47 protein-coding genes (2 of these 47 cut by a window edge) are annotated in these 57,671 nt (G+C 72.1%); 29 read left to right on the top strand and 18 right to left on the bottom strand.

Annotation, left to right across the window (positions count from 1 at the left end):
• Positions 1-1,554, bottom strand: the 5' portion of a protein-coding gene (locus OF819_RS03045) for a glycosyltransferase family 2 protein (protein WP_416370461.1). The gene continues 42 nt to the left of window position 1, outside the view; 1,554 of the gene's 1,596 nt are visible here — the first part of the coding sequence; its start codon is at positions 1,552-1,554; the stop codon falls past the left edge of the window.
• 182 nt (positions 1,555-1,736) lie between these two features.
• Positions 1,737-2,168, bottom strand: coding sequence for a DUF732 domain-containing protein (locus OF819_RS03040; protein ID WP_267241714.1), 432 nt, complete (start codon positions 2,166-2,168; stop codon positions 1,737-1,739).
• Positions 2,169-2,336: 168 nt separating this feature from the next.
• Here OF819_RS03040 and OF819_RS03035 point away from each other — a divergent pair, with 168 nt between their 5' ends.
• Positions 2,337-2,831 (top strand): AtaL-like protein, encoded by a 495-nt coding sequence (locus OF819_RS03035; RefSeq protein ID WP_267241713.1) that lies wholly within the window; start codon positions 2,337-2,339, stop codon positions 2,829-2,831.
• Between the two features lie 172 nt (positions 2,832-3,003).
• The gene (locus tag OF819_RS03030) at positions 3,004-4,056 is read left to right on the top strand and encodes a hypothetical protein (protein WP_267241712.1); all 1,053 of its coding nucleotides are present in this window, start codon (positions 3,004-3,006) and stop codon (positions 4,054-4,056) included.
• A gap of 94 nt (positions 4,057-4,150) precedes the next feature.
• Here OF819_RS03030 and OF819_RS03025 read toward each other — a convergent pair whose 3' ends face one another.
• On the bottom strand, positions 4,151-4,621 hold the full coding sequence (locus OF819_RS03025) for a GNAT family N-acetyltransferase (protein WP_267241711.1): 471 nt from the start codon (positions 4,619-4,621) through the stop codon (positions 4,151-4,153).
• A 114-nt stretch (positions 4,622-4,735) separates the two neighbouring features.
• Here OF819_RS03025 and OF819_RS03020 point away from each other — a divergent pair, with 114 nt between their 5' ends.
• From OF819_RS03020 to OF819_RS02995, 6 genes are all read left to right on the top strand, one after another.
• The gene (locus OF819_RS03020; protein ID WP_267241710.1) at positions 4,736-5,689 is read left to right on the top strand and encodes a pirin family protein; all 954 of its coding nucleotides are present in this window, start codon (positions 4,736-4,738) and stop codon (positions 5,687-5,689) included.
• A gap of 239 nt (positions 5,690-5,928) precedes the next feature.
• A complete protein-coding gene (locus OF819_RS03015; protein WP_267241709.1) occupies positions 5,929-8,133 on the top strand; it encodes a S1 family peptidase in 2,205 nt (734 codons plus the stop codon).
• A gap of 264 nt (positions 8,134-8,397) precedes the next feature.
• Positions 8,398-8,862, top strand: a complete 465-nt coding sequence (locus OF819_RS03010) for a hypothetical protein (RefSeq protein ID WP_267241708.1) — start codon at positions 8,398-8,400, stop codon at positions 8,860-8,862.
• Between the two features lie 9 nt (positions 8,863-8,871).
• Positions 8,872-11,100, top strand: a complete 2,229-nt coding sequence (locus OF819_RS03005) for a DUF6571 family protein (RefSeq protein ID WP_267241707.1) — start codon at positions 8,872-8,874, stop codon at positions 11,098-11,100.
• Positions 11,101-11,102: 2 nt separating this feature from the next.
• Positions 11,103-11,678 carry a hypothetical protein gene (locus OF819_RS03000; protein ID WP_267241706.1) on the top strand — a complete coding sequence of 192 codons (576 nt, stop codon included), beginning with the start codon at positions 11,103-11,105 and terminating at the stop codon, positions 11,676-11,678.
• 60 nt (positions 11,679-11,738) lie between these two features.
• Positions 11,739-12,902, top strand: a complete 1,164-nt coding sequence (locus OF819_RS02995) for an AI-2E family transporter (protein ID WP_267241705.1) — start codon at positions 11,739-11,741, stop codon at positions 12,900-12,902.
• On the opposite strand, the gene OF819_RS02990 is transcribed toward OF819_RS02995, so the two are convergent.
• The gene (locus OF819_RS02990; RefSeq protein WP_267241703.1) at positions 12,785-15,094 is read right to left on the bottom strand and encodes a SpoIIE family protein phosphatase; all 2,310 of its coding nucleotides are present in this window, start codon (positions 15,092-15,094) and stop codon (positions 12,785-12,787) included. The two genes, OF819_RS02995 and OF819_RS02990, sit on opposite strands and share 118 nt — an antisense overlap.
• 175 nt (positions 15,095-15,269) lie before the next feature.
• Here OF819_RS02990 and aspS point away from each other — a divergent pair, with 175 nt between their 5' ends.
• Complete coding sequence (aspS, locus tag OF819_RS02985; protein ID WP_267241702.1) at positions 15,270-17,051, top strand: aspartate--tRNA ligase; 1,782 nt, start codon at positions 15,270-15,272, stop codon at positions 17,049-17,051.
• Positions 17,052-17,158: 107 nt separating this feature from the next.
• On the opposite strand, the gene metG is transcribed toward aspS, so the two are convergent.
• Together metG and OF819_RS02975 are read right to left on the bottom strand one after the other, a co-directional pair.
• Positions 17,159-18,775, bottom strand: a complete 1,617-nt coding sequence (gene metG, locus OF819_RS02980) for a methionine--tRNA ligase (RefSeq protein ID WP_267241701.1) — start codon at positions 18,773-18,775, stop codon at positions 17,159-17,161.
• 132 nt (positions 18,776-18,907) lie between these two features.
• Positions 18,908-20,803: a VWA domain-containing protein gene (locus tag OF819_RS02975; protein ID WP_267241700.1), complete on the bottom strand. Its 1,896-nt coding sequence runs from the start codon at positions 20,801-20,803 to the stop codon at positions 18,908-18,910.
• A gap of 331 nt (positions 20,804-21,134) precedes the next feature.
• Here OF819_RS02975 and OF819_RS02970 point away from each other — a divergent pair, with 331 nt between their 5' ends.
• A complete protein-coding gene (locus tag OF819_RS02970) occupies positions 21,135-23,213 on the top strand; it encodes a PhoX family protein (RefSeq protein WP_267241699.1) in 2,079 nt (692 codons plus the stop codon).
• Positions 23,214-23,246: 33 nt separating this feature from the next.
• On the opposite strand, the gene OF819_RS02965 is transcribed toward OF819_RS02970, so the two are convergent.
• The gene (locus OF819_RS02965; RefSeq protein ID WP_267241698.1) at positions 23,247-24,236 is read right to left on the bottom strand and encodes a hypothetical protein; all 990 of its coding nucleotides are present in this window, start codon (positions 24,234-24,236) and stop codon (positions 23,247-23,249) included.
• A 221-nt stretch (positions 24,237-24,457) separates the two neighbouring features.
• Between OF819_RS02965 and OF819_RS02960 the strand changes: the two genes are divergently transcribed.
• Positions 24,458-24,883, top strand: a complete 426-nt coding sequence (locus tag OF819_RS02960) for an RNA-binding S4 domain-containing protein (RefSeq protein WP_267241697.1) — start codon at positions 24,458-24,460, stop codon at positions 24,881-24,883.
• Between the two features lie 38 nt (positions 24,884-24,921).
• Here OF819_RS02960 and OF819_RS02955 read toward each other — a convergent pair whose 3' ends face one another.
• Genes OF819_RS02955 through OF819_RS02945 form a run of 3 tightly spaced genes read right to left on the bottom strand, consistent with a single transcriptional unit; the run spans position 24,922 to position 28,860 of the window.
• Entirely contained in the window at positions 24,922-26,979 is a 2,058-nt protein-coding gene (locus tag OF819_RS02955; protein ID WP_267241696.1) for an FUSC family protein, read from the bottom strand.
• Between the two features lie 38 nt (positions 26,980-27,017).
• Positions 27,018-28,055, bottom strand: coding sequence for an endonuclease/exonuclease/phosphatase family protein (locus OF819_RS02950; RefSeq protein WP_267241695.1), 1,038 nt, complete (start codon positions 28,053-28,055; stop codon positions 27,018-27,020).
• Positions 28,056-28,104: 49 nt separating this feature from the next.
• Positions 28,105-28,860, bottom strand: a complete 756-nt coding sequence (locus OF819_RS02945; protein WP_267241694.1) for a TetR/AcrR family transcriptional regulator C-terminal domain-containing protein — start codon at positions 28,858-28,860, stop codon at positions 28,105-28,107.
• Between the two features lie 93 nt (positions 28,861-28,953).
• Between OF819_RS02945 and OF819_RS02940 the strand changes: the two genes are divergently transcribed.
• The 5 genes from OF819_RS02940 to OF819_RS02920 all read left to right on the top strand — a co-directional run bounded on the left by OF819_RS02940 (position 28,954) and on the right by OF819_RS02920 (position 32,864).
• The gene (locus OF819_RS02940) at positions 28,954-29,766 is read left to right on the top strand and encodes an MBL fold metallo-hydrolase (RefSeq protein ID WP_267241693.1); all 813 of its coding nucleotides are present in this window, start codon (positions 28,954-28,956) and stop codon (positions 29,764-29,766) included.
• Between the two features lie 98 nt (positions 29,767-29,864).
• Positions 29,865-30,242: a hypothetical protein gene (locus OF819_RS02935; RefSeq protein ID WP_267241692.1), complete on the top strand. Its 378-nt coding sequence runs from the start codon at positions 29,865-29,867 to the stop codon at positions 30,240-30,242.
• Positions 30,243-30,329: 87 nt separating this feature from the next.
• Positions 30,330-30,968, top strand: coding sequence for an NADPH-dependent FMN reductase (locus OF819_RS02930; RefSeq protein WP_267241691.1), 639 nt, complete (start codon positions 30,330-30,332; stop codon positions 30,966-30,968).
• A 70-nt stretch (positions 30,969-31,038) separates the two neighbouring features.
• Positions 31,039-32,010 (top strand): ATP-binding cassette domain-containing protein, encoded by a 972-nt coding sequence (locus tag OF819_RS02925; protein WP_267241690.1) that lies wholly within the window; start codon positions 31,039-31,041, stop codon positions 32,008-32,010.
• The gene (locus tag OF819_RS02920; RefSeq protein WP_267241689.1) at positions 32,007-32,864 is read left to right on the top strand and encodes an ABC transporter permease; all 858 of its coding nucleotides are present in this window, start codon (positions 32,007-32,009) and stop codon (positions 32,862-32,864) included. Before OF819_RS02925 ends, OF819_RS02920 begins: the two co-directional genes overlap by 4 nt.
• A gap of 44 nt (positions 32,865-32,908) precedes the next feature.
• Here OF819_RS02920 and OF819_RS02915 read toward each other — a convergent pair whose 3' ends face one another.
• A complete protein-coding gene (locus OF819_RS02915; protein WP_267241688.1) occupies positions 32,909-36,322 on the bottom strand; it encodes an AAA family ATPase in 3,414 nt (1,137 codons plus the stop codon).
• Positions 36,323-36,390: 68 nt separating this feature from the next.
• Positions 36,391-36,882: a universal stress protein gene (locus OF819_RS02910; protein WP_267241687.1), complete on the bottom strand. Its 492-nt coding sequence runs from the start codon at positions 36,880-36,882 to the stop codon at positions 36,391-36,393.
• Positions 36,883-37,050: 168 nt separating this feature from the next.
• On the opposite strand from OF819_RS02910, the gene OF819_RS02905 reads away from it, so the two are divergent.
• On the top strand, positions 37,051-37,185 hold the full coding sequence (locus OF819_RS02905) for a DUF6126 family protein (protein WP_267241686.1): 135 nt from the start codon (positions 37,051-37,053) through the stop codon (positions 37,183-37,185).
• A 24-nt stretch (positions 37,186-37,209) separates the two neighbouring features.
• Here OF819_RS02905 and OF819_RS02900 read toward each other — a convergent pair whose 3' ends face one another.
• Complete coding sequence (locus tag OF819_RS02900) at positions 37,210-37,992, bottom strand: DUF4239 domain-containing protein (RefSeq protein WP_267241685.1); 783 nt, start codon at positions 37,990-37,992, stop codon at positions 37,210-37,212.
• A gap of 65 nt (positions 37,993-38,057) precedes the next feature.
• Here OF819_RS02900 and OF819_RS02895 point away from each other — a divergent pair, with 65 nt between their 5' ends.
• Positions 38,058-38,210 (top strand): hypothetical protein, encoded by a 153-nt coding sequence (locus OF819_RS02895; RefSeq protein ID WP_267241684.1) that lies wholly within the window; start codon positions 38,058-38,060, stop codon positions 38,208-38,210.
• A gap of 546 nt (positions 38,211-38,756) precedes the next feature.
• On the opposite strand, the gene OF819_RS02890 is transcribed toward OF819_RS02895, so the two are convergent.
• Entirely contained in the window at positions 38,757-40,661 is a 1,905-nt protein-coding gene (locus OF819_RS02890; protein WP_267241683.1) for an ABC1 kinase family protein, read from the bottom strand.
• A 179-nt stretch (positions 40,662-40,840) separates the two neighbouring features.
• Between OF819_RS02890 and OF819_RS02885 the strand changes: the two genes are divergently transcribed.
• The 4 genes from OF819_RS02885 (at position 40,841) to OF819_RS02870 (ending at position 45,864) form a co-directional block, all read left to right on the top strand.
• On the top strand, positions 40,841-42,913 hold the full coding sequence (locus OF819_RS02885; RefSeq protein WP_267241682.1) for an NADPH-dependent 2,4-dienoyl-CoA reductase: 2,073 nt from the start codon (positions 40,841-40,843) through the stop codon (positions 42,911-42,913).
• 39 nt (positions 42,914-42,952) lie between these two features.
• Positions 42,953-43,510, top strand: coding sequence for a PadR family transcriptional regulator (locus OF819_RS02880; protein WP_267241681.1), 558 nt, complete (start codon positions 42,953-42,955; stop codon positions 43,508-43,510).
• 65 nt (positions 43,511-43,575) lie between these two features.
• Positions 43,576-43,758: a hypothetical protein gene (locus OF819_RS02875; RefSeq protein ID WP_267241680.1), complete on the top strand. Its 183-nt coding sequence runs from the start codon at positions 43,576-43,578 to the stop codon at positions 43,756-43,758.
• A gap of 177 nt (positions 43,759-43,935) precedes the next feature.
• Complete coding sequence (locus tag OF819_RS02870; protein WP_267241794.1) at positions 43,936-45,864, top strand: NAD-binding protein; 1,929 nt, start codon at positions 43,936-43,938, stop codon at positions 45,862-45,864.
• Between the two features lie 22 nt (positions 45,865-45,886).
• On the opposite strand, the gene OF819_RS02865 is transcribed toward OF819_RS02870, so the two are convergent.
• A complete protein-coding gene (locus OF819_RS02865; RefSeq protein ID WP_267241793.1) occupies positions 45,887-46,888 on the bottom strand; it encodes a PP2C family protein-serine/threonine phosphatase in 1,002 nt (333 codons plus the stop codon).
• Positions 46,889-47,192: 304 nt separating this feature from the next.
• On the opposite strand from OF819_RS02865, the gene OF819_RS02860 reads away from it, so the two are divergent.
• Positions 47,193-47,732, top strand: coding sequence for a nitroreductase family deazaflavin-dependent oxidoreductase (locus tag OF819_RS02860; RefSeq protein ID WP_267241679.1), 540 nt, complete (start codon positions 47,193-47,195; stop codon positions 47,730-47,732).
• Here OF819_RS02860 and OF819_RS02855 read toward each other — a convergent pair.
• Both OF819_RS02855 and OF819_RS02850 read right to left on the bottom strand, forming a co-directional pair.
• Positions 47,729-48,235, bottom strand: a complete 507-nt coding sequence (locus OF819_RS02855; RefSeq protein ID WP_267241678.1) for a CBS domain-containing protein — start codon at positions 48,233-48,235, stop codon at positions 47,729-47,731. The genes OF819_RS02860 and OF819_RS02855 overlap by 4 nt on opposite strands.
• Complete coding sequence (locus tag OF819_RS02850) at positions 48,222-49,595, bottom strand: cation:proton antiporter (protein ID WP_267241677.1); 1,374 nt, start codon at positions 49,593-49,595, stop codon at positions 48,222-48,224. The genes OF819_RS02855 and OF819_RS02850 overlap by 14 nt, the downstream gene beginning before the upstream one ends.
• Before the next feature lie 360 nt (positions 49,596-49,955).
• On the opposite strand from OF819_RS02850, the gene OF819_RS02845 reads away from it, so the two are divergent.
• The 6 genes from OF819_RS02845 to OF819_RS02820 all read left to right on the top strand — a co-directional run bounded on the left by OF819_RS02845 (position 49,956) and on the right by OF819_RS02820 (position 57,481).
• Complete coding sequence (locus OF819_RS02845; protein WP_267241676.1) at positions 49,956-51,083, top strand: PucR family transcriptional regulator; 1,128 nt, start codon at positions 49,956-49,958, stop codon at positions 51,081-51,083.
• Positions 51,084-51,982: 899 nt separating this feature from the next.
• Positions 51,983-53,635 (top strand): adenosine deaminase family protein, encoded by a 1,653-nt coding sequence (locus OF819_RS02840; RefSeq protein WP_267241675.1) that lies wholly within the window; start codon positions 51,983-51,985, stop codon positions 53,633-53,635.
• Positions 53,636-53,768: 133 nt separating this feature from the next.
• Positions 53,769-54,680 (top strand): zinc metalloprotease HtpX, encoded by a 912-nt coding sequence (gene htpX / locus OF819_RS02835; RefSeq protein ID WP_267241674.1) that lies wholly within the window; start codon positions 53,769-53,771, stop codon positions 54,678-54,680.
• Between the two features lie 25 nt (positions 54,681-54,705).
• Positions 54,706-55,311 carry a PspA-associated protein PspAB gene (gene pspAB, locus OF819_RS02830; protein ID WP_267241673.1) on the top strand — a complete coding sequence of 202 codons (606 nt, stop codon included), beginning with the start codon at positions 54,706-54,708 and terminating at the stop codon, positions 55,309-55,311.
• 96 nt (positions 55,312-55,407) lie between these two features.
• Entirely contained in the window at positions 55,408-56,769 is a 1,362-nt protein-coding gene (locus OF819_RS02825; RefSeq protein WP_267241672.1) for a TrkH family potassium uptake protein, read from the top strand.
• Entirely contained in the window at positions 56,762-57,481 is a 720-nt protein-coding gene (locus tag OF819_RS02820; RefSeq protein WP_267241671.1) for a potassium channel family protein, read from the top strand. Before OF819_RS02825 ends, OF819_RS02820 begins: the two co-directional genes overlap by 8 nt.
• Positions 57,482-57,535: 54 nt before the next feature.
• Here OF819_RS02820 and OF819_RS02815 read toward each other — a convergent pair whose 3' ends face one another.
• Positions 57,536-57,671 carry the 3' portion of a hypothetical protein gene (locus OF819_RS02815; RefSeq protein WP_267241670.1) on the bottom strand. The gene runs 422 nt beyond the window's last position, so the window shows 136 of its 558 coding nt (coding positions 423-558); its start codon lies beyond the right edge, outside the window — the gene reads right to left on this strand; the stop codon is at positions 57,536-57,538.

The following is a 57,671-nucleotide window of genomic DNA, read 5'->3' as shown; positions in this document are numbered from 1 at the left end:
CGCCACCGCGTAGAACAGACCCAGGGCCAGCATCAGCGCGAAGTCCTCCGGGTGCGCGCCGGTCATACGCCACAGCGCGAGGGCCGGCCACAGCACCGCCGTGGGGGCGCTCCACAGCCACATGCCTCCCCAGAAGCGACGGGTCTTGTTCTTCTTCGCGCCGCCGGAGCCGGTGGGCTGCCAGCCCATCGGGCGGCGGCGCAGGAGGTCCCAGATGGCGAAGACATGCGCCCAGCCGTACATCACGCGGGTCGCCCAGGCCTCCAGCCGGTAGGGGTTGCGGTGCCACAGCGGGTAGACCACGGTCAGGTACAGCACGCTGGGCAGGATCATCCAGTAGTTGGCGGCCTCCAGCTGGTCGGGATAGCGGACCAGCAGGGTCAGGGCGATCAGAGGAGCGGCGAAGGTGAGCAGGGCCGTCTCGATGTAGTAGACGAAGCCGGAGATGTAGCACAGGCGGCTGACGAAGCGCATACGCACCCGCCAGAAGTCACGCAGGCTGCCGAGCATGCTCATCGACGCCATGCACCAGCGGTACTGCTGGTTGTAGTAGGCCCCCACGGTGTCCGGGCAGATGCCGGTGGACAGCGCGAGCGGCACATAGCGCAGGTCCCAGCCGCGGGCGCGCAGATCGAAGCCGGTGTGCATGTCCTCGGAGTGCTCGATGAGGCTGGTGCCGCCGATCTCGTCCAGGGCGGAGCGCCGGTAGACGGCGCTGGAGCCGACGCAGATCGAGCCGTCGCTGCGCTGCCGGGACACCTGCACCGAGCGGTAGAACAGCTCCTGGACCGCGCCCGCCCCGCGTTCGATCCAGTTCTGCTGGTCCAGCACCCGGAAGAACTGCGGCGACTGGACGATGGCGCAGTGCGGGTCGTCGTCGAGGTACGGCATCAGCTCGTGCAGCAGGTCCGCGCGCGGGGCGAAGTCGGCGTCCAGGATGAGGATCGCCTCACCGGAGGAGCGCTCGAAGCCGTGGCGGAGGTTTCCGGCCTTCTTGAACCAGCCCCGGTTGGGCCGGACCAGATGGCGGAAGCCGAAGTCGGCGGCCATGGCGGCCGCCTCCGCGCTGTCCCCGTCGTCCAGCACCAGGACCGACACCTCGCCCGGATAGGCGTCGGCCAGAATCCGCACATGACGCCAGGTGTTGTGCAGCACCTCAAGGGGCTCGCCGCAGACCGGCAGGAAGACGTCGACGCTCGGGTAGCGGCGCGGCCGCCAGCCGCGCACCAGGCGGCGGTGCGCCTTGAGGTCGAAGCCGGGGGCAAACGCCTCAAGGCGCATGGATATGGCGAAACTGATGACGGCCAGCAGCAGAGAGGGCGCGAACACCCAGATCCACGCGCTGTTCCGCGCGGTCTCGAACTGGCTGATCAGCACGCAGGCGAAGCCGATGAAGGAGCTTGACGTCAGCACCCAGGTGTGGCGCTTGACGTAGCTGTACTTCTCCCGTTCGTCAGGCGGCGTGGGCAGCAGCCCTTCCGGCTGCCGCAGCTGCCCGGAGCGTGGTGCGCGCCGCCGCCCTCCGCTGCGTACATCGGCAGTACGGAGCGTCACAGCTCAGGGCCCCCTCGGTGACTTTGAGTGATTACACCGGGGGAATGCTATAGGACAGACATTTACTTCAGGAACACGAGTTCGTCACGGCTGGGGTCCAGACGGGGGCGGGGGCTCCGTGGGAGGCGGGTGGCGGAAGCACACCGCAAGCGCGGCGTGACGCCGGTTCAGAAATCGCCGGTTCAGAACTCCGGGCAGAGATGGGTGTGCGCGGCGTTCAGGATCTGCTCCGCCGTCGCGACGCCGTGGCCTCCGGGGTGGGCGGGGCTGGTGAAGCGCGTGTTCGTCATGTCGATCAGCGCCTCGCGGCCGCCGGGCACGTCCGTCGTGAGGGTCTGGCAGGTGCTTCTGCCGCGGCTGACGGCCTTGTCCTCCTTGCCGTGCACGATGTCCGGGTCGATCGCGTCGAGGGCGTCGAGGTAGGCCTGCCGCTCGGCGGGCGTGGGCGGGTCGGGGAAGATTCCGGTCGCGTCGGAGCCCGGGGCCTTGCCGACGGTCTCCACGGTGGTCGCCTCGGGGTCGGGGCTGCCGTCCGTCCCGGACTGGCTGCCGCAGCCGGTGAGGGCGAGGAGCGCGGCCGCGGTGATGACGGCCGCCGATGTGCAGTGGCGCATGGTCCCCCCAGGGGCGCTCGGGATGAGAGGGGGCCCATCATCGACCACGGGTGTGCCTGAAGTGAAGGAATGTTGCCAACCCTTCATCAGCGCGACCTGACTAAGTGGTTTCCGGCCGATTGAGGCTGGATCCTGCTGGTCCGAGCATCGTACGCACCATTGCTCCCTGTGAGAGGAAGCCAGATGCTCGCGCTGTCCTGGACCACGCCCGTCATCGTCCCCGGGGACCCCGCCACCGCACGTGACCGGCTGTGGAAGGCGATGCTGCGGAAGGCGGAGTTCCCGGTCGAGTACGTCCCGGCGATCACCGAGTGCGCCATCCTGGAGCGCTATGCCGACGGCGGCTTTCTGCGCCGGGCGTCCCGCGGGGAGCGCACGCTCGTGCAGCGGGTCTTCCCCGACGAGGCGGCCGGCCGGATCGCGTTCGTGCATGAGGACCACACCGACCTCGCGGAGATCTACGACCAGATCGGCGAGGACGAAAGCGGCGGCCTGACGCTGACGCTCGGGCTGCGGCTGACGCCGCGGGCGACCGAGCGTGCGCTCACGGAGAGCGGCTATCTCAGCACGCTGAACGCCGACTTCGACGCCACCCTGGCCGATATGACGGGGAAGCTGATCGAGGCCGCGGCGTCCTTCGAAACGCCAGCCGTCGCGGCCTGACCCGCGGTCGGGGCGTGAGCCGCGGCCGGGGCCGTACGCCGGTCAGATCCGCCCGCGGCCGCCCCGCCGCGCGGCATGGCGTTCCCGGCGGTCCGCCCGCGGCCGCCCCGCCGCGCCGCACTCCTCTGATCTGCCCGCAGCACGGGCTTCCTTGATTCACATCGGAGTAGGCATGACCATGCGAGACCTCCCCAGCAGAATCCGGAAGGGCCGCGCCGTCCGGCGCGGCTCGCTCGCCGCGGCCCTGGTTGCGGCCGTACTCTCCGCACTGCTCTGGCCGGTCGGCGAGACGGCTCAGGCCCGGAGCGAAAGCACCGCGCCCACCACGGTCTGCTTCGCGGCCTCCGGCATCCCGGGCGGCGAATGGACCATACGCGTCAGCGAGTTCGCCGCAGACTTCCTGTACCGCGAGACCCGCTCGTACTCCGGTCCCTGCGCCTCGTACGGCGCCCCGGCCGCCCTCGGCGACGGATCGCTGCGCACCTACGCCCAGCTGTCCGGCGACCGACCGCTGAGCGTGGGCATCGTCTTCCCGCGCTCCACGCTGGACAATCTGCCGACCGCCATGACCGAGGGCAAGCACTGCTACGACATGGACGACGACGGCACAATCGACGGGCACGCCGAGTGCGTCGGCGGCCATGAGCGGGCGCTGGATCTGCCGCCCGCCCTGGCGCAGCGCCCGGACAACCCGCTGACCTGGGCGCTCGTCAACTACAACCCCATGGGCCATGGGCCGGAGCACATCTACGACCGGGCGCACTTCGACTTCCACTTCTATATCCAGCCCAAGGCCGAGCGGGACGCGATCCGCACCGGGCCCTGCGGCCTGGCCATCCACTGCGACGACTACGCCACCGCCGTCAAGCCGGTGCCTCCGCAGTACCTGCCCGAGGGGTACCGCGACCACGGGGTCGCCGAGGCCGCGATGGGCAACCATCTGCTCGACGGGTCCTCTCCCGAGTGGCACGGCGAGGACTTCACCCACACCTTCATCTATGGCGCGTATGACGCGAAGATCAGCTTCCTGGAGCCGATGATCACCAAGGAGTTGTTCGACCGTCTGGCCTCCGGGGCGGTGGACAGCGGGTGCTTCCCGGTCAGGCAGCCGCGGCAGTGGCAGGTCGGCGGCTGGTATCCGCAGGACTACTGCATCCGCCACCGGGCCAACCGGGACGACTTCACGGTCTCCATGGAGAACTTCCGGCTCAGCCCCGCGGGCTGACACACCGGCCCCGGCCCCCCGGCCCCGGCGATGGCCCCCCAGCCCCAGCCCCCGGCCGTGCGCCGGGAACCACGCGCCGGGTACCGCCCGCCGTCTACGCCGACAGCTCGGCGACCACCTCGTCGCCTTCGGATTCGTCCGTGCGCCGGAAGCCGAGCGAGGTGTAGAGGCGGGCGGCGGCCGTGTTGTCCGGGTGGTACGAGAGCCGGATCGCCTCGCAGCCGTCCTGCTGGGCGAGCCAGGTGATGAGGGTGCGGACGGCGGCGCGGCCGAGGCCCTTGGCCTGCTCGGGGCCGTCGATGACCATCCCGCCGAGCCAGTACGAGCCGTCGTCGTCACGTGCCCACATGACATGGCCGACGACGGTGTCGTCGGCCTGGACCGCGAGCGAGTGCCAGACGCCCTCGCGCATCGACAGCAGCAGATAGCGGGCCGCCAGCGCGGCGACATGGTCCCGCTGGCCGTCCAGGGGCGCTATGTCCGCGACCGCGCGCCAGTTCTTGTCGTCTATCTCGTGCAGGGCGACATGCCGCCCCGTTCTGTCCAGAAGTCCGTAGTCGATCATGCCGAGAGAGTACGGGGTCGGGGTCGCGGCGGGAATGCGGCGCGGGCGGGCGGCGTTCCGGGTGCAAGAAGTTCATTCTTCAACTAAACTCGGGCGCACAAGGAGGTCACGTCCATGCCTGCAGTGACTGTTGAAAACCCGCTCACCCTGCCGCGCGTCGCCGCGCCCGCCGGAGCCGTGCCGCGGCCCGTGCTCGCCGTGACGACGGCGCCGACCGGATTCGAGGGCGAGGGCTTTCCCGTGCGGCGGGCCTTCGCGGGGATCGACTACCGGTACCTCGACCCGTTCATCATGATGGACCAGATGGGCGAGGTGGAGTACGCGCCGGGGGAGCCCAAGGGGACCCCCTGGCATCCGCACCGGGGCTTCGAGACCGTCACGTATCTGATCGACGGAACGTTTGTGCACCAGGACAGCAACGGCGGCGGCGGAACCATCCGGAACGGCGACACCCAGTGGATGACCGCGGGCTCCGGCCTGCTGCACATCGAGGCCCCGCCGGAGTCCCTCGTCATGTCCGGCGGCCTCTTCCACGGGCTCCAGCTGTGGGTGAACCTGCCCGCGAGCGACAAGATGATGAACCCCCGGTACCAGGACATCCGCGGCGGCCAGGTGCGGCTGCTGACCTCGCCCGACGGCGGGGCGCTGCTGCGGGTGATCGCGGGCGGGCTCGACGGGCATCAGGGTCCCGGCATCACTCACACCCCGATCACGATGGTCCATGCGACGCTGCGGGCGGGCGCGGAGGTCACCCTGCCCTGGCGGGAGGACTTCAACGGCCTTGCGTACATCCTGGCCGGCCGGGGCGCGGTCGGCACGGAGCGCAGGCCCGTCCACATGGGCCAGACCGCGGTCTTCGGCAACGGCGGCGCGCTGACGGTGCGGGCGGACGCGTCCCAGGACTCGCACACCCCCGACCTGGAGGTGATCCTCCTCGGCGGCCGCCCGATCCGCGAGCCGATGGCCCACTACGGCCCCTTCGTGATGAACAGCCGCGCCGAGCTCCAGCAGGCATTCGATGACTTCCAGGCGGGCAGGCTGGGCGCCATCCCCGCGGGCGACGCCTGAGGCCGCATTTTCGTTCGATGCGGCATGGGTGATAGCAATGGTCACGCCAATGTGTTCCAAGCAACCGGAACGTGCGTCGCAACGGGGGAGTTGACGATCCGTCTCTGGAAGATCTGGCATGCCGTCCTTGCGGCGGCTCCGCGTCCGCCCGGTCACCGGGCGGACGGCGGGCGGTCTTCAGCCTCCCCGCAGGCAGCAGACCGGCCGCTGGAGCCTGTACCCGCCTCAAGGAAATGGTCATGAGACCCAGACGACCCGCCCGCACCGCCGGGCTCGCCGCGCTTGCCGCGGCGCTGATCGCCGCGCCGCTGGCGGCGCCCGCCCATGCCGTGACCGGCACGCCCGACGCCGACAACACCCTGGCGTTCACCGTGCGCCTGGACATCGGCGACGGCGCACGCGCCTGTTCCGCCGCGCTCGTCGACCGGGAGTGGCTGCTCACCGCGGCCAGCTGCTTCGCCGACGACCCGGCCGCCAGCCCGGCCGTGTCCGCGGGCAAGCCGAAGCTGAAGACCGTCGCCACGATCGGCCGCGCCGATCTGTCGGGCACGGCCGGGGGCACCCGCACCGTGCTCCAGCTCGTCCCCCACCCGTCCCGGGACCTGGTACTCGGCCGGCTGTCCAGCCCGGTCAAGAACACCGCGCCCATCGCCCTGAGCAGCACCCCGCCCGTCGCCGGGGAGGAGCTGACGGTCGCGGGCTACGGCCGCACCAAGGACGAGTGGTCGCCGCTGCTGCGGCACAGCGGCGTCTTCACCGTGGACGCGGTGAACGCCGACACCATCGCCATCACAGGCCAGGACGGCGCGGCCGTCTGCATGGGCGACACCGGCGGCCCGGCCGTCCGCACCACCGGCGGAAAGACCGAGCTGGTCGCCGTCAACAGCCGCTCCTGGCAGGGCGGATGCTTCGGCTCCGACCCGGCCGAGACCCGCACCGGCGCGATCGACACCCGCGTCGACGATCTGCGCGACTGGGTGGCCGCCGCGGTCGGCGCGCCGCGCGTCGCCGACTTCAACTGCGACGGCGTCGAGGACATCGCCATCGGCGACCCCAAGGCCACGGTCGGCGGCGACAAGAACGCCGGCCTGATCCGGGTGATCTACGGCGGCGGCAAGGGCACGGCCGAACTCCACCAGGACCTCGACGCCGTCCCGGGCGGCGCGGAGGCCGAGGACTGGTACGGCGAGACCCTGGCGGTGTTCGACCACGACAACGACGGCTGCAGCGACCTCGCCGTGGGCATACCCGCCGAGGACATCGGCTCCAAGAAGGACGCCGGCGCCGTGCACGTCCTCTACGGCGACCCGGCCGGGCTCGCCAAGGGCCGCGCCTCCCTCGACCTGGTGCAGGGCAAGGGCTCCGGCGCGATCGGCGCGTCCGCGTCGGAGGCGGGCGACCGCTTCGGCCACTCCCTCGCCGCGGGCCACACCGCGGACTCGGAGCCGTATCTGCTGATCGGCGTCCCCGGCGAGGACCTGGGCTCCATCAAGGACGCGGGCAGCGCGATCTATCTGCGCGGCAGCGTCAACATCGCCGTCCACCAGGACAAGCCGGGCGTCGGCGGGGGCGCGGAGGCCGGTGACAAGTTCGGCGCGTCTGTGGCCGGCTCGCCGAACCATCTGGCGATCGGCGCGCCGGGCGAGGCCATCGGCAGCGTCGCCGACGCCGGTCTGGTCGCCGTCTTCAAGCACACGATCAGCTCGGCCGGCATCCCCTCGCATCTGAAGTCCGTGCACCAGGACACCGCCGGCATCAGCGGCGTGCCCGAGGCGGGCGACCGGTTCGGCGCGTCCCTGGACATGGCCGAGTACCGCCCGGCCGGGGCCGCGTCCGCGGCCGACTCGCTGATCGCCGTCGGCACCCCCGGCGAGGGCATCGTCAAGAACGGCAAGAACCGCAACAACGCCGGCTCCGTGACCGTGCTCCGCGCGGCCGCAGGCGGCGCGCTCAGCCAGCACATGGTCGCCCACCAGGATGTGGAGGGCGTCTCCGGCGGCTCCGAGACCGACGACAAGTTCGGCGACAAGGTCCTCCTGGTGAACACCGCCCCGCGCGAGGTGAGCACCAACTCCACCATGGCCCTGGCCGTCGGCATCCCGGGCGAGGACCTCGGCAGCGTGGTCAACGCCGGCGCGGTGCAGACCTTCGGCCTCTTCGGCCCCGTGGGCGAGACCGACTCCTGGGCAGAGGCGGGCAACGCCTCCGGCCTGCCCGGCGCACCGGGCGCGGGCCAGGTCGTCGGCCGCTATATGCAGGCCACCGGCACGCATCTGTATGTGGGCATGCCGTACAAGGCGTACCAGTACGGCGCGGTGCACGTCCTGCCGTGGGGCAATGTGACCGCCGGGCGTCTGGGCGACAAGGGCGCCGCGGTCACCTACCAGCCCGGCCAGGGCGGCCTGCCGGCCGCGGGCGTGGCCTTCGGACGGGCGATCGGCTGACGGCCGCCGCGGCCGCCGCGATCGCGCGGCGCTGACGGAGGTCCGTGGCCCGTACGGACGGCCCGGGGAGGAGCGCCCTCCCCGGGCCGTCCGGTTTTCCGGGCCGCAATCTCCAGGGCCGCGCTCCAGGGCCTGGCACTTCTCGGCCGCGCACTTCTCGTGACGGTCCGTATCACATAGAGATCAACTGTGGCACGGCAATGGCGTGTTATGTAGCGTGGCGGGCGCAATGCTGTCGGAGCGGCAATTCAACGGGGGAGTTACATGTCTTTTGACAGCGAATGGGCCGAGGCGAAAGCCGTCAGCATGCGGCTCAACCAGGCCCCGGCCATGGATCCCGGGGGCCCTGGCCCCCAGCCCGGGTCCGCCGACTACATCATTCACGATGATGAACTGGGCGACATCGGACATGCCGCTTTCGGTCTTTTCAACGGGCTGGAATCGGGCGGCAAACACGCCCGCACCGCGAGCCAGACGGCCGGCACAGCGCTGAAGGGCGACGGCTTCGAGACCGGATCAGCGCTCAGCGAGGTATCCGACACCTGGGACACACAGGTCAAAACACTGCTTCAGGCGTGTGCGCATATTTCCAACCATCTGGACCACACCAAAAAGTCCCGGAAAGAAGACGACGACTGGATCGAGACCCAACTGCGCATCATCGGGCCGGTCGCGCCCGGCGCCGACGCGTCGGTCTCCGCCTCGCAGATCAGCAAGTTCTTCTCGTAAGGAGCCGTCATGCCCACATTTGAACAGCTCCTCAACGCGAACCTCGGTCCCCTGGACACCGCGGTCACCCAGTGGTCCGAGATGGTCACCAAGCTCAAGGAGCTGAAGACCGAGGCCAAGGCCATGAAGGCCAAGTCCGACCGGGCCACCTGGAACGGCGAGAACGCCTCCGTCACCAAGGAGTTCGTCACCAAGACGGCCAAGGAATTCAGCGACGCCGTCACCGAGGCCGAGTCGATCCGCGACCTCCTCAAGGACGCCCACGGCAAGCTGAAGTCGGCCAAGGACGACCTCAGGACGGCGTACGAGAACCCGCCCAAGGGCATCATGATCTACCCCAACGGCGTCCTCAGCCACACCGTCCACCCGGACCGCCGCGGCACGGGCAACACCCAGGAGCCCGCCACTCAGGAGGAGTTCGACGCCTACCGCAGCAGGCTGGAGGCCATCCTCAAGCGCGCCGCGGAGGCCGACGACCTCTGCGCATGGGGGCTGCGCGCCCTGGTCAAGTACCACCCCAACGACTTCGGCAGTACCGACCTCAACAACCTCGACGACGCCAGGCGCAAGCGCGAGGAGGAAAAGCGGCAGGCGGAGACCGGCCGTGAGGCCGCGAAGCTGTACGCGCGCTGGGAACACCTCGACGACGGTGAGCGGGAGCGGCTGCTGAGGCTGGTCGAGGGCGGCAAGAACGCGCCCGCGTTCGCAGCCGAGCTGCTGCAGAACCTCAAGTACCGTGGCCGAGAGGATCAGGAAGCGTTTCTCCTGCTCGCTGGAGGGATGGAGAGCGGGGTCCGCTACGGTCATGCCTCCGAAGCGGACAGCCGGCTCTACCGAGCGCTGTCGGCGAGCCTCGCCACCGCCATGGGGCCCGAGTCCCCCATCGGCGGGCCGAACGCTCCATGGGCCAATCAGCTCCTCGACCTGGCCCGAAACGGAAACGGTCTGCCTAACCGGCACCCGGCGCAGCTCGTGGGAGGACTGGAGGGTCTCGGCACGCTCACCACCCTGATGGCGGCCGACGTCGGGGACCCCGTAGCGGACCCGAAGAAGCCCGAGGACCACGCATGGGACAAGGACAAGGGCGACCCGCGCTTCGATGCCGCTTTCCTCACCGCCGTAGGCGACACCATCCGCGAGTGGGAGACGAGCACTGACGATCCGTACCGGGGCTATGACAAGAACTGGAAGGGCACTCAGGTGGACCCGATGGGCGGCCTGATGAACGCGATGAGCGTTAACCCGTCGGCCGCCACCGCCTACTTCGATCCGCACACCAGCGACAATCTCGACTACTTCCTCAAGGAACGCGACTGGCCGGGCAGCAGTGTCGAGGACAAGATGCCCGAGGAGACGATCCAGGCCTCGGCGCGCCGGGAGTTCGGCCACGCACTGGAGGCCGCGGCCACCGGCCGCGCGCCGGGCACGCCCTTCACCGAGGTCCCGGCGCGCCACGACGGCGCTCAGTCAGCGATCTTCGAGAAGACGATCCAGCACTACGGCCATGAGACGCGGGGCGAGCAGGGGAACATGCCGGCAGCCTTGCGCAAGTCGATGGGCTACATGATCGGCGACTACTCCGGCGACGTCCATGAAATCCTCGGCAAGAACCTCAACGCGCCGACCACATACAACGACCTCGACTTGGAGCGCGGGGATCTGGTCCGGGTCCTTCGAGCCGCATCAGAAGACGGCGAGGCGTTCGCGACGGTCCATCGGACCCAGGCGGCACTGATCGCGGACGGTATGAAGGATTACCCGGCCGACTCCTTCCGGAACGAGGACCCGGAGCTGCGGGCTTGGGTCAAGCAGGGCGCGTCCGTGCTCGGCCATCTCGACGGTGTGCGAGCCGACGTCCTCTATGACCTGGGCCAGGCCGAGAAGGACCGCAACGGCTGGGACAAGATGATGCGATACCACGTCATCGGTACCCCGTTCACGCTGATTCCCGGCGTAGGCGACGGGATTCAGCGCATGGTGGACGTGGGAACCGCCGAGTACTTGAACGGTGCGAACGCCGAGGTCGACAAGGCGACTCGGGAGAACCTGGTCGACCACTTCGACAACGGGCAGCGAGAGATGGACAGCCTGCTGGAGCAGTTCGCTCTGCGTGCAGGGCTGGACGAGAAGGAGCTGGACGCGAGCCCAGGCGAGTTCGAGGACCACCTCCAGCAGATCGCGGAGGAGTCGTATATGGACGGCCTCAAGGACTCGGACCTGAAGATGGGCGAGCGGTAGAGATGGACAAGAAGTATCTGGTTCTGCCCTGCGTGCTTGTCGTCGCGGCGGCGGTGATGGCCACGATCACCCTGTGGCCCAATGAGAAGAAGGAGCTACGGGAGAAGAACCTCTGTGTGGGGGCGCTCACCAAGGAGACGGCCGGTCTGCTCAGCGACGGCAAGGGCGGTCGGCTCATCGTCGAGGAAGACCCGCCCGTCAAGTCGGTCTCCGAACCCGTCTTCACCAGCTGTGACGTCTACCGGGCGAACTCCGACGGAGAGACCATGCGGCTGCAGTACACCATTGGCTTCGGACAAAGCCCGGAGCCAATGGAAGCCCCGAGCAGTGACGCCGCGTCCATCGGGGGCGGACGGACGGGCTGGGTGACGGTGAGGCATGGCGGGATTCAGCTGCCCGAGTCGTGTTCGGAGCCGATGGGGGCCGCAGTCGGGTCACGGTTCGTCAATGTGTCACTACAGGTCTTCCCGGCCGTGAACGTCCACGAGGACTGGAGCGAGAAGTCGGTCATCCCCAAGATCCGCGCCATCCTCACGGAGAGCGCCGACAACCTCGCCCAGCAGTACGACTGCGCCTGAGCGTCACCCTCGCGGGTCTCACCGCGCGACGACGCCCCGCGGCCGTGGTCCGCTGGGCGTGTGCGGAGTGGGAACGGCGGCGGCAGCGGGCGCGGGCTGCTGCCCGAGGCGGTGTGGCGGGTGGGGGCCTGGTGTGCCGTCGCTCTGCTGGTCGCCGGGGTCGTCGGGGTCGGTGTGTGGCTCGCCGGGGTGTTCCAGACCGCCGTGACGCCCGTGCTGCTGGCGATTCTCGGGACCGCGCTGCTCGGGCCGCTGCACCGGCGGCTCATCCGGATGAAGGTCAACCGGTCGTTGGCGGCCGGGCTCACCTGCGCCGCCGTGGTGGCGGTCTTCGGCGGGGCCACCTATATCGTCGTCAGCGCGCTGATCGAGACCGGCGACCAGATCGTCGCCTCGCTGCGGCAGGCCGCGGAAGATCTCGCCCGGCACTTCGGGGCGGCCGGTACCTCGCTTGACGATCTCGCGGCGAACGCCAGGGATCTGCTGGGGCGGTTCGGGTCGACGGCCGCCTCCGGGGTGATCAGCGGGCTGAGCGTGGTCGGCGAGATGATCGCGATCGCCGTGCTGGCGCTGCTGCTGAGCTTCTTCTTCCTGCGGGACTCGCACAAGGCCGCCGATGTGCTGCGCTCGCTCGCGCCCCGCTCGTCCGGCGATCTGGTGGAGGCCATGGGACGGCGGGCCTTCGAGGCGGTCGAGGGCTTTATGCGCGGGACGACGCTCATCGCCCTCATCGACGCCGTCGCCATCACCGCGGGGCTGCTCATCCTGCGAGTGCCCGGCGCCGTCGGGCTCGGGGCGCTCGTCTTCGTCGGCGCGTACATCCCGTACCTCGGCGCGTTCATCTCGGGGGCCGTGGCCATCCTCGTCGCCCTCGCCGACCGGGGTTTCGTCATCGCGCTGTGGGCGCTCGGGGTGGTGCTGGCCGTGCAGGTGCTGGAGGGGCATGTGCTGCAGCCGGTGATTCAGAGCCGTACGGTGCAGATGCACCCCGCCCTGGTCATGCTGGCGATCACGGCGGGCGCGTCCGTCGCCGGGATCCTGGGGATGCTGCTGGCCGTGCCGCTGACCGCCGCCGCGTTCGGGGTGGTCGGCGAGCTGAGGAATCGTTACGCCACCGAGCCGTCGGCGTCCGGAGCGGAATCCGGGCCAGGAACGGGATCAGGGCCAGGAACGGGATCCGGGCCGGGAACGGGATCAGGGGCGGACGAGGACGGCGGCTCGTAGAGCTCGAACCAGATCGACTTGCCCGCGCCCCGCGGGTCCACGCCCCACGCGTCCGCCAGCATCTCCATCAGCACCAGGCCCCGCCCGGACGACGCCAGCTCGCCGGGCCGCCGCTTGTGCGGCAGCTCGTCGCTCCCGTCCGCGACCTCCACACGCAGCCGCCGCCCGCCGTCCGAGCCGTTCCCGGCGTCTCCCCCGTCCGAGCCGTCCACTCCCTCCCGGCGGCAGATCACCTCCGCCACCAGCAGCGCGTTGCCGTCCGTGTGGACCAGCACATTGGTCACCATCTCGGAGACCATCAGCACCGCCGAGTCGATCTGCTCCGGGTCCGCCCAGTCGTGCAGCAGCTCCCGCATCCGCCGCCGGGCCGCCGCGATCCGCTCCGGCTCCGCCTGCGCCACCGTCAGCGCCGTGCGGCGCGGAGCCTCCCGCACCCGCGCGACGCCCTCCCGGGAGAGCAGCAGCAGAGCGATGTCGTCCTCGCGGCGGTCCGCCAGCGGGCCGGTCGTGTAGTGGGAGGCGGGGCCGTGCACCGCATGGACGAGGCTGTCCGCCAGCTCCTCCAGCGAGGCGTCGGGGTGCTCCTCCGCTTGCTTCTCCAGGACCGTGCGCAGCCGCGCCCAGCCGGACTCCAGATCGTGCCCGCCGGTCTCCAGCAGCCCGTCCGTGCACATCAGCAGGATCTCGCCGGGCTCCAGCACCAGCCGGGTCGTCGGATAGTCCGTGTCCGGGACGATGCCCAGCGGCAGCCCGCCCTCGGCGGGGTGCAGCAGCACCGTGCCGTCGGCCGTGCGCACGGCCGGCTCCGGATGGCCCGCGCGGGCCATCTCCACGCCGCCGGTCGCCGGGTCCACCTCCAGATACAGACAGGTCGCGAAGCGGGGCGCCGCGTAGTCCGCCGTGTCCCCGGCGGACGCTGTGTCCACCGGGTCTCCGCGGCCGAACTCGTCCGTCGCGTCCGTGATCCCGTGCAGAAAGCGCGAGGCCCGCGAGAGCACCGCGTCGGGCCGGTGCCCCTCGGAGGCGTAGGCGCGCAGGGCGATCCGCAGCTGGCCCATCAGCCCGGCGGCGCCCACATCGTGGCCCTGTACGTCCCCGATGACCAGGGCGATCCGGCCGGACGGCAGCGGGATCACGTCGTACCAGTCGCCGCCGACCTGGAGCCCGCCGCCGGTGGGGACATACCGCGCGGCCACGGTCATCCCCGGGACGGCGGGGCCCAGCACGGGCATCATCGACCGCTGCAGCCCCTGGGACAGCTCCCGCTCCGACTCCGCGACCCCGGCGCGGGCCAGCGCCTGCGCCAGCATCCGCGCGACCGTCGTCAGCACGGAGCGCTCGTCGGGGGTGAAGGCCACCGGGTGCTTGAACGCCGCCATCCACGCGCCCATCGTCCGCCCCGCCACGATCAGCGGCAGGAACGCCCAGGACTGGCGGCGAAAGCGGCGGGCCAGCGGCCAGGCCGACGGATAGCGGCGGCGGTACTCCTGCGGCGTGGGCAGATAGACCGCCCGGCCGGTGCGCACCACCTCCGCCGCCGGATAGTCGGTGTCCAGCGCCATGTCGGTGAAGGGGTTCTCGTCGCCCTCGTCGTGCCCGTGGTGGCCGACGATGGTCAGCCGCTCGCCCTCCGCCCCGAAGACCGCCAGGCCGTCGGGCGAGAAGCCGGGCATGGACAGCGAGGCGGCGACCCGCAGCACCTCCGCGGTGGACCGGGCCTCGGCCAGCGCCCGGCCCGCGTCCAGCAGGAACGCCTCGCGTGAGCGCCGCCAGTCGCCCGTGATGGGGGTCTGGGCCGCGGTGCTGCCCGGCTGCGGCTCGGTGACCTCCTGGAGCGTGCCGATGAGCTGGAACCTGACCCGGTAGCCGGAGTCCTCCGACGGCGCGGGGGCGCCGACGACCGGCTTCGTACGGCTGCGCACGGTGCGGACCACCCGGCCGGACTCGTCGACGATCCGCAGCCGGGCCTCGGCGAGGGTGCCCTCGGCGACCGCGAGGCTGATGATGCCGTTGACCTCGTTCCAGTCGACGGGGTGGAAGCGGGAGCGCACGGCGGAGGTGGGGAAGACGCCCGGCTCGGCGGGCAGCTCCAGCAGCCGGGCGGCCTCGGCGTCGAGGGTGACCGTTCCGGTGACGTTGTCCCAGCGCCACAGGCCGGTCGCGATCGCGGCCAGGACGTCCTCGGTGCGCATGGCCTCAGACTATTCCGAAGACCATTCCGAACGCTCTTCCGGTGAGGTGTCCGGATCTCCGCCGGGGCCGCGGCCCCGGCGGTGGCATGTCAATGCCAATGAGAGCAGCGGGGGCCGGACGGTAACCTTGCAAAGGTTGTGCCCACCTCGAAGCCCGAAGACTGGATGAACGACGATGCATCGGTACAGGTCCCACACCTGCGGCGAGCTCCGCGCCTCTGACGTCGGAAGCGACGTCCGGCTGAGCGGCTGGCTGCACAATCGCCGAGACCTGGGCGGCATCCTCTTCATCGATCTGCGCGACCACTACGGCATCACGCAGCTTGTGGCCCGCCCTGGCACCCCCGCCAACGAGGCGCTGAGCCATCTGTCCAAGGAGTCCGTCGTCCGCGTGGACGGCACGGTCTCGGCCCGCGGCGCGGAGAACGTCAACCCGGACCTGTCCACCGGCGAGATCGAGATCGAGGTCTCGGCGGTCGAGGTGCTGGGCGCGGCGGGCCCGCTGCCCTTCACGATCAACACGGACGACGGTGTGAACGAGGAGCGGCGGCTGGAGTACCGCTTCCTCGATCTGCGCCGTGAGCGCATGCACCGCAACATCATGCTGCGCACCGCTGTGATCTCCGCCATCCGGCACAAGATGACCGCCCTCGGCTTCAACGAGATGGCCACCCCGATCCTCACCGCGACCTCCCCCGAGGGCGCGCGTGACTTCGTGGTGCCCTCCCGGCTGAACCCGGGCAAGTTCTTCGCGCTGCCGCAGGCCCCCCAGCAGTTCAAGCAGCTGCTGATGATCTCCGGCTTCGACCGGTACTTCCAGATCGCGCCCTGTTTCCGCGACGAGGACGCCCGCGCCGACCGCTCGCCCGGCGAGTTCTACCAGCTCGACGTGGAGATGAGCTTCGTCGAGCAGGAGGACGTCTTCGCGCCGATCGAGCAGCTGATGACCGAGCTGTTCGAGGAGTTCGGCAACGGCCGCCATGTCACCTCGCCGTTCCCGCGCATCCCGTTCCGCGAGGCGGTGCTGAAGTACGGCAACGACAAGCCGGACCTGCGCGCCATGCTGGAGCTCGTCGACATCACGGACGTCTTCGAGGGCTCGGAGTTCAAGGCGTTCGCGGGCAGGCACGTCCGGGCCCTGCCGGTGCCGGACACCGCCGCCCAGCCGCGCAAGTTCTTCGACGGCCTCGGAGACTTCGCCGTCGAGCAGGGCGCGAAGGGCCTGGCCTGGGTGCGCGTCGGCGACGACGGGCAGCTCACCGGCCCGATCGCCAAGTTCCTCACCGAGGAGAACGTCAAGGTCCTCACCGAGCGCCTGGGCCTCGTCCCCGGCCACGCCGTCTTCTTCGGCGCGGGCGAGTTCGACGAGGTCTCCAAGATCATGGGCGCGGTCCGGGTGGAGGCGGCCAAGCGGGCCGGCCACTTCGAGGAGAACGTCTTCCGCTTCTGCTGGATCGTCGACTTCCCGATGTTCGAGAAGGACCCCGACACCGGCCGGATCGACTTCTCGCACAACCCGTTCTCCATGCCGCAGGGCGGCCTGGAGGCCCTGGAAACCCAGGACCCGCTGGACATCCTCGGCTGGCAGTACGACATCGTCTGCAACGGCGTCGAGCTGTCCTCGGGCGCGATCCGGAACCACGAGCCGGACATCATGTTCAAGGCTTTCGAGATCGCCGGCTATGACCGCGAGACCGTGGAGCGCGAGTTCTCCGGCATGCTCCGCGCCTTCCAGTACGGCGCCCCGCCGCACGGCGGCATCGCACCGGGCGTCGACCGGATCGTGATGCTCCTCGCCGACGAGCCGAACATCCGCGAGACGATCGCCTTCCCGCTGAACCAGAACGCGCAGGACCTGATGATGGGCGCGCCGACGGAGCTGGACGAGGCCCGGCTGAAGGAGCTGAACATCGCCCTGCGCAAGCCGCCGGCGGCGGAGGGCAAGTCCGCGGAGTAGTCACCGCGACGGCGCACCCCCGACTGAGGGGCGCGCTCCGCAGAGCACGAAGGTCCGGAACCGTGGTTGGTTCCGGACCTTCGGTGCTTCGGGCTCGCCGGCGCGGGCTATGACTTCTTCGGCTCCTCCAGCCGCGGGAACAGCACCGCGCCCTTCGTCACCGTCGCGCCCGCCGGGAGCCTCCCCCACTCGCCCGCGCGCTGGACCCGCTGGCCGGCGAGCGCGCCCAGGGACGCCTCAGCGCCCAAGGAGTCCCACAGCGCCTGGGAGGTCTCGGGCATGACCGGGTTCAGCAGCACCGCGACCGCGCGCAGCGACTCCGCGGCCGTGTAGAGGATGCTCGCCAGCCGGGCCCGGCCCTCGGCAGAGTCGTCCTTGGCGACCTTCCACGGCTCCTGCTCCGTGATGTAGCCGTTGACCTGCTTGATGAAGTCGAAGACCGCCAGGATGCCGCCCTGGAAGTCCAGCTCCTCGCCGATGCGGCGGTCGGCCTCGGCGACGGCCTTCGCCAGGCCCTCCTGGATCGCCTTCTCCGCGTCGCCGGACGCCGTCGCCTCCGGCAGCGTGCCGCCGAAGTACTTGCCGACCATGGCAGCGACGCGTGAGGCCAGATTGCCGTAGTCGTTGGCCAGCTCGCTGGTGTAGCGGGCGGTGAAGTCCTCCCAGGAGAACGAGCCGTCCTGCCCGAAGGCGATCGCGCGCAAGAAGTACCAGCGGTACGCGTCCACGCCGAAGTGCGAGGTCAGGTCCTGCGGCTTGATGCCGGTCAGATTGGACTTCGACATCTTCTCGCCGCCGACCATCAGCCAGCCGTTCGCGGCGATCTTCCCCGGCAGCGGCAGGCCCTGCGCCATCAGCATCGCGGGCCAGATGATCGCGTGGAAGCGCAGGATGTCCTTGCCGACCAGGTGGACGTCCGCCGGGAAGGTCTCGTCGAACTTCGCCGGGTTCTCGTTGTAGCCGACCGCGGTCGCGTAGTTCAGCAGCGCGTCGATCCACACATAGATGACGTGCTTGTCGTCCCACGGGACCTTGATGCCCCAGTCGAAGGTGGAGCGGGAGATCGACAGGTCCTGAAGACCCTGCTTGACGAAGTTCACCACTTCGTTGCGGGCCGACTCGGGCTGGATGAAGCCGGGGTTGGCCTCGTAGTGCTCCAGCAGCTTCGGGCCGTACTCGCTCAGTTTGAAGAAGTAGTTCTCCTCCTTGAGGATCTCCACCGGCTTCTTGTGCACGGGGCACAGCTGCTGACCCGCGTACTCGCCCTCGCCGTCCAGCAGCTCGCCGGGGAGCTTGTACTCCTCGCAGCCGACGCAGTACGGGCCCTCGTAGCCGCCCTTGTAGATCTCGCCCTTGTCGTACAGGTCCTGGACGAACTCCCGGACCCGGTCGGTGTGGCGCTTCTCCGTGGTGCGGATGAAGTCGTCGTTCGCGATGTCCAGATGCTCCCAGAGGGGCTTCCATGCCTCCTCCACGAGCTTGTCGCACCACTCCTGGGGCGTGACCTTGTTCGCCTCGGCAGTGCGCATGATCTTCTGACCGTGCTCGTCCGTGCCGGTGAGGTACCACACCTTCTCGCCGCGCTGGCGGTGCCAGCGGGAGAGCACGTCGCCTGCGACGGTCGTATAGGCGTGGCCCAGGTGAGGAGCGTCGTTGACGTAATAGATGGGGGTCGAGACGTAGTACGCCTTCGCCCCCTGCTTCTCGGATCCAGTGGCCGCCATGGTCGAAATCCTATCGGCCCTGTGAAGATCCACTCACCCGCATAACCGGGGAGGCCCGCGGCGGCAGGGTGACGGCACGGTGACGGCGCGGGCGGGGCCGTCACCGTGCCGAAGCCCGCTGCGGGCGCCGGCTCAGGGCTTCCAGCCCGCCAGCACGCCCTTGAACAGCGCGGAGTGCGCCAGCTCGCCGGGGGCCGGGCCCGCGTGGAAGAAGCCGGCGTTCGGGGCCTGGAGCCTGCGCAGATAGTCGAAGGCCTTGGCGTCGTACTCGCCGAACGCCACGAACTGCCAGAACACCGGGCGGTCCGCCGCCGCGGAGAGCGCCGCGGTGGCGGCGGTCTTGGACTCCGGCGCGCCGTCCGTCTGGAACAGCACCAGCGCGGGTGTGTCGTCGCCGTGGTTCTTGGCGTGCAGCGCGAGCACCTCCTCGACCGCCAGGTGGTAGTTCGTACGCCCCATCCGGCCGAGGGAGGCGTGCAGCTCGTCGATCCGGCCCTCGTACGAGGCGAGGCCCAGCTCGCCGGTTCCGTCGACCTCCGTCGAGAAGAACACGACCTGCACCGTCGCGCTCTCGTCGAGATGCGCGGCGAGCGCGAGCGCCTGCTCGCCGAGGCGCTGGGCGCTGCCGTCCTTGTAGTACCCGCGCATCGACCCGGACCGGTCCAGCACCAGATACACCCGCGCCCGCACCCCGCCGAGCCCGGCCTTCTTCAGCGCGCTCCCGGCGGCCTTGTACGCCTCGACGACCCCACCGGCCTGCGCCTTCACCCGCGCGAGCGACACGGCGGGCGCGGGGGTCGCCTCCGGCGGGGAGGCGGGGGCGGCGTCCGCCGCGGTCGCCGCCGGGCCGTTCGCCGCACGGGCGCGGGCGGCGCTCGCGTCCGCGGCGTCGGCGGTGGTCGCCGGTACGGCCGCGGGGTCGCCCGTCGTGCCCGCGGCCGCGGGAGCCGTCGCGGGCTCGTGCGCGGCGTCCGGCGCGGCGCGGTTGTCCGCTGCTGCCGTGGTGGGCTGCGGCGCGGGGCCGCTCGGGGTGCTGGCATCCCCGGTGTCCGTGACGGGAGCCGTCGTGGGCTCGTGTGCGGGCTGGTTCTCGGTGGCCGCCGCTTCGGCCACGGCGGCGGAGGGGGCGATTCCTGCGGCGGCGGGCTCGTCGGTCGCGCCCGCGGCGGTTGGGGACGGTGTGTCAGTGGGGCTGGCCGTGGGGGTCGTCGCGGGCGCGGGGCCGTCCGCCTCGGCGGACGGGGGCTCGTCCGCATTGGCGGCAGACGAGACTCCGGCCGCTGCCGCGGGCTCCGCGCCCACAGGAACGGTGTCCTCGGGCGCGGACGGGGACACGGGCGTGGCTGCCGGGGTGCTGTGGTCGCTCGCGTCAGGGGCCGCCGGTGACGGCGTGTCGGCGGTGTCCGCCGTGCGGGGGGCTGCGGACGCGGGCAGGTCCGCCGGGGGCTCGTCGGCCTCGGGTGCAGGCCCGGCCGGGGCCGGCGGCTGCGTGTCCGCCCCGGCCGACGCGGCCGCGGTTTCGACGGCGTCCGCAGGGTCGCCCGGGCGTGCTGGCGACTCCCCTGCCGGACCCGAGGCGTCCGCGGGCGCCGCCCCGGCCGCGCGGCCCTCCTCCCGGGAGGAGGGGGGCTCAGCGGTCGCCGCCCGTTGCCGCAGGGCGGGCGCGTCCGCAGCCGGAGCCGTATCCGCGGCGGCGTCCTCCCGCTCGGCGTCCGGCTGGGGCGGGATCGCGGTGGCGTGGGGCGCCGGGTTGTCGAAGGCCGCGGAGACCAGGTCCGCCGCGCTGGACCCCGTGGCGCCGGGCTCCGGCTTCGGCGTGCGTTCCGGGGTGGGCCAGGGGACCCGCCGTGCGGCCGTGTCCGCCGTGTCCGCAGCCGCCGCCGTGTCCGCGGGTGCGCTGCCCGCGGACACGGACTCCTCGCGGCGTTCGGGCTGCGGCGGGACGGCCGCCGCCGTAGTCGACTCCTCGCGCCCCGTCGCACGGTCGCGTCCGCCAAACACCTTGCGCAGCAAGCTCCGAATGCCCATGGGCGAGGCCTTTCGCATGAGTTGATTGCGGTGGTTCGTCCGCACTCCGGCCGTACGGGCCAGGGGATCGCCGCCCTGTTCGACGCAGACCGACGGCCATGGCGGACACGTAAGGTTAGCCGCCGCCCCGCCGGAATCGCCGCAGGGGCGGGGCCGACCTCATTCACACCACGCGCACGATGTCAACCCCGCCTCAGACCCGCCGGATTCACGCCGTGTTCATCGTTCGTCCGCCACGCTGCGCCCCGTCGCGCCTACCGTCATCGCTGGACTTATTCCGACAGACTGTCGATACGTTCGGCGCGGGTGCGCCGGAGGAGGAAGAAGCGAAGTGCGCAAAATGCTGCCGCTGTTGAACGTCAACCGCCATTCGGGTGGTCGTTCCGCTCTCACCTGCCGCTACCGCTGCGGCGACGCCTGCTTCCACGAGGTGCCCAACACCAGCGACAACGAGTACGCGGGCGATGTCATCGCGGGCGCCCTGTCGCGCCGCTCGATGATGCGCGCCGCCGCCGTGGTGACCGTCGCCACCGCCGCGGGCGGCGCGGCCGTCGTCCAGGGCGCGTCCTCCGCCGAGGCCGCCGCGCCCGCCGCGCCCGCCGCGCCCGCGGGCAGAGACCGCTGGCACCGCCCCGGCAGGGCCGACGGAGCCCGGGGTCTGCGCTTCACCCCGGTCGCGCCGAACACCGACGACAAGGTGACCGTCCCCGAGGGCTACGCCCAGAACGTCGTCATCCGCTGGGGAGAACCGATTCTGCGCGGCGCGCCCGCGTTCCACCCGGACCGGCAGAGCGCCAAGGCGCAGGCCGGTCAGTTCGGCTACAACAACGACTTCCTCTCGCTGCTCCCGCTGCCCCGCGAGTGGCGTCGCCAGGTGCTCGTGGCGAACCACGAGTACACGGACGAGCAGCTGATGTTCAAGGACTACGACTCCGACAACCCGACCCGTGAGCAGGTCGAGATCGCCTGGGCCGCCCACGGCCTGTCCGTCGTCGTGGTCCAGGAGGAGTGGCGCAGCGGCAAGCTCACCCCGGTGACCCGCCACTACCTCAACCGCCGGATCACCGCGACCAGCGAGTTCGAGCTGACCGGCCCGGCCGCGGGCAGCGATCTGCTGAAGACCTCCGCCGACCGCTCCGGCCGCAAGGTGCTCGGCACGCTCAACAACTGCGCGGGCGGCACCACCCCGTGGGGCACGATCCTGTCGGGCGAGGAGAACTTCAACCAGTACTTCGCCCATGGCTCCAGCCCGTCCGACAAGCGCTACGGCATCCGCTCGGGTGCGACCTCGCGCAAGTGGGAGCGGTTCGACAAGCGCTTCGACGCAGCGCAGGAGCCGAACGAGTCGCACCGCTTCGGCTGGGTCGTCGAGGTCGACCCGTACGACCCGCACTCCACCCCGCGCAAGCGCACGGCGCTCGGCCGCTTCAAGCACGAGGCCGCGCAGCCGCGGCTGACGTCCGACGGCCGCCCGGTGGTCTACATGGGCGACGACGAGCGCTTTGACTACTTCTACAAGTTCGTCTCGTCCAAGCGGATGAAGAAGGGCAACAGCCGGCACGCCCGCGAGCACAACGCCACGCTCCTCGACGAGGGCACGCTGTACGTCGCCAAGCTGACGGGCGACTCGCCGCAGGACGTCGACGGCAGCGGCAAGCTGCCGAGCGACGGCGAGTTCGACGGCTCCGGCGTGTGGATTCCGCTGGCGACCGGCGACACCTCGCATGTCCCCGGCATGACCGCGGAGGAGGTGTACGTCTTCACCCGGATGGCCGCCGACAAGGTCGGCGCCACCAAGATGGACCGCCCCGAGGACGTCGAGCCCTCCCCGCGCACCGGCCGCGTCTATGTCGCGCTGACGAACAACACCAACCGCGGCAAGGACGGCTACCCGGCCGCCGACGAGGCCAACCCGCGCAACCAGAACAAGCACGGCCAGGTCCTGGAGCTCGCCGAGCACTGGGACGACCCGGCGAGCGACGGCTTCGCCTGGCGGCTGTTCCTGGTCGCGGGCGACCCGGAGGACCCGGCGACGTACTTCGCGGGCTTCCCCAAGGACAAGGTCAGCCCGATCTCCTGCCCGGACAATGTGGCCTTCGACGACCACGGCAATCTGTGGATCTCCACGGACGGCAACAAGCTCGGCTCGCACGACGGACTGTTCGGCGTGGCGACGCGCGGCGAGCGGCGCGGCGAGATCAAGCAGTTCCTGACGGTGCCGGCGGGCGCGGAGACCTGCGGGCCGATCATCCAGGACCGCCGTGTCCTGGTCGCCGTGCAGCACCCGGGCGAGGTCGACGGCGCGACGGTGGAGAACCCGGCCAGCGTCTGGCCTGACGGCCCGGGCCGGATCGTCCGCCCGTCGGTGGTGGCGGTCTACCGCAAGGACGGCCGCGGCATCGGCGTCTGACCCGGAGCCCGGAAGGGGTTCCGGCGCGGCGGGTCAGCCCAGCGGGCCCGCCGCGCCCACCGCCTTTCTGAAGCGGGTGAACTGCTCGGCCGGGTCCCCGGTGTACGACCAGGGGACCCGGGACGCCTGCCGCCCGAGCAGCGCGAACAGGGAGCGGGCCTGCTCCTTCAGCCCCGCATGGCAGGCGGCGTGCGTCAGACAGTTGAGGTCGCCGACCTCGTACGGGGCCGGCGGGCCCGGCGGACGGCCGAGGATCCAGCGGTGCCAGGTGCGGCGGACCTCGACCTCCGCCAGCTCGTGCTTCCAGTGCTGGTCGAAGCCGCGGACGGGGCGGCCGCGCGCCATGTCGGAGATATAGCGGTACTCCTCCACACGTGCGATCTGCACCAGCACCGGCAGCGGCGAGCCGAGCGGGGCCGCGCCCGCCGCGTCGCGGGCGAAGTCGTACATCGTGCCGTGCGTGCCGTGCCAGCGGGCAGAGTAGTAGCGCAGCAGCTGCACATGGCCCTCCATGCTGTACGGGTCGCGGCGGCGCAACTCGTCCTGCCAGCGCCACAGTTCGCGTGGTGAGACCCCGTCCTCGTACAGCCGTGCAAGCGTCAGCAGCGACACCCAGGGCATGGGGTCGGCGGGCCGGGCGTCTGCGGCCTTCAGGCAGGTCAGCACCGCCCTGTCCAGCACCGTACGGTCGGCTGCGCACCCGCCGGGGCCCGTGCTGTGTCCGCATGCGGCGACCGCGCTGTGCAGGACCCGTACGACCTGCGTCGCGGCCCCCAGCACCGCCGCGTCCGCGCTGTCCGGCTCCGCGGCCCGCCAGCTCTCGGCGGCCGAGGTCTCCGCGGCGGTGTGCGCCAGCAGCCGCAGCCGGTGAGTGCGCAGCGGCCAGTCGTCGCCGGTCTCGTACAGCAGGTCGCGGGCCGTCTGCCAGCGTCCGATAACGATGTCGTGCAGCGCGGCGGCGAGAGGGCGGTCCCCGAAGACCGGGTCGAAGTCCGGTGCGAAGCGTCGTCGGCGTGCGGCCATCGGCAACCCCTCAGAAGTCCATGGCGAGCGAGCGGATCGGATAAGCCGATGAGTTGGATGAGATCGAGCGCATCGTAGTGGGACGCACGGGGAGGGGTGAGGGGCGGGCGGCTGCCCTGCGGAACAGACGGCCCTCCGTGACAGCCCCATGATCCGGGGCCCTGCACCGGCCTTGGAGAAGTCGGAGGATCCGGCGGCCCCGGCGTCGTACAGTCGGGACCATGGCAGCAGACGCGACGGATGAGGGCCCGGTACGGGTCGACGCATGGATCTGGTCCGTACGGCTCACCAAGACCCGGTCCCAGGCCGCCACGGCCTGCCGGGCGGGCCACGTCCGGGTGAACGGCGACCGGGTCAAGCCCGCGCATGCCCTCCGCCCCGGCGACCAGGTGCGGGTCTTCCACGCGGGCCGCGAGCGGATCGTCGTCGTCTCCAGGCTGGTCCGCAAGCGGGTCGGCGCGCCGGTCGCGGTCCAGTGCTACGAGGACAAGAGCCCCCCGCCCCCGCCGCGCGAGTTCACCGCCCCCGTCGCCGTCCGCGACCGCGGCACGGGCCGCCCGACGAAGCGCGACCGCCGCGAGCTGGAGCGCCTCCAGGGCCTCGGCGGCCCGCGCGGCCCCGAGGCCCCGAGCGGGCGGGGCCGCTGAGCCCTGCGCGGTGTCGCCCGCCTCCGGTTCGCCCGGCGTCAGCGGCGGGTGGGGGAGGCGATCGCGCGGGCCGCCGTCACCTCGTGGCGGAGAGGGGCCAGGATGCCCTTCTCGTCGCCCTCCAGATCGGCGCGGACCGTGACGAGCACATCGCTTGAGCGCAGCCCTTCGGCGAGTTCGCGGAGCTGCCGGGCGATGGCGGCGACCTCGGCGGGGGACGGGGGCGGGGCGCCGTGGGCGACCCGGACGCGGGCGGCCGTGGTGGCGTCCATGATGCGTTCGACGGCGATGACGAGCGGCTGCCAGGCGGCTGCCCGTGTGCCCGTCGGCGGGGGTTCGGTCAGGGCGCGCTGGAACTCGGTGCGCACGGCGGACAGATCGCGGTAGATGCGGCGGCGGGCGCGGACCCGTTCGGCGTGCGCCGCCGGGGTCTCGGCGTGCGCCGCCGGCGCTTCGGCGGCTTCGTGCGGGAAGGCGCGTGCCACGTACTCCGAGATGTCCTGGACCGCGTCCGCGAGCCGGTCGCCGATGCGGGCGTGCCAGCTCTCCGGCCACAGCAGATAGCCCGCGATCAGTGCGATCGCGCAGCCGATGAGGCTGTCGGTCAGCCGGGGCAGGATCAGATCGAATCCCTGGTGGTTGATGAGGTCGGAGAGCACCAGGATCACCGGGGTGATGGCGGCGGTCTGGAAGGCGTACCCCTTCGCCGTGAACGCCGGGATGAGCGCGGCGAGCGCCATCGTCACCGGCACGTCCCACCAGCCGCGCGGGACCTCCGCCAGGACGGGGATGGCGATCAGCAGCCCGCCCGCGGTGCCCAGCGCGCGCAGCACGGCGCGGGAGAAGACCGAGCCGAAGTCGGGCTTCAGCACAAAGGTGATGGTGAGCGCCACCCAGTACGAGCGTTCCACCGGCACCAGCGTCACCAGCGTCTGCGCGAGGCCGATGCAGAGCGCGAGGCGCAGGCCGTACCGCCAGGAGGCCCTGGAGAGCAGGACGCTGCGGGCGGCGCGGCGGACGCGGATGCGGAGGGCCGCGGGGCGGCCGAGCCGGTCGTCGACGTTGTACGGGTCCGGGTCGGGCTTGTGGACCGTCGTCCAGGCGTGGCGCAGCGCGGAGTCGACGGCGCGGTCGGCCGGGCCCTCCGGTTCGGGCAGGGGAGGCGGCTCGTCGGCGGCGCCGGGCGCGGGGCCGGTGCAAGATCCCGGCTCGTTGCGGGGCGCGGGGCCGGTGCGGGGCGCGGGCCCCGTGCGGGAGGCGGCGACCGCGTCCGCCAGATCCCGCACCGCGTCCGCGATCTCGGGCCGCCGCGAGGCCCGCCCGTACAGATGCGCCGCCGCGGCCGCCTCGACCAGCGGGATCAGCGCGTTCAGCTGCGCGAGCAGCCGGACCATCGGGCCGCGCCGCTCCTGGGCGCGGGCGCGCCGGGCGAGGATCAGGTCGTACGAGGCGTTCAGGGCCTGGGTGACGGCCTGGCGGCGGTCCGGGTACGCGTCCGTGCCGGCCGCGGCCAGCAGCTCCGCGACGCTGCGGTAGGCGTCGGCGACCGAGGCCCGTTCGGGCTCCCGGCCGCGCCACGGCCAGCCGAGCAGCGTCAGCGCCAGGACGAACAACCCTCCGGCGCTGAGCAGCAGCGGCGCCTTCCACCAGGGCTCGGGCAGCGGGAGGCCGGATCCGACCACCGTGTTCAGCAGAAGCAGCAGCCCGGATACGGAGGCCACCGCGCCGATGGAGGAGATCATCCCGGAGACCAGCGCGACGAGCGTCAGCACGACGACGGCCGCCCACCCCTCCCCGTACACCAGCGTGCCGAGCGTGACGCCCACCGCGCCGAAGAGCTGCGGCACCGCGATATTGAAGACGCGCATGCGGTAGGCGTCGGCGGTGTCGCCGATGACGCCGGAGAGCGCGCCGATGGAGGCCAGCGCTCCGTACGCGGGCCGGTCGACGGCGAAGCCGGCCGCCAGCGGCGCGGACAGCGCGACTCCGGCGCGGGCCACGGCGGCCCAGGGGACGGGCGCGCGCTGCGGGCGCAGCGCCTCCATCAGCCAGTCGGGAGGTGTCATCAGCCCGGTCGTGCGTTCGCGTTCGCGCATGGTCAACAAAAGACCCCGAAGGGTGCGATCGACGCAAGTCACTCGGTCCGCATGTGGAGATCGAGGGTGACGAGCAGTGAGCGGTGGTCGGTGTCCGCGAGGTCGAGGAAGCGGGCGTCGCGTACCGCGAAGTCTTCGCTGACCAGCACATGGTCGATCTGGGCCCCGAGCGGGCGGCGGACCGCGGCCGGCCACGACGGGGTGCGGGCCGCGCCCGCCAGCGTCGCGCTGTCGCGCAGCTCGCCGGCTTCGAGGAGGCGGCGGAAGGCGGCGTGGTCCTGGGTGGCGTTGAAGTCCCCGGCGATGAGGGTCGGACGGCCGCTGTCCCGGGCGTCGGCGGCGTATGAGGTGAGCCGGCCGAGCTCGCGCCGCCAGTCGTCTACGGCGTCGGGGATGGGCGGCAGCGGATGGGCGAGCTGGAGGTTCACCGGCAGCTCGCCGACGGTGGCCGTCGCGCCCGGCATGGCGAGGACGGAGTCCACTCCGGGCGCGGGCTTCAGCGGATGCCTGCTGAGGATCGCCGACCCCTCCGCGGGGTCGCCCTCGACGATGTTCCGGTACGGGTAGTCGGCGGTGGAGACGCGCGACTGAAGGGCCTTGGCGCACGTCAGGCTGCACTCCTGGACGAAGACCAGATCCGGCCGCTCGCGGCGGAGCACCGTCAGCAGCCCCTCGGTCGCGCCGCCGAACTCCAGATTGGAGGTGAGCACCGTGAGCCGGGCGGCGACGGGGCCGGGCGGGTCTTCGGTCAGCCCGGTGTCGTACGGCCTGACATGCCAGCCGAGGAGCGCGAGCACCGCGGCCGCCCACAGGGCGACGGTGCGCCGCCGTCCCAGGAGGGCGAGCGGCAGGGCGACGCCCGCCGGGGCGAGCATCCAGGGGAGGAAGGCGAGGAGCTGGGGCAGGGGGGTGACGGCGTCGACGTCCGCGACGCGGCAGGCGGCGACGGCGGTTGGGACGAGGAGGAGCGCGCCGGCCGAGAAGGCGGCGAGTCGGCGCGGGCCGCCGCCGCGGTGCGGGGCGGTGTCGTCGTCGGCGGCCTCCGGGGCCGCCGGGGTGATGGTGCCGCTCTTCACGCCGCCGTCCTCCGCGCTGTGTCGTCCGCGTGCTCGCCTTATGAAGACGTCAGTCTGCGCGCCCGCGTTGCTCGGTCTGTCCGGGCTGTTCGGGCTGCTCGGTCTGTTCGGGCTGTTCGTGCTGTTCGGGCTGCTCGGGAGGCGCGTGTTTGCGCAGCCCCTCGATCAGCGTCTCCACCCCGAACGCGAACTCCGCCTCATGGTCGATCACCGCGAGCGCCGGCGCGACTCTGGCGACCGCGGGGAAGCCCGACCCGGCCAGATAGTCCGTGCGGGCGCGCGCCGCCGCGTCGCCCTCTCCCGGCGGCGACGCGGACGAGGAGCAGAACTCCCGCAGCAGACACCCCACCTGGTACGCGGTGAACATCCGCAGCGCGCTGACCGCCGTCTCCTCTTCGAAGCCGTGGTCGAGGAGGACGGCGAGGGAGCAGTCGATCGGTGCGAGCGCGGTGGGGGAGGTGAGCTGGCGGGTGAGGACGAGCTGGCAGGCGCGCGGATGGCGCAGGGAGGTCAGCCGGAAGGCGTGGGCGATCGTCCGGATGCGGTCCTCCCAGCCGCCCTCCAGCGGCTTCGGCAGCCGCATCTCGCGGGTGACGAACTCCGCCACCCCGTCGATGAGATCGGCCTTGCCGCCCACATGGTTGTAGAGCGACATCGCCTGTACGCCCAGGGTGGCGGCGAGCCGCCGCATGGAGAGGGCGTCCACCCCGTCGGCGTCGATGATGCGGAGCGCGGCGGCGATGATCCGTTCACGCGACAGCGGCATGGCCGTCGCCTCGCGGCGGGACGGAGGTGCGGCGGACACAGGCGGCTCCCGACTCCTTGACGGCCTACAGCGTAAGTGCTTCCCTACCCCCTGTTACCTCGCACTTACGCTGTAAGTCTCCGGAGGTTCGACATGTCCGTGCCCGCGGTCCACCACCTCGACTGCGCGCCGATGAGCCCTCTGGTCGGCGTGGACCGGCTGGCCGGCCACTGCCTGCTGGTGGCCACGGGCAGCGGCCTCGTCCTGATCGACACCGGCCTCGGAGCCGCGGATGTGCTGGAGCCGCACCGCCTCGGGGCCCTGTTCCGCACGCTCGCGCGGCCCACGCTCGACCTCTCCCGCACCGCGGCGCACCAGATACGGGCGCTCGGCTACGACCCCTACGACGTACGGGACATCGTCCTGACGCATCTGGACCTCGACCACACGGGCGGCCTCGCCGACTTCCCCCACGCGCGGGTCCATGTGACGGCCGACGAGTACCGGGCGGCGATGCGCCGCGAGAGCCGCCTCGACGCCGACCGCTATGTGCCCGCTCACTGGGCGCACGGCCCCCACTGGGTCATCCACGACACGGCCGACTCCACCTGGCACGGCTTCGCCGCCTCCCCCGTCCAGCGCTCCCCGGACATCCTGATGATCCCGCTGCCCGGCCACACCCGGGGCCACTGCGCGGTGGCCGTGCAGCGGCCGGACCGCTGGCTGCTGCACGCGGGAGACGCGTACTTCTTCCACGGCGAGATCGACCTGCGCCGCCCCCGCTGCCCCCGTGCCCTCTCCCTCTACCAGCGCTTCGTCGCCGACAACCACGGTCAGCGCCTGACCGCCCTCAGCCGCCTCCGCGAACTCCGCCGCGCCGACCCGCGGCTGATCCACGTCTTCTCCTCCCACGACGCCACGGAGTTCGCCCGGTTCACCGCGGAAAAGCCCGGCCGCGTGCGCTGACCGCCGCTCGCGGGGCTCGCGTACGAGTTGCCCGCCGCCGTGTGCGGGTGTGCCCTGGGAGAAGGACATGGGGTGGACGTGAGCGAAGGAGTTCCGCCATGGCCGCACACGCAGCGGCGCCCACGCGCCGGCAGCACGGGCATCTCGGGTGGGCGCTGCCCCTCGTGCTGGGCATCTCATACGGGGCCTACGCGGCCTTCATCGCCCGCGACGGCGGCCCCGGCTCGGTCGGGCAGGCCGTTCTCGCGGTGGTCTCCGGCGCCGTGCTGGCCGTGCTGGCCTATCTGCTGGGCCGCTTCCAGGCGAGCCTGCCGCGCGAACTGCGCGCCCTGGCATACGGCGCACTGTCGGCGGCGGCGATCGGCTTCCTGGTCAGCCTGACGGGGTCGAGCGTGCTCAGGTCGGCGGGGCTCGGGGTCGCGGTGGGGGCGGGGGTGACGGTCGTGGCCTTCTATCTCTTCTACACGCACGAGTAGCCGCAAGCAGCCGCCAGATTCGATCTGGCGGCCGCGCGTCGTCGTCTCGCGCCTTACGGGTGAGGCACGGGAGGGAGGCGACGACCCATGCGGGACCCGGATGAGGACCCGGACGAGAACGCAGTCGGCAGCGTGGACGGCAGCGCGGGCGGCAGTGCGGGCGACCGGACGGGCGACGGCGCACCGCCGTTGCGCGTCGCGGTGATCATCGGCAGTACGCGCGAGGGGCGCGTCGGCGGGAGCGTCGGGCGCTGGTTCATGGAGCGGGCCGCCGGGCGGGGCGGGCTGGAGCTGACCGTCCTCGATCTGGTCGACTATGACTTCCCCGCCCGCTATCCGGACCGGGCGACCGGCCAGGTCCGCCGGTTCACCGAGCAGATCGGCCGGGCGGACGCCTTTGTGGTCGTGACGCCCGAGTACAACCGCTCCTTCCCCGCCTCCCTCAAGCAGGCCATCGACTTCGCCTACGACGAATGGCAGACCAAACCCGTCGCCTTCGTGAGCTACGGCCACGGGTCGAGCGGCCTGTACGCGGTCGAGGCGCTGCGCTCCGTTTTCACCGAGCTGCACACCGTCACCCTGCGCAATGGCGTCCATCTGAATCTCCTCGACGACGCAGCCCCGGCGGAAGGCGGCGACCGCGCCGTGGGGCGCATGCTCGACCAGCTCGACTGGTGGGGCCTGGCCCTGCGGGAGGCCCGCGCCGCCCGCCCGTACGTCTCCTGACGCACGGCCGCACGTACGTCTCCTGAACACCACGACTGAACACCGCGACCCATAAGGATCACCGGCAACCATGAGCACAGAACCGGCAATCGAGACAGACGGCCTGGTGAAGGCCTTCGGCGGCAAACGCGCCGTGGACGGCGTCGATCTGACCGTCGCCGCGGGCGCCGTCTACGGACTCCTCGGCCCCAACGGCGCGGGCAAGACCACCACCGTGCGCATGCTGGCCACGCTGCTGCGCCCGGACGGGGGCCGCGCCCGCGTCTTCGGCAAGGATGTCGTCAAGGACGCCGACGCCGTACGCAGCCGGGTCAGCCTCACCGGCCAGTACGCCTCCGTCGACGAGGACCTCACCGGTCTGGAGAACCTGATCCTGCTCGGCAGGCTGCTGGGCCACTCCAAGCCGGCCGCACGCGAGCGGGCCGGGCAGCTGCTGGAGGCCTTCGGGCTGGCCGAGGCGGCCGACAAGCAGGTCAAGAACTACTCGGGCGGCATGCGCCGCCGTATCGACATCGCCGCGTCCATCCTCAACACCCCGGACCTGCTCTTCCTGGACGAGCCCACCACCGGCCTCGACCCGCGCAGCCGCAACCAGGTGTGGGACATCGTGCGGGCGGTCGTCGCCCAGGGCACGACGGTGCTGCTGACCACGCAGTATCTGGACGAGGCCGACCAGCTGGCCTCCCGGATCGCCGTCATCGACCACGGCAAGGTCATCGCCGAGGGCACCAAGGGCGAGCTGAAGGCGTCGGTCGGCTCCGGGGCCGTCCATCTGCGGCTGCGCGACGCGGCGCAGCGCCCGGACGCCGAGCGGGTGCTTGCCGCGGCGCTCGGCGCGGAGGTGCTCCTCGACGCCGACCCGGTCGCCCTGACCGCCCGCGTCAACGGCAGCGGCACCCAGCAGGGCGCGGCCGAGCAGGCCGCGCGCGCCCTGGCCGAACTGGCCCGCACCGGCATCACCGTGGACAACTTCGCGCTGGGCCAGCCCAGCCTGGACGAGGTCTTCCTCGCCCTCACCGACAAGAAGGGGACGGCGGCATGAGCACCGCGACAACGGCCAAGGACACCGACGACCTCACCCTGGAGGCCCCCAGGACGGAGGACCTCGCCGCGCTTCTGATCGCCAAGCAGCGCCCGCCGCGCCCCACCGCCCTGTCCGCCTCGCTCACCTTCGGCTGGCGCGCCATGCTCAAGATCAAGCATGTGCCCGAGCAGCTCTTCGATGTGACGGCCTTTCCGATCATGATGGTGCTGATGTACACGTACCTCTTCGGAGGCGCGCTGGCCGGCTCGGTGGACGCGTATGTGCAGTTCCTGCTGCCCGGCATCCTCACCATGAGCGTCGTCATGATCACCATGTACACGGGCGTCGCGGTCAACACCGATATCACCAAGGGCGTCTTCGACCGCTTCCGCACCCTCCCCATATGGCGGCCCGCCCCGATGGTCGGCTACCTCCTCGGCGACGTCATGCGCTATCTCCTCGCCTCCGCGGTCATGCTCGCCGTCGGCCTGCTCCTCGGCTACCGCCCCGGCGGCGGCTTCGTCGGCGTGCTGCTCGGCGTGGTCCTGCTGGTGGTCTTCGCGTTCGCCTTCTCCTGGATCTGGACCATGTTCGGCCTGCTGCTGCGCACGGAGAAGTCGGTCATGGGCGTCAGCATGATGGTGATCTTCCCGCTGACCTTTCTGAGCAATGTCTTCGTCGACCCGAGGACGATGCCCGGCTGGCTCCAGGCATTCGTCAACAACAGCCCGGTCACCCATGTCGCCACGGCGGTCCGGGAACTGATGGCCGGCCACTGGCCCGCGGCGGACATCGCCTGGTCGCTGGGCTGGGCGGGTGCGCTGGTCGTGGTGTTCGGCTCGGTGACGATGCGGCTGTACAACCGCAAGTGAGGTGAGGTGAGGTGATGTTGGCGTGAGGGGCGGGGGCTGTCGGTTCACAGCCGCCAGTCGACCGGTCGCCGCGGGCGGTAGGAGCAGCGGGAGCCCGTGGTGACCGACTCCCTCAAGTGGGCGGTCAGGGCCGGATGGAGCGGGGCGAGGCGGCGGAGGGTGTCGCGGATGCGGGCCGTGACCGCTTTGCGGGCGCGTTCCGACGTCTCGCCCAGGCGACGGGTGCGGCCGCCGAGGCCCGCGGCCGTCCGCAACTCCTCCAGCAGGGCGGACCGTTCGCGGTCGAACTCGGCGGCGCGGGCCTCGTCGCCCCGCTCGACGGCGCGGTCGATCTCCTCGTCCAGAAGGGACAGCCGCCGGCGGTAGCGGGCCTTGGCCTCGTCGTCGAGGACGGGGTCGCCGCCGAAGCGGTGGGCTGCCGCGACGGCTTCGCCGCCCGCCGGGTCGAGCAGCTCGGCGGCGGGCACGTCCCGGCCGGGGCTGGAGAGCAGGGTGTGCAGATCCCGCAGGCCCTTGGCGTCGGGCACATGGACCGACTGCCCGGCGAAGGTCAGCGCCCACACCGAGCCGTCGCGGCGGAATTCCTCGGCAGGGGGCGGGGGTTGGGGAGGCCCTGCCTCGGCCCCCGCCGGGGCCGCCTTCGCGGTGGCGCCCTTTGCCGGGGCCTCGTTGGCGGGGAGGCCGTCCGCGGGGATCCCGCCTGCGGGAACCGTCTTCGCCGGGGCCGCCTTCGCGGTGGCGCCCTTTGCCGGGGCCTCGTTGGCGGGGAGGCCGTCCGCGGGGATCCCGCCTGCGGGAACCGTCTTCGCCGGGGCCGCTTTCGCGGTGGCGCCCTTTGCCGGGGCCTCGTTGGCCGGGAGGCCGCCTGCGGGAACCGCGTCCGCGGGGGCCGCCTTCACCGGGGCCTCGTCCGCGGGGGTCTCGTCCGCCCGGGCCAGGGCCGCACGCGCGCGCAGCGACCAGGGGCGGGCCCGCAGGCGGTCCGCCGATTCGGCCGCGGCGGTCAGATGGGCGGCGGACTCCTCGCGGCGGCCCGCCGCCGCGGACAGCAGACCCAGCCAGAGGTCGACCGGGCCGCTGATGTCGCAGCCGTACAACGCGACGAGCCACTGGCCCGCGTACGGCATCAGCGCGTCCCGCGCCTCCGCGATGCGCTGCGGGTCGCCCGAGGCCATCGCGGCCTGTGCGCGCAGACGCAGCAGCAGCGGGGCGAAGACCCTCGGCAGCGGCTCGGGACGGGCCTGCAGCTCATCCGCGATACGCACGGCCAGCTCGCCCTCCCCGCGCTCCGCCGCCGTGATGCCCTCCAGCAGCCGGGGGAACGGATACCCGATGTCGTCGAGGCGGCCCACCACGGCTTCCGCCTCCTCCAGCCGCCCCCGGAGCAGGGCGAGCGCCCACTCCATATGGGCGGTGATGTAGGCGAAGGCCGTGTGCCCGTGCCCCATGCCGAGGACCTGCGCAAGCAGCCGCTCGGCTTCGTCGAACGCGCCGTGAAGGGCGTGGATGAGGGACTGGTCCACGGTCAGCGCCAGCTCGAAGAGGCGCAGCCGCGACTTCCCCGCGAGGGCGACGAAGGTGCGCAGCTGCTCCAGATAGCGCGGGTCGCCCTGTTCCAGCAGGGTGACCCAGCGCATCGAGGTGGCGTGCAGCTCCATGCTGCGGTTGTCGGTGCGGCGCGCGACCTCCGCCATCTCGTCGGTGAGGGTGAGCCGCTCCGCCGAGGTGCCGAGCCCCCAGATCGTGTCGTGCCGCGCCCACAGCGAGAACGCCAGCGCGTCGTCGTCCTCCCCGCTGCGCGCCAGCGCCGTGGCGCGCACCGCCAGCTCCTGGGCGATCCGCTCGTCCGACAGTGCCGCCGGGTCCTCCCGGGCGCCGCCGATGAGCGCGCGGTGCGCCTCTCGCAGCAGCTCGCGCGTCTGGGGCCGCTTGCCCGGCACGTCAGCGTGCTGATGCAGGGTGATCGCGACCCGTGCCAGCAGCTCCGGATCACCGCGCAGCCGGGCGATTGCCTCGGCCCGGTCGAAGGCGAGCCAGGCCGCGCTGTCGTCCCCGCTGTGGCGCAGCTGGCCGCCCAGGTCCAGACAGATCAGCGCGGCCTTGCGGGAGTCCGGCTCCGCCGCCTCCAGGGCGCGCCGGTAGTGGCCCACCGCCTCCTCCCCGGCCAGCCTGCTGGAGGCGTCGCCGGCAGCGGCGAGCAGCAGCTCCACCCGGCGCTCGCGGGCCAGCTCGTCCCCCGCCAGGTAGGCGTGCCGGGCCAGATCGGAGGGGATGGCCTGTTCACTCAGGGGCTGCCCGCCGAGGGGCTGCTCGCTCAGAGGCTGCCCGCTCAGGGGCTGCTCGCTCAGGGGCTGCCTGCTGGGGGAGGGCGTACCGTCCAGCGCCCGTATGACGCCGGCGTGCCGGGCGCGCGCCTCGTCCTCCGTGAGCGACTCGTACAGCGTCTCCCGCACGAGATCGTGGACGAAGGCGAACCGGCCGCCCGCGCCCGCGGTGACCAGCCGGGCGGCCGCCGCACGCGCCAGCAGCCGGTCCACATGCGGCACCGGCAGGCCCGCCACCGCCGCCAGCACCCGGCGGTGGAACTCCCGGCCCAGCACCGCGGCCGTCACCAGCAGCTCGCCCACGGGCTCCGGGAGCAGCGCGAGCCGCCGCCGGACGGCTTCCCGCACCCCCGGCGCGACGGCGGTGACCGGCGCGCCGCTGTGCCAGATGCGGGCGGTCTGCTCCACGAAGAAGGGATTGCCCCCGGTGCGCCGGTGCACTTCGTCGACGAGGGCGGGCTCGGGCTCGACCCCTGCCGTCAGCTCGATCAGCGCGCCCACCTCGTCCCGCTGCAGCCCGGTCAGCGTGACGGTGGCGGCGGCCCGCGCGGCCAGCGGCAGGATGAGCTGCTGGAGCGGGTGGTCGGGGGCCTCGACCTCCGCGTCGCGATACGTGCCGACCAGCAGCAGCCGCTCGAACCAGGCGTGCTGCGCGGCGAACTCCAGCAGCCTGAGCGAGGCCGGGTCGGCCCAGTGCAGATCGTCCAGCACGACGACGAGGGGCCGCCGCTGGGAGACCGTGACCAGGGCCGTGGTCACCGCGTCGTACAGCGGAAAGCCCTCCCCGCCGGCGTCCGCCTCCCCGGCGGCCTCGCCGAGCAGCACCGCCAGCCGTCCGCCGGCCGCCCGCTCCGCCTCCGCCCATGCGTCGCCGCCCGCGCCGCGCCTGAGCCCGCGCACCACCTGCACCCACGGCCAGTAGCCTGGCGCGCTCTGCGAATCCCAGCAGGAGCCGCCCAGCACCAGCGCACCGCGCCGCCGCGCCTCGTCCGCCGCGTCCATGACCAGGGTCGTCTTGCCGATGCCGGCCTCGCCGGTGACCAGCACCAGACCCCCGTGGCTGCCCGTCGCCCGGCCGATCTCCGCCCGGAGGACGCCTGCGGGGTGGTCGCGCCCGATCAGTGCAGGGGTCATGCCGAAAACCATAGGAGCAGGCACTGACAACGACACATGGTTAACGCGGTCCAGGCGAAGTGCCCAGGTCAGGCGGCGGGGATCGCGCCCCGCACCACGACCACCGGGCACGGCGCGTGCTGGGTGACATGCAGTCCTACGGACCCGAGCAGCGCCGACGTGAACAGGCTGTACCCGCGGTCGCCGACGACCAGCAGCGACGCGCCCTCGGCCCGCTCCAGCAGGATCTGCGCGGGGCTGCCGACGGTGACCGTGCGGGTGACGGCGGCTGCCTCCTCCTTGGTGAGCGTGCCCTCAAGGGACTCGTCCAGGATCTTGGCGGCCAGCTTCTCGGGGTCGAAGTCCTCGGGCATGCTCGGCACCATCGAGGCCCAGCCCGCCGCCGGGTACTCCCAGCTGATCACGGCCTCCACCGTGTCACCGGTCAGGCCGGACTGCCGTACGGCCCAGCGCAAGGCCTTGAGCGATGGCTCGGAGCCGTCCACGCCGACCACGATCCTGCCGTTTTCCTTCTTCGCTGCTGCCCTTGCTGCTGCCTTCGCTGCTGCGCGCGGAGCCATGGCGGCCACCTCCGTGTGTGACGTATGTGTCGCACACTGCAAGCCTACGCAAAAGTGAACAGACCGGTCGCCTGGTCGTCCGGTCGGGTCTCTTCACCGTGTCGTGGGGTCTCGTACCCTTTTCCGGACGGCACGGACAGCTACGGCACGGACAGCTGAGGAGCGGCGGTGGGCGACGAACGCGAGAGCGAGAGCTGGAAAGAGCGCGGTGTCGCGCTGCGCGTCTTCGTCTATGTCTTCGCCACCCACCTCTTCGCCGGTTTCGTGTACCTGCTGTTCTACGTCGGCGGGCAGGGGAAGTAGCCGGGCGGGGAGCGGGGGCGGCGGTCAGTCCTGTTTGCCGAGCGCTCCGCCGAACAGCTGGTGGAACGCTTCCGCGGAGTCCGCGCCCGACCGCCCGAACGGCGCGTCGAAGTCCCAGACCAGGAACAGCAGAAACGCGATCAGCGCACTGAACAGGCCCGCGAGCAGCAGCTCACGCGGTGAGCGCTGGATCTGCAGGGTGAAGATCAGCCCCACGGTGACCAGCGCGCCGGTGATCAGCCCGAACCACACCACCCCGGGCAGCGTCTCGCCCGCGTTCGACTCGCGTGCGTTGCGCGCGTCGCTGGCGACCGCCACCTGGTCCACCAGCGGCTGGTAGGCGTGCGCCTCCAGCTCATTGGCCGGGACCCGCTCGGCGATGCCCGCGCGCACGGCGTCGAGCAGCTCGTCGCCGTGGCCGCTCAGCTCGTTGTGGTCGATCATCCGGGGCCACTCCTGGTGGACCACATGGGAGACATACGCGTTGATGTTCTTGTGCAGTTCGTCCTGCACCTCGGGAGGGTAGACCTTGGCGCGCTGGGTGATCTCATGCAGCGCCTGCGCCTCGCGCCGTACGTCGTCCTGGGCGGCGCTGCGTGCCTCCCACACGCCCGCGATGGCAAGGCCCAGCACGATCGCATAGACGACGCCGACCATCATCGTCATGTATTCGAGGACGTCAGGCGTCTCCGAGGGGTCGACCGTCCCCTCGGTCCTGTTCAGCCTGCGCTGCCTGAGGACGACGATGACCAGGACGACGGCGCAGGCGGCGGCCATCGCGGCCGCCAGGACCAGCCATTCGGACATGAAGGCTCTCCGAGTCTTCCGAGTGCGGGTGAAGCGGGGTGAGGGGCGAGGGTGAGGGGCGGCGGGTGCGTCAGGACGAGCGGGCGCCGCGGCCGCCCGCGGTGCTGCGTGAACGCGGGCGCAGCAGGGCGGCGGCCAGGACGGCCGGGGTGGTGGTCACCATCGTCAGGACGACGAGCGAGGTCCCGGTGTCCGGCGCGGCGCGGGCGCCGCTGTAGCCCCGTACCGCGAAGTCCTGGGAAGGCTCGGGCGGTTCGGGCGGTTCTGGAGGGTCCGGGGGTGGCGAGGGCGCGCGTACGGTGGGCCGCGGCGCGGCCGGTTCGGGCTCCGGCTCTGGCTCCGGGGCGGCGGGCGCCGGAGCCGGCGGGGGCTCGGGCGGCGGCGTGGGCCGTTCAGGCTCAGGCGCAGGCGGATCTGGCTCTGGTTCTGGTTCCGGTTCCGGGGCGGAAGGTTCCGGCTCCGGATCGGGCGGCTCCGGTTCCGGATCGGGGGCCGGGTCCGGCGTTGGCTCCGGCTCCGGCTCCGGCGACGGACACGGCGGGGGAGGCGGCGGCGGGCAGTTGGTCACTTGGACGACGACCGACACCTCGGGCCCGCCGCCCGGCGTCCCCACCTCGACTGCCGCCCCCTGTGGGCCAAGAAGCACTGCGATCCCCAGTGCGCCCAACTGCTCCCAACCAGCCACAACTGCACGCTAAGGGGCGTCCCACCTGCACTGATGCCGACTTTGCGCCGTGTGGGTGACCTGAACAATTTTCTGATTGTCACTCCAACGGGCGAGTCAGCACATAAACCGTGCGGATCACCACAGCGGCCGAAAGCACCAGCAGGTGATAGCCGATCAGCGCGTACAGACCGAGGGCATCGGTCACCTGCGGCCCGCCCTGTGTGCCCAGCAGCTGGACGCCCGCCACCCCGAAGAAGATGCCGAGGAACGTCAGCAGCACCCGGCTGAGCAGCTCCCCCGCCACGCGCCGGTCCCGCGGATCGGCCAGCAGCCGTACGCCCACGCCGAGCCGGCCCTCTTCCAGCGCGCTGCCGATCCGGTCGAGCCGTCGCGGCAGCCGCCGCAACACCGGCAGCACGGCGAGGAGTTCGTCGCGGACGGTGTCCCGGGCGGTCTGCGTGCCGAGCCGCCGGGTCAGCTGCCCGGCCGCGTACGCCCGCGACGCGGCCAGCATGTTGAAGCCGGACGCGACCCGCTCCAGCGTGCCCTCCAGGGTGCCGAGCGCCCGGAACACGGCGGCGACCTCCGGCGGCACTGCCAGGCGGAAGTCCGTGACCAGCCGGAACAGATCCGTGAACATCGCGGTGTCCGGCGTCGACCCGTGTCCGAGATGCCGGGCGCTGAACTGGCCGAGCGCCCGCTGCAGCCGCTGCTCGTCCACGTCCTCCGGCCGGTCGGTGACCTCCAGCAGCGCATCGCGCAGCGCGGCCGGGTCGCCCCGGTCCACGGCGAGGAAGAGCCCGGCCATCGCCTCGCGCAGCCCCGCGTCGATCCGGCCCACGGAGCCGAAGTCCAGCAGGGCCGGGGTGCCGTCGGGGCGCAGCAGGATGTTGCCGGGGTGCGGGTCGGCGTGGAAGACGCCGTCGTGCACGATCTGGTTGAGCAGGGCGGTGAACAGCGTGTCGGCGAGTTCCTTGCCGTGCTCGGGGCCGTCCGTCTCCGCCTGGCCGAGCGGCACCCCGTCGATCCGGCTCATCACCAGGACGCGCTCGCTGCTGAGGCGTTCGTACAGCTCCGGCAGGGTGACGCTGCGGTCGCCGCGCGCCGCGGCCGCCTGCCGTACGGCCGTCATATTGCGTGCCTCGACGCGGAAGTCGAGCTCTTCGCGCAGGGCGACGGCGAAGCCCTGGGCGAGTTCGGGCAGCCCCAGGGCGCGGCCCCAGTCGGTGCGGGCCTGGAGGGTGGCGGCGAGCCGGTTCACGATGTCGAGGTCGCGTTCGACGGCGTCACGGATGCCGGGGCGCTGCACTTTGACGATGACGCGTGCGCCGTCGTGCAGCACGGCGGCGTGCACCTGGGCGATGGAGGCGGCGGCGAGCGGCATCCGGTCGAAGGCGGCGAAGACCTCCTCGGGCGGCGCCCCCAGCGAGGCGAGCAGCGCCTGCTCCACCTCGGGCCAGGGTGCGGGCTCCACCCGGTCCTGGAGGCGGCTGAGCTCCTCGACGTACACGGCGGGCAGCAGATCGCGCCGGGTGGACATCAGCTGGCCCAGCTTGACGAAGGTGGCGCCGCCCGCCTGGAGGGCCTGGCGCAGCTCCTGGGCGAGCAGCTCATGCCGGATCTCGTACGGCCGGCCGCGGCCGCTCAGATACGGGCCGAGGCCGTGCCGCCCGGCGATCCGCACGATCCGGGAGTAGCGGCGTACGCGCGCGACGCGCCCGCGCAGCCGCCCGGCCCAGGACAGCGGGCGCAGTCCGCCGGGCGGGGCGGCGAGGTCGAGCACGACCAGCGTCACCATGGCGGCGAGCAGCCCCACGCCCGCCATCAGCGTGAACAGCTCGACACGGGCGCCCTGCTTCTCGAACTGCGGGGCGATCAGGGACCCGGAGACGGAGATCCCGGCGAATCCGGCGACCAGCGTGCGCAGCGGACCGGCCTCGATGCCGAGCAGTCTGCGGCCGAGCAGGGCGGGCAGCACCATCACCGTGAACGCGCCTGCCACGGCTCCCAGGATCCACATATCCCATCCGCCCCCTTCCGCCGCCTGGCGACACCCGGCTGATCATCTCGCAGCGCGCTCAAGGCGTGGCGGAGCCGATCTTTTGCACCTTGTTGCAAAATCGGCGGCGCACGGCTACAAAGGCTGCTGACGCCCCCTGACCGAGGCCGAGGAGTGCCGCCGTGAGCCACCCGTATCCGCATCTGCTGAGCCCGCTCGACCTGGGGTTCACCACGCTGCCCAACCGTGTGCTCATGGGGTCGATGCACATCGGCCTGGAGGAGGCCGAGCGAGGCTTCGAGCGGATGGCCGCCTTCTACGCCGCCCGCGCCCGCGGCGGCGCCGGGCTGATCGTCACCGGCGGCATCGCACCCAACGACCGGGGCCGCCCGTACGAGGGCGGGGCCCGGCTCACCACCGAGGCGGAGGCCGCCGAGCACCGTGTCGTCACCGACGCCGTGCACGCCGCGGGCGGCCGCATCGCGATGCAGATCCTGCACTTCGGCCGGTACGCCTACCACGCCGATCTGGTCGCCCCCAGCGCCCTGCAGGCCCCCATCAGCCCCTTCGTCCCGCACGCCCTGACCGACGCCGAGGTCGAGGAGACCGTCGAGGACTTCGTACGGGCCGCGGCGCTCGCCCGGTCCGCCGGATACGACGGCGTCGAGATCATGGGCTCCGAGGGCTATCTGATCAATGAGTTCATCGCCTCCGCCACCAACCAGCGCACCGACCGCTGGGGCGGGGCGTACGAGAACCGCATCCGCTTCCCCGTCGAGATCGTCCGGCGCACACGCGAGCGGGTCGGCCCCGACTTCATCCTGATCTACCGGCTCTCCATGCTGGACCTGGTGCCCGGCGGATCCACCCTCGACGAGGTCGTCACGCTCGCCAAGGAGATCGAGGCGGCCGGCGCCACGATCATCAACACCGGGATCGGCTGGCACGAGGCCCGCATCCCCACCATCGCCACCTCCGTGCCGCGCGGCGCGTACAGCTGGGTGACGCAGAAGCTGATGGGCACGGTGTCCGTACCGCTGATCACCAGCAACCGCATCAACACCCCCGAGGTCGCGGAACAGCTCCTCGCCGAGGGCCGCGCCGACATGGTGTCCCTGGCCCGGCCCTTCCTCGCCGACCCCGACTTCGTCGCCAAGGCGCGGGCCGGGCGCGCCGACGCCATCAACACCTGCATCGGCTGCAACCAGGCCTGCCTGGACCACACCTTCAGCGGCAAGCTGACCTCCTGCCTGGTCAACCCGCGCGCCTGCCATGAGACCGAGCTGGTGCTCTCCCCGACCCGGCTGCGCAAGCGCGTCGCCGTCGTCGGGGCCGGGCCCGCGGGGCTCGCCTGCGCCGTGTCCGCCGCCGAACGCGGCCATGAGGTCGTGCTCCACGAGGCCGCGGACGAGATCGGCGGCCAGCTCAACATCGCCAAGCGGATTCCGGGCAAGGAGGAGTTTGAGGAGACGCTGCGCTACTTCCGCGTCCGGCTGGCCGAGCTGGGCGTCGAGGTGCGCCTCGGCACCCGGGTCACGGCCGCGGACCTGACCTCCGCCGCCCCCGCCTCCGCCGCCCCCGTCTCCTCCGCCCCCGCCTCCTCCGCCCCCTACGACGAGATCGTGCTGGCCACCGGCGTCACCCCGCGGACCCCCGGCATCGACGGCGTCGACCACCCCAGCGTGCTGAGCTATCTGGACGTGCTGCGCGACGGCGCGGCCGTCGGCGGGCGCGTCGCGGTGATCGGAGCGGGCGGCATCGGCTTCGACGTCGCCGAATTCCTCACCGACGGCGGCGAGGGCCTCAGCCAGGACCCGGCGGCCTACTTTCGCCAGTGGGGCGTCGACATGGACTACGAGGGCCCCGGCGGGCTGACCGCCCCCCAGCGGCCCGCGCCCCCGCGCCAGGTCCACCTCCTCCAGCGCAAGACCAGCAAGGTCGGCGCCGGGCTCGGCAAGACGACCGGCTGGATCCACCGCACCGAGCTGAAGCACCGCGGGGTGACGATGACGGCGGGCGCGACGTACGAGCGGATCGACGACGAGGGCCTGCACCTCACCGTGGACGGCGAGCGGCGCGTCCTGCCCGTGGACACGGTCGTGCTGTGCACCGGCCAGGACCCGCAGCGCACGCTGTACGAGGAGCTGACCGCGGCGGGCCGCACCCCGCATCTGATCGGCGGCGCGGACGTGGCGGCGGAGCTGGACGCCAAGCGCGCCATCGACCAGGGCACCCGGCTGGCGGCCGCCCTCTGACCGCTCCGGCCGATTTCCCCCCTCCCTAGGATCGGGGCCATGTCCCTCCCGCACGCGATCCTCACGGCCCTGCTCGAAAAGCCCTCCTCGGGCCTGGAGCTGACCCGCCGCTTCGACAGGTCGATCGGCTACTTCTGGTCCGCCACCCACCAGCAGATCTACCGGGAGCTCGGCAAACTGGAGCAGGCCGGCCAGATCCGCGCGCTCCCCTCGGCACAGCCCGCGCGCGGCCAGAAGAAGGAGTACGAGGTCCTCCCGGCCGGCCGCGCCGAACTCGCCTCCTGGGTCGCCAGACCCGAGGATCCCAAGGCCGTCCGCGACCCGCTGCTGCTGCGGCTGCGGGCCGCGGCGGTCGTCGGCAGCGCCGGCATGCGCGAAGAACTCGCCCGCCATCTGGACCTCCACCGCCGCCAGCTGGAGCACTACCGCTCCATCGAGGACCGCGACTTCCCCCCGGAGCGCCGCACCGCGGAGACGGACCGGCTGCGCCATCTGGTCCTGCGCGGCGGAATCGAACTGGAGACCTTCTGGACCAAGTGGCTGACGGACGCCCTGACGGCCCTGGGCCCGGAGGACCGGGGGAACCCGTCACTCTGACCCCCCGTCACCGATTCGGCTGTTCCCGGCATGCGCCTCCTGACGCCCCGTGAGAACCTCCCAGCGTGATCGACACGCTCCTCGCCGCCTTCTCCGCCGCCGCCCTCGCCCTGCTGCTGCGCTCCGCTGTGGGCCTGGCCCGCCCCTCGGCCCCCGACCCCTCGTCGGAGGCCCACGCCCTCACTCTGGCCCTCTACGGGGCGCTGCTCGCCCTGCTGACCCTGGCGCTCTTCATCACCCTGCTGTGATGGCCCCCGGGGCCCCTGCTCAGCTTCTGCGGGCGCTCCCGGACGCACCTCGTCACCCCCCGCGTGCATGAAAGTCCGTGCGCCGTGCAGGCTTTGGCCGTGGCTTCACTTCCTCAGCAGACTTCTTTCCGTGCTTCGTCGTCGCAGGACCGGTACGGCGCGCCCGCCGACGGGCACATGATCGTGTGTGGGGACGATGCGCTCGCCCACCGGCTCGGGGCCGAGTTGCGGGAGGTGTACGGGGAGCGGGTCACCCTTGTCATCGATGCCGCGCCGGAAGGGGTGAGCACGCCGCTCACCGTGCCGGGGCGGGGACGGGCGTCGGTGCTGCTGGAGCGGATGTCCGCGGTGATGGGGCGGGCCGCGCAGGCGGCGGCCGCCGTCGAGGGGGTGCCCGAGCAGGCCGCCGACCGGCTGATCGAGGCGGCGGAGCCGACCGAGGCGGTGCTGGCGGAGGCGGGGGTCGAGCAGGCGGCCGCCCTCGCGCTCGTCTATGACGTCGACGAGACCAATATCCGCGCCGCGCTGACCGCCCGAAGACTCAACCCCCGGCTCCGGCTGGTCATCCGGCTCTACAACCGCAAGCTCGGCCAGCATCTGGAGGAGCTGCTCGACCAGGCCGCCGCCGTCGCCATGCCGGATCTGGACGCCGCAGCGCTGGACGCGTCGACGACCGTGCTGTCCGACGCCGACACCGCCGCGCCCGCGCTCGCCGCCACCGCCGTCGCCGGCACCAGCAAGATCGTGCATGCGGACGGGCTGCTGCTGCGGGCCGTGGAGCGCACCCCGCCCGCCGACGGCGAGGTCGCCGACCCCGGGCTGTGCACGCTCGCCCTGCTGTCGGCGACCCGCAACGACCCGGCGGGCACGGAGGGTTCGGACGCCAGCGGCCCCGAGGGCCCGGCGCTGCTGCCCGACGACCGCAGTGCGAACGCCGCCGTGGGCCGCGGTGCCGTCGTGCTGGAGGCCGTCAGCCACGCGGGCCCCGCGCTGCCCGCCGGGCGGCTCGGCGGGCGGTCCGTGCCGCTGGGCGAGCTGTTCTCCCGGCGGCTGCGCTGGGCCGTCGCCGGCATCGGGCTCGCCGTGCTCGCGCTCACCGTGGCCTCCATCGTCACCACCGACGAAGGCCCGCTGCACGCCGCGTACATCACGATCCTCGACCTGTTCGCCATCAACGACCCGGCCGTCGGGGAGAAACCGGCCCGGCAGATACTCCAGCTGCTGTCCGGGCTCGTCGGGCTCGCGCTGCTGCCGCTGCTGGTGGCGGGCGCGCTGGAGGCGCTGGGCGCCTTCCGCTCCACCTCGGCGCTGCGCCGCCCGCCGCGCGGCCTGTCCGGGCATGTCGTGCTGCTCGGCCTCGGCAAGATCGGCACCCGGGTGCTCGCCCGGCTGCGTGAACTCGACATCCCGGTGGTCGTCGTGGAGGAGGACCCCGATGCGCGCGGCATCCCCCTCGCCCGGCGGCTGCGGGTGCCGACCGTCCTCGGGGACGTCACGGAGGAAGGCGTCCTGGAAGCCGCCAGGGTCCACCGGGCGCATGCGCTGCTCGCGCTCACCAGCATCGACACCACCAATCTGGAGGCCGCGCTCTACGCGCGCACCGTCAAGCCCGATCTGCGGGTCGCGCTGCGCCTGTACGACGACGACTTCGCCACCGCCGTGTACCGGACGCTGCGCGCCGCCCACCCCGAGGCGCTGACCCGCAGCCGCAGCGTCTCCACCCTCGCCGCGCCCGCGTTCGCCGGGGCGATGATGGGCCGTCAGATCCTCGGCGCGATCCCCGTGGAGCGCAAGGTGCTGCTGTTCGCCGCGCTCGAAGTGGCGGGCCACGCACAGCTGGAGGGCTGTACGGTCGCCGAGGCGTTCAGCCCCGGCGCATGGCGGCTTCTCGCGCTGGACACCACGGCCCCGGACGACCGCCGCCCGGATCTCGCCATGCCCCATCCCGCGGACGGCGAGGACCACCCCACCGGCCTGGTGTGGAATCTCCACCCCGGCTATGTGCTGCAGCCGCAGGACCGGGTGGTGCTGGCCGCCACCCGCCGCGGCCTCGCCGAACTCCTCGGCCGCCGCCCGCGGCCCGACACGTCGCGCGTGCCGCGCTGACCGGTCGGTCGGCCGACGGCGGTCAGGGCGTCCGGTGTCTGATCAGCAGCATCGCCGCGTCGTCGTGCGGCGGGCCCTCCGCATAGCGGTTCAGATCGTGCCGCAGCGCCTCTAGCGCGGCCTCCGGGTCGGGGTCCTTCAGCAGCCCGGCCCGCTCGGCCAGCGGATAGAAGTTGCTGTCCCGGTCGCGGGCCTCGCTCACCCCGTCCGTGTAGAGCAGCAGCTGGTCGCCCGGCGCGAACGGCGCGCTGTACGGCTCGGGGCCGGACGCCCCGTGCGCCCCGAGGCCGAGCGGCAGCGCGTACTGCGGCGGCTCGGCGAACCGGGCGGCGCCGTCCGGCCGTACGATCATCGGCGGCGGGTGCCCGTAGTTGAGGAACGTCACCTGCCCCGCCGACGTGATCTCGGCGAGCACCGCGGTGACGAACTTCTCTCCCCGCAGTGTGCGGTCCACCGACCGCTCCAGCCGGGCGCTCACCGACATCAGGTCGGGCTCGTCATGCGCGGCCTCCCGGAACGCGCCGAGCACCACCGCCGCCGTCTCCACCGCCTCCAGGCCCTTGCCCTGGACGTCCCCCACCACGACGCGCACCCCGCCGGGGGAGGTGACGACCTCGTACAGGTCCCCGCCGATGCGGGCCTCCGCGACCGCCGAGGTATACGAGACGGCCACCCGCAGATGTCCGGCGCTGCGCGGCACGGGCCGCAGCAGCACCCGCTGGGCGACCTCCGCGATATTGCGCACCCCGGCCAGCTCCGCCTCGCGCCGCTGCCGCATCACGGCCGCGGCGACGCCGGCTGCGGTGACCCCGGCGACGGAGGCCATCGAGATGTAGCCGCGCCGGCTCGCGAAGAGGCCGTCGTACAGCCCGAGGCCCAGACACAGGACCAGCGCGAGCCCTCCGACGAGCACCGTGCGCCGCCACCCCCCGACCAGTCCGGCGAAGGCGGGCCCCAGCGACACCAACGGCAGGAAGCCCACGCTTGGCCCGGCTGTGACGTCGATGACGGCGACGACGGCCATGACCGCGAACGGCAGCACGGACAGCAGCAGGTGGTACGGCGGCGGACGCTCCTCGGCCAAGACCTACTCCAGATGATCGCTCCGACTGCCGGCGGACGCGCTCCGGGCATCAGCGCCTGGCGTACGCCCCGCGTCAAGGACAACGATTGCCCCCGACGCATCGTGCCAGGGGCGCGGCCGCGACACAGACGGCTGGCGAACCCGCGGCTCTCCGACCGGACAATGAGACTATGCAAAGGTTCCACAGGCGAATCTTTCCGATCGTTCCCGCTCATCTCTCCGTTATCGAAAAGAAGGCGGAACCGTGACGTCCGATCCTCTGGAAGGGCACTGGCCGAAACGTCTGACGGGCTGGCGGCGCGTCGCGGCCCGGCTGCCGAACCAGCTCTTCCGCATCGGTCTCGGCCCGCTGTTCCGCGGGCGGCTGCTGCGGCTGGTGCACACCGGCCGCAGCACGGGTCTGGCCAGGGAGACGGTCGTCGAGGTCGTCGAGCACACGCCGGGCTCCGCCAGCTGGGTGGTGGCCTCCGGCTTCGGGCCGAAGGCCGACTGGTACCGGAATCTGCGGGCGCATCCGCAGGCCACGATCCAGTCCGGCCGACGGTACCGGCTGGTCACGGCGCACTTCGTGGAACCGGAGGAAGGCGGAAGGATCATGGCCCGCTATGCGGCGGCGCACCCCAGGACCGCGCAACGGCTGTGCCGGTATATGGGGCTGCCGGTAGACCGTGCCGACCGTGCCGGCGGCGCCGCGGAGTCCTATCGCGCCGCCGGGGAGCGGATTCCCTTCGTACGCCTCCAGGAGGACGACGTCCCCCGACGAGGCCCGGCCCCGGACGGCTAAGCGCCCGGCTTGGCGTCCGGCTCGCTCCCCCCGGGGCGAGGGGAGCCCCCTTCGCTGAGAAAGTGGCTCACCAGGCGCGCCGCGGTGATCGCGCCCAACAGCCGGACCCCCTGCGCATCGCGCTCGATCACCGCGACCAGCGGGCTGTGGGTGCGCGCCATCAGCGCGGCCACCTGCAGGGCGCCCGCGTCCGGCCCCACGAACGGCGGCGAGTAGGCCCGCCGCGGCAGCCACTCGGCGACCGTCAGCTCGGCGATCGCGTCGATCAGCCCTTCCTCGTGCCGGTCGCCGATCACGGAGGCGAGCAGCGGGTCCTCCATGACGTACTCCGGCACCAGCTGCCGTACGAGCTGGGAGCCGGGCACGATCGCATACGGCTGGCCGTCCGCGTCCAGCACCAGCAGCGCGGGCAGCTGCTGCTCGGCGAGCAGCCGTGCCGCGTCGGACGCCGGATCGTCCGTCGTCACCGAGGGATAGGGCTCCGCGAGGTCATGTGCGCGCACGTCCGCTGCTCTCCTTGCTGCCCTGCTCCGGCAGCGGGGCCGGCGGGGCGTCGTCATGGCTGGCGTCGGTGTCGGGGTGGGTGTCGGGGTGGGTGTCGGTGCGGGCGCCGGGGCCGGAGTCGGCGCCGGTGCGGGAGTCGGCAGCCGTACGGGAGGGGGCCTCGTCGCCGCCGTCGGGGATGCCTGCGAGCTTCTCCACACGGAAGACGCGGGCGATCGGCACATCCGTGCTGCTGTGCGCGATGATCGAGAAGGCGATGCAGACGGCGATCAGCGTGAACGCCTCCTGGCCCTGCGGGATGCCGGCCTGCAGCACCAGCAGCCCGTACACCACCGAGGCGAAGCCCTTGGGCCCGAACCAGGCCGCCACCAGCTTCTCCCTGCGGTCGAAGCGGGTCCCGACGAGGGAGAGCAGCAGCGAGGCGGGCCGGATCAGCACGATCGCCAGGATGACGGCGACATAGCCGCCGAGGGACAGATCGCCGAAGAGCTGCGGGGTGAGCAGCGCGCCGAAGACCAGCAGCGCCGCGAACTTGGCCAGCTCCGCGAGCGCCTCGCCCAGCGGCTCGAACGCATGCTTGGCCTCCTCGGAGGTGGCGGCGAGGACCGCGCCCGCGGAGAAGGCGGCGAGATACGGGTTGGCGTGCGTCAGATGGCACACCCCGTACAGGATCACGCCCGTCGCCAGCGGCAGCAGCGGCTGCAGCTTGGGCTCGGCCCCCAGCAGCCGGAACCCTGCGAGCCAGTGCACCAGCAGCGGCGCGGCGACGCCGAAGGCCAGACCGAGGGCCAGCTCCAGGCCGATCGCGCCGAACGACATCTCGGCCGTGTGGCCCGCGGTGGGTCCGGCGGCGGCGATGAGGATCAGGACGACGGGCAGCGCGAGGCCGTCGTTGATGCCGCTCTCCACATTGAGCAGCTGACGCAGCTTCGAGGGCACTTCCTTGCGGCCGATGATCGCCGAGGCGAACACCGGGTCGGTGGGCGCGAGCACCGCGCCGACCAGGAACGAGGTCGTCCAGTCGAGGCCGACGACATAGTGCGTGATCAGCGCCATGCCGACCAGTGCCAGTGGCATGCCGAGCGCGAGGGCGCGGGCCGGGTTCTTCCAGTTCTCCTTCAGCTTGGGGAAGGAGACATGCATGCCGTCCGTGAACAGCACGGCGAACAGGGCGAGGTCCGCGGTGACGGCGACGATGCCGCTGTCCGGGGTGATGTGGATCAGCCCGAGGAATCCGTCGCTGACGAGCGCGCCGCCGACGAGAAAGAGAAAGGAGGTGGACAGCACCGTGCGGGCCGCGAGGCCGGAGAGCAGGACGGCGATGAGCAGAGCCACACCGAAGACGGCAACGAGCACCATGGGTTGTGGGTCCCCCGATTCGGCGAGAGGTGACGCTTGCGGACACGGGCGGAGACACCTGCAAGAGGGAGGCGTCTCCTGATCGCCGACCAGACTTCCCGGCACTCCGCCGGGGACTTTACACGTCGCATATGGTTCGTTGACAGGATCCTGGCGGCATGACCTGAGGGGCATTCATTGCCGGGTTCCGGCATGGTCCGTCCGGACCGCCCCGGCTGGGGCCGGGAACACGCTGCCCGCTTGGGACCTGGCTTCACTGCTTCAGCGGTGCAGTGCTTCAGCGCTTCAGCGCTTCAGTGAAGCGGCCACCCATGGGGCGATGACGGGAGAGACGGGGAGAGACGGGGAGAGGGGCCGCGTATGACGGGGCGGGAGATTCCAGAGGAGTATCTGGCCGGGTACGACAAGATCCTGGCGGAGGCGGCGGACACCGGACGGCGGCTGACGCGCGACGAGTTGGAGGAACGGCGGGCGCTGGGGGAGCAGGCCGCGGAGGCGGGGCACACACTGCGCGCGCTCGTCTCGGCGTATCTGTCGGCGACGCGCGAGCACTGGCCCGCGCGGGCCAGGGGCGCCGTGGCCGGGTCGGGGTCGGCGTCCGGGTCCGGGTCGGGGTCGGGGTCTGTGGGGATGTCCTCCGGGACGGACCGGGTGCTGGCGGCGGTCGAGCAGGCCGTGGACGCGCTCGCCGAAGGGTACGAGCGGGCCCAGCGGCTGGCGGTGCGGCAGGAGGTCGCGGACCGCCGGGAGTTCATCGACGACCTGCTGCACGGGCGCAGCGACCTGGGGCGGCTGGCGCAGCGGGCTGAGCGGTTCGGGCTGCTGCTGTCACATGCCCACGCGGTGGCGGCGGCGGAGGGCGACCGCTCCTACGACGACACCCATCCGGTGACGCGGCGGGTCGACCAGGCGGTGAGCGCGCGCTTCGGCAACCGCAGCATTCTGATCGCCACGAAGGACGGGCGGCTGGTGTGCATCGCGCCCGGCGACCAGACGGATGTGCTGACGTACTTCGCCAAGCAGGCGCACGCGGCCACGGACGGCGGACGCGTCGCGATCGGCCGCCCGCAGCCCGGCGCGGGCGGCATCGTCCACTCGTACGAGGAGGCCCTCACCGCGCTCGACCTGGCGCTGCGCATGGGCATCGACGAACCGCTGCTGCGCGCCGCGGATCTGCTGGTCTTCCCGGTCCTGGCCCGCGACCGCCAGGCGATGGCGGACCTGGTGCGGTCCACCCTCGGCCCCCTGCAGAACGCCCGCGGCGGCGCGGTGCCGCTGCTGGACACGCTGACCGCGTACTTCGACTCGGGCTGCGTGTCCGCGGAGGCGGCGCGGCGGCTGTCGCTGAGCGTGCGGGCGCTGACGTACCGCCTGGAGCGCATCCACAAGCTGACGGGGTCGAACCCGGCGGATCCGATGCACCGCTACACGCTGCAGACGGCGGTGATCGGCGCGCGCCTGCTGGACTGGCCGTCCCAGGCGTTCTGAGTTCTCCCGGTGGCTCCGCCCCCGGACCCCCCTCCGGGGGAGGGGGGTTGTTTGCGGGGCTGCGCCCCGGCCCCCCGTGCGCGGCAGCTTCGCGCCGCGGGGAGGGTCTTGCGGGACCGCTGCCCCCGCGCCCGTGCGAGGCGGCTTCGCGCCGCGGAGGGTCTGCGGGGGCTGCGCCCCGCACCCCGCGCGGTGGCTTTGCGCCGTGCGGCGGCCCGCTGGTGGTTGTGGCGGGGGTGGCTTCGCCGCTGTCGAATCGTGGGTGCTGGAATGCCCCGCAGTTCCCCGGCGGCGGCTTCGGTCCGCGGAGGAGGGTGGTTTGCGGGGCCGCGCCCCGCGCCCCGCGCAGTGGCTTTGCGCCGTGGGGGCCGCTGGTCCGCGGGCCTGGTGCGGTGGCTTCGGTCCGCGGGTTCGGGTTCAGGGATGCCCGGCAGTCTCTCGGCAGGGGCTCTTGGTGTCGCGGGCTTGGCTCGCCGGAGGTTGCGGCGGGGGTGCTCCGCGCGCGTAGTGGCGTTCCGCCCAGTGGCGTAGCCCATCCGGACCGTGCCGGTCCGGATGGCCTGTGATCGGCCGGCCCGGCCGAAGCTCCGCGGCGCCGCGCGAGCCGGTCAGGATGGCGGAGGCCGCCCGGGCCCCCGGGCGGCCTCCGGCCGAACTGCGCCGCCTGCGGAGCCGCCAAGGCTGACCGGCCACACCACTCGGCGGGACACCACCGGGCTTCGTGCCCATTGTGCGGCGGCTTCGCCATTGCAGAAGCGCGGGTTCTGGGGTGCCCCGCAGCCTCTCGGCAGGGGCTTTGTGTCGCAGGGGCACATGGGTCGTCGGGCGTGCGGGTGACGCGGGGGTGCGCGTCCGCTTGTCGGGGGCGGGTGGGAGGCGGGGGTGGCGATGATGCGGGGGTGGGCTCTTCGCGTACTGACCGACGTCTCGTCCTCCTCGCCTGCGGGCTGGCCCTCGCGGGTCTGCTGCCCGCCGCCCCCGCCCCCGCCGCGGAGCAACCGCGACCACACCCCCGCCCGCGCCCCGTCACGCCCGCAGAGCGCCGGGTCGACGCGTATCTGGAGGGGGTCCAGGACCGGCCGGACGCGCTGCGGAGGTTTTTCCGGGCCATGCCCAAGGGGGGCGAGCTGCACAGTCATCTCGGGGGCGCGGCCACGACCGAGTTGCTGATCCGGATCGCCGGCGACGACGGGCTGTGCGTCGAGGAGGAGACGCTGACCGCGGTCCGGCCGCCCTGCGAAGGGCCGGGCAGACGGCCCGCCGTCGACGCCCGCACCGACGCCGCCTTTCACCGTGCGCTGCTGCGTGCCTGGTCCATGCAGGACTTTCCCGCGGGCGCGCCCCCGGGCCAGTCCGGCCACGACCACTTCTTCGCTTCCTTCGGCAAGTTCGGCGAGGTGCTCAAGGGCAACGGCGGCAGGCTGCTCGCAGAGGTCGCCCAGTCCCTCGTCGACCACAACCAGCTCTATCTGGAGACGATGGTCAACCCCGCGTCGGACGGGGCCGCGGCCCTGGCCGCCGAGGTGGGCTGGGACCCCGACCTGCGGCGGCTGCACCGCACGCTGCTCGCCGGCGGCAGGATGGAACGGCTCGTCGCGCAGGCCCGCGCCGAGGCGGACGAGGAGACGGCGCAGTTCCGCAGGGCCGCGCACTGCGACACCGCCCGCCCGCAGCCGAGGGCCTGCCGGCTGCCGGTCCGGTACATCTACCAGGTGCTGCGCGAGACGCCTCCGGAGCAGGTCTTCACCCAGATGGTGCTGGGCATGCGGCTCGCCGAGGCCGACCCGCGCTTCGTCGCCGTCAATCTCGTCCAGCCCGAGGACGGCGAGATCGCGCTGCGCGACTACCGGCTCCATATGCGCATGCTCCGGCTGCTCCGCCCCGTCTACCCCGGCGCGCATCTCACCCTGCACGCCGGGGAACTGGTCCCGGGACTGGTCAAGCCCGAGGACCTGCGCTTCCACATCCGGGAGGCGGTGCTCACCGCAGGCGCCGAACGCATCGGGCACGGCGTCGATCTGCCGTACGAGGACGACTGGCGGCGGCTCGCCCGGACCATGGCCGCGCGGCGCGTGGCCGTCGAGGTCCCGCTCACCAGCAATGAGCAGATCCTCGGCGTCGCGGGAGAGGACCACTCCTTTGCCGCGTACCGCGCGTACGGCGTGCCGGTGGTGCTGGCCACCGACGACCCGGGCGTCTCCCGGATCGACATCTCGCATGAGTACCAGCGCGCCGCCCGCACCTACGCCCTGAGCTATCCGGAGCTGAAGGACCTCGCCCGCGCCTCGCTGGAGCACGCCTTCCTGCCCGGCGGCAGCCTGTGGCAGGACCCTGTCGCGTACCGCATGGAGAGCGTCTGCCGTACCGCGGATCCAGGGGGCGCGCATCGGGGGGCCGCCGACCCGCGGGTCTTCGGCCCGCCGCCGGCCGCCTGCGCCGGATTCCTGGCCGCCAGCCCCAAGGCGGCCGTGCAGTGGCGGCAGGAGAGAGCCTTCGCCGCCTTCGAGACCGCCGTCGAGGCCGCCGTCGACGCTGACGCCGCCCGCTCGTAGCCGCAGGCTTTGACTGCCGAAAGAATTTATCCCGCAAATATGAGCGAAAGGGCACAATCGAGAGAGGAGGGGAAGCGTATCTGAGCTGAGGCAAGCCCGGCGGCAGCCGGGGCAGGAGCAGAAGGGACATCCGATGGCAGCAGCCCGGTCCCACACCCGCTACGCCCCCGACCGGGGCCTGACGGCCCGCATGGTGACCACCATGTTCCTCATCGGGCTGCTCTATGTCGTCTTCGTCGGCGTGCTGATGGCCCTGATGCGCGGCGCCTGGCCGGTCATCCTGCTGATCGCGGGCGGTCTGTTCATCGTCCAGTTCTGGTTCAGCGACCGGATCGCCGCCTTCAGCATGGGCGCCCGCGAGGTCACCCCCCAGCAGGCCCCGGAGCTGCACGGCGCGGTTGACCGCATCTGCGCCCTCGCCGACATGCCCAAGCCGCGGGTGGCCATCGCCGACAGCGATGTGCCCAACGCCTTCGCCACCGGCCGCAACCAGGAGACCGCTCTCGTCTGCGCCACCACCGGGCTGCTGCGGCGGCTGGAGCCGGAGGAGCTTGAGGGCGTACTGGCTCATGAGCTGTCCCATGTGGCCCACCGCGATGTCGCCGTGATGACCATCGCGTCGTTCCTCGGCGTGCTGGCCGGCGTCATGACCCGGGTCTGGCTCTGGGGCGGCTTCGGCCGCAGCAGCCGGGACGCCGGCACCGCCATCGCCATGATCCTGATACCCGTGATCAGCGCGGTGGTCTACTGCATCAGCTTCCTGCTCACCCGCGTCCTCTCCCGCTACCGGGAGCTGTCCGCCGACCGCGCCGCCGCGCTGCTCACCGGCCGGCCCTCCGCGCTCGCCGCCGCGCTCACCAAGGTCGACGGTGAGATGGCGCGGATACCGACCAGGGACCTGCGCAAGGCGGAGCCGTTCAACGCCTTCTTCTTCGCGCCCGCGTTCTCCTCCAAGGAGAGCCTGGCCCGGCTGCTGTCCACGCACCCCACCCTGGAGCAGCGCCTCGACCAGCTCGGCCGCATCTCCGCCCAGCTCGGCCGCTGACCGTCGCTGACAAGGAGAGACCCCCGTGGGATTCCTCGACGCCCTCCTGGGGCGCAGCAAGCCCGTACGCCCCGACCTCGACCAGCTCTTCGCCCTCCCCGGCGCGGCCATCACCCTCCAGGCCGCCGCCGGGTTCACCCCCACCGGCGTCGGCTCCGTCTGCTTCGCCAGCGTCGAAGGCGGGGCCTTCGGCCGGCTCCAGAAGGACGTACGGGAGCTGCTCGACGCCGACACCGCACGCGGCGGCGTTCCCGTCGAATTCAGCCAGGACGCCTACGGCTACACCTGGCTGCTCGCCCGCCACCCCGCCGAGGACACGGCCGCGCTGGTCAACGATCTGCATGCGGTGAACACCCTCCTCCAGGAGGCCGGCTTCGGACCGCAGCTCCTCTGCTCCCTGATGGGTTTCAAAGAGCGGAAGGAAGAGCGGGCGGGCGGCCGCGCGCTGGCCCTCGTCTACCTCTACAAGCGCGGTGCCTTCTACCCCTTCGCCCCGCTCCCCGGCGCCGCCGAGAAACGCGACAACGCCCTTGAGCTCCAGATCAGGTCCCTCCTCTCCGACGATCTGCGCATCGAGAAGGACCTGTCCCGCTGGTTCCCGGTGTGGGGCGCGCCGGGACTTGCCGTGTAACGGATAAGTCCGTACAGGTAGGGTCTCTCCGGCCCTGTCGCGCGGCAGGGTTCTGGCGCATGAGATTTCCGGAAAGGCCGGCAGGTGGCGGGACGCGTGACGCGGGTGTGGCAGAAGCTGTTCACCACACACCCGGCCCGTACGGTCGTGATGGCCTTCGCCGCGGTGATCCTCGCGGGGACCGCGCTGCTGGCCCTGCCGGTCTCCTCCCAGGGCGGCGGCGCGACGGACTTCGTCACATCGCTGTTCACATCGACGTCGGCGGTCTGTGTGACCGGTCTGGTCGTGGTGGACACCGCCGGATACTGGAGCGGCTTCGGCGAAGGCGTCATCCTCGCGCTCATCCAGGTCGGCGGCTTCGGCATCATGACCATGGCGTCCCTGCTGGCGCTGCTGGTGTCGGGGAGGCTGCGGCTGCGGATGCAGCTGACCGCGCAGGCGGAGACCAAGAGCCTGGGCATCGGAGACGTACGCCGGGTGCTGCTCGGAGTGGCGGGCACGACCGTCGCCGTGGAGCTGGCCATCGGCACCGTTCTCGCGCTGCGCTTCCGCTTCGGGTACGGAGAGTCCGTGGGCCACTCCGTGTATCTGGGGTACTTCCACGCGGTCTCCGCGTTCAACAACGCGGGCTTCGGGCTGCACGCGGACAGCCTGACCCGGTACGCCACCGACCCCTGGGTGACCCTGCCGATCGCCGTCGCCGTGATCCTGGGCGGCCTCGGCTTCCCGGTGCTGCTGGAGCTGCTGCGGCACCGGCGTCGTATGCGCACCACCGGGCGGCGGGGCTGGTCGCTGCACACCAAGCTGACCCTGGTCACCACGGCTGCGCTGCTGGCGTCGGGCACGCTGTTCACCGCGCTGCTGGAGTGGGGCAACGAAGCGACGCTGGGCCCCTTCACCTGGGGCGAGAAGCTGCTGGAGAGCTTCTTCCACTCCGCGATGAGCCGCACCGCCGGCTTCAACGCCCTGGACATCGGCGCGATGGAAGCCTCCACGCTGCTGATGACCTGCACCCTGATGTTCATCGGCGGCGGCAGCGCGGGCACCGCGGGCGGCATCAAGGTCACCACCTTCGCGGTGCTGGCCGCGGCCATGCTGGCCGAGGTGCGCGGCGAACCGAACTCCACCGTCATGAGCCGCCGTCTCGCGCCGCACGCCCTGCGCCAGGCGCTGACGGTGGCGCTGCTGGGCGTGGGCCTGGTCATCAGCGCCACGCTGGCGCTGCTCACCGTCATCCGGGCGCCTTTCGAGGATGTGCTGTTCGAGGCGGTCTCCGCCTTCGGCACGGTCGGTCTGTCCACCGGCATCACCGCAGAATTCCCGGACACCGGCCGGCTGATCCTGATCATGCTGATGTTCGTCGGCCGACTGGGGCCCATCACCCTGGTGTCGGCGCTCGCCCTGCGCGAGCGCACACGCCGCTACCAGCTACCCGAGGAGCGACCTGTCATTGGGTAACTATCTGCACCAACTGCGCCGCCGTCGCCGCAGGCGGCTCGTCGAGCAGCATCCGGAGCTGGGCGACCAGCGGGTCGCGGTGATCGGCCTGGGCCGGTTCGGCAGCTCGCTCGCCCATGAGCTGACCCGGCGCGGCTGGGATGTGCTGGGCATCGACACCGACCCCGGGCTCGTCCAGCGGCACAGCGACGTCCTCACCCACTCCGCCGTCGCCGACTGCACCGACCCGGAAGTGCTGCGGCAGCTCGGCGTGCACGAGTTCACCAGCGCGGTCGTCGGCATCGGCACCGACATCGAGGCCAGCATTCTGGTCACCTCCAACCTGCTGGAGGAGAAGGTGCCCAATATCTGGGCCAAGGCCATCAGCCGCCAGCACGGCCAGATCCTCGAACGCCTCGGCGCGCACCATGTGGTGCTGCCCGAGCATGAGATGGGCGAGCGGGTGGCCCATCTGGTGACCGGCCGGATGCTGGACTTCATCGAGTTCGACGATGACTTCGCGCTGGTCAAGACGGTCGCACCGGAGATCGCCACCGGGGTGCCGCTGGGGCAGAGCGCCGTGCGCAGCAAGTACGGCGTCACGGTCGTCGGCATCAAACGGCCCGGACAGGACTTCACCTACGCGACCGCCGAGACGGTCATCGAGAAGGGTGATGTGATCATCGTGACCGGCAAGACGCGCGCGGTGGAGACCTTCTCCGAGCTGGGCTGAGCCGTTCCGCCCGCCCCGGGACCGGACGGAGCCGCCTCAGCCGTGGGTGAAGTCCTAGCCGTGGGTGAAACCCTTGCCTGTGCGGTCCAGCGGATCGGGCGGCAGCGACAGGAACCGCTCCCGCAGCTCGTCCCAGGCGGCGAGCCGGCCGAAGTCGGGCGTGTCCAGGATGGACTGGCGGTCGCTGAGG

This window comes from Streptomyces sp. PR69 (genome assembly GCF_026420845.1).
Lineage (GTDB): Bacteria > Actinomycetota > Actinomycetes > Streptomycetales > Streptomycetaceae > Streptomyces.
The sequence above is the reverse complement of the archived record's forward strand: the minus strand, read 5'-3'. Positions and strand labels throughout refer to the sequence as shown.

Excerpts from the sequence above, each read along its gene's own strand:
- OF819_RS03040 (WP_267241714.1), bottom strand. The coding sequence starts at position 2,168 with ATGCGCCACTGCACATCGGCGGCCGTCATCACCGCGGCCGCGCTCCTC.
- OF819_RS03030 (WP_267241712.1), top strand. The coding sequence starts at position 3,004 with ATGACCATGCGAGACCTCCCCAGCAGAATCCGGAAGGGCCGCGCCGTC.
- OF819_RS03025 (WP_267241711.1), bottom strand. The coding sequence starts at position 4,621 with ATGATCGACTACGGACTTCTGGACAGAACGGGGCGGCATGTCGCCCTG.
- OF819_RS03020 (WP_267241710.1), top strand. The coding sequence starts at position 4,736 with ATGCCTGCAGTGACTGTTGAAAACCCGCTCACCCTGCCGCGCGTCGCC.
- OF819_RS03015 (WP_267241709.1), top strand. The coding sequence starts at position 5,929 with ATGAGACCCAGACGACCCGCCCGCACCGCCGGGCTCGCCGCGCTTGCC.
- OF819_RS03010 (WP_267241708.1), top strand. The coding sequence starts at position 8,398 with ATGTCTTTTGACAGCGAATGGGCCGAGGCGAAAGCCGTCAGCATGCGG.
- OF819_RS03005 (WP_267241707.1), top strand. The coding sequence starts at position 8,872 with ATGCCCACATTTGAACAGCTCCTCAACGCGAACCTCGGTCCCCTGGAC.
- OF819_RS03000 (WP_267241706.1), top strand. The coding sequence starts at position 11,103 with ATGGACAAGAAGTATCTGGTTCTGCCCTGCGTGCTTGTCGTCGCGGCG.
- OF819_RS02990 (WP_267241703.1), bottom strand. The coding sequence starts at position 15,094 with ATGCGCACCGAGGACGTCCTGGCCGCGATCGCGACCGGCCTGTGGCGC.
- aspS (WP_267241702.1), top strand. The coding sequence starts at position 15,270 with ATGCATCGGTACAGGTCCCACACCTGCGGCGAGCTCCGCGCCTCTGAC.
- metG (WP_267241701.1), bottom strand. The coding sequence starts at position 18,775 with ATGGCGGCCACTGGATCCGAGAAGCAGGGGGCGAAGGCGTACTACGTC.
- OF819_RS02975 (WP_267241700.1), bottom strand. The coding sequence starts at position 20,803 with ATGGGCATTCGGAGCTTGCTGCGCAAGGTGTTTGGCGGACGCGACCGT.
- OF819_RS02965 (WP_267241698.1), bottom strand. The coding sequence starts at position 24,236 with ATGGCCGCACGCCGACGACGCTTCGCACCGGACTTCGACCCGGTCTTC.
- OF819_RS02960 (WP_267241697.1), top strand. The coding sequence starts at position 24,458 with ATGGCAGCAGACGCGACGGATGAGGGCCCGGTACGGGTCGACGCATGG.
- OF819_RS02955 (WP_267241696.1), bottom strand. The coding sequence starts at position 26,979 with ATGCGCGAACGCGAACGCACGACCGGGCTGATGACACCTCCCGACTGG.
- OF819_RS02940 (WP_267241693.1), top strand. The coding sequence starts at position 28,954 with ATGTCCGTGCCCGCGGTCCACCACCTCGACTGCGCGCCGATGAGCCCT.
- OF819_RS02935 (WP_267241692.1), top strand. The coding sequence starts at position 29,865 with ATGGCCGCACACGCAGCGGCGCCCACGCGCCGGCAGCACGGGCATCTC.
- OF819_RS02930 (WP_267241691.1), top strand. The coding sequence starts at position 30,330 with ATGCGGGACCCGGATGAGGACCCGGACGAGAACGCAGTCGGCAGCGTG.
- OF819_RS02925 (WP_267241690.1), top strand. The coding sequence starts at position 31,039 with ATGAGCACAGAACCGGCAATCGAGACAGACGGCCTGGTGAAGGCCTTC.
- OF819_RS02920 (WP_267241689.1), top strand. The coding sequence starts at position 32,007 with ATGAGCACCGCGACAACGGCCAAGGACACCGACGACCTCACCCTGGAG.
- OF819_RS02915 (WP_267241688.1), bottom strand. The coding sequence starts at position 36,322 with ATGACCCCTGCACTGATCGGGCGCGACCACCCCGCAGGCGTCCTCCGG.
- OF819_RS02910 (WP_267241687.1), bottom strand. The coding sequence starts at position 36,882 with ATGGCTCCGCGCGCAGCAGCGAAGGCAGCAGCAAGGGCAGCAGCGAAG.
- OF819_RS02900 (WP_267241685.1), bottom strand. The coding sequence starts at position 37,992 with ATGTCCGAATGGCTGGTCCTGGCGGCCGCGATGGCCGCCGCCTGCGCC.
- OF819_RS02880 (WP_267241681.1), top strand. The coding sequence starts at position 42,953 with ATGTCCCTCCCGCACGCGATCCTCACGGCCCTGCTCGAAAAGCCCTCC.
- OF819_RS02870 (WP_267241794.1), top strand. The coding sequence starts at position 43,936 with ATGATCGTGTGTGGGGACGATGCGCTCGCCCACCGGCTCGGGGCCGAG.
- OF819_RS02865 (WP_267241793.1), bottom strand. The coding sequence starts at position 46,888 with ATGGCCGTCGTCGCCGTCATCGACGTCACAGCCGGGCCAAGCGTGGGC.
- OF819_RS02850 (WP_267241677.1), bottom strand. The coding sequence starts at position 49,595 with ATGGTGCTCGTTGCCGTCTTCGGTGTGGCTCTGCTCATCGCCGTCCTG.
- OF819_RS02845 (WP_267241676.1), top strand. The coding sequence starts at position 49,956 with ATGACGGGGCGGGAGATTCCAGAGGAGTATCTGGCCGGGTACGACAAG.
- htpX (WP_267241674.1), top strand. The coding sequence starts at position 53,769 with ATGGCAGCAGCCCGGTCCCACACCCGCTACGCCCCCGACCGGGGCCTG.